The sequence below is a fragment of the Amycolatopsis sp. 2-15 genome (assembly GCF_030285625.1).
GTDB lineage: Bacteria > Actinomycetota > Actinomycetes > Mycobacteriales > Pseudonocardiaceae > Amycolatopsis > Amycolatopsis carbonis.
In genome coordinates this window covers 9,600,687-9,657,438 of sequence record NZ_CP127294.1, presented here as the reverse complement: position 1 = coordinate 9,657,438, position 56,752 = coordinate 9,600,687, and the positions used below count along the sequence as shown (strand labels likewise).

The following is a 56,752-nucleotide window of genomic DNA, read 5'->3' as shown; positions in this document are numbered from 1 at the left end:
GTGGCTCGCGAGCCAGCGCAGCGGGACGTCGGAGAGGCTGCGCTGGGTCTGCCCGCCGCCGCCGACGTCGGAGTGGCAGCCGGCGAACCAGACCTGCTCGATCCGCTCCGTGCCGGGCGCGGCGGGCGGCGCCCAGATCGAGGGCACGAACGGTTTGCGGTGCTCGTCGATCGACAGGGCCTGGAACGCGGCGTCCACGGTGGAGCTGAGCGCGGTGTCGTGGAACTGGAAGCGGCGGTTGAACACGTCGATGGGCCAGAAGCCGGTGAGCGGCACGCCGAGCGCGCCCACCGTGTCCCACACGCCGATGAACCGGATCCGCGGCTCGTGCGAATAGGTGCGGCGGAACAGCGTGGCTTCGGTGTTGCGCGGGTGGGACTTGTCGCTGCGGTCGCGATAGAGGCCGTAGGCGCGCTTGACGAGGCCGACGTGCTCGCGGCGCAGCAGGCCGCAGTTGCGGATGAAGCCGGCCACGCTGCGCACGGTGTACGCGCCGCGGCTGAAGCCCACGAAGAAGATCTCGTCGCCGGGCTCATAGGTGTGCACCAGATAGGTGTAGACCTCGCGGACGTTGCGCGAGAGCCCGACGCCGAACGCGCCGCCGAGCAGGCGCTGCCGCTGGGAGCCGATGCCCGACTGGTAGAAGACCCGTTGCTCCGTGCCGGCTTCGTCGACCGGCGCGGTGGCCAGCGCGAGGCGGGTGACGTTGCTCGGGGCGGGCACGCCGCCGTCGGCCAGGTCCGCCGAGTCCCACGTGCCGTCGCAGCAGATCAGGATCCGCTTGGGCATCCGCACCTCGTTCACAGCGTCGATGGGTCGGAAGCCATCAAGTCACGACCCGGCGGTGTTTTCAACGGGTTCGGCCGAATCGGTACCGAAGCCGAGGTGTGGCAAGAGAAACACAGGAAACACGTCGTATTCACGCTGTCCCCACGCCCGTGGGGAAAGATCCGACGAAAGCGCGCCGGCGCCGGCGTGCGCCCACGCCTGGACCGAGGGACGATCGGCAGCGGCGTCCCCAGGGCCCCCCACCAGGGAGATCCGATCTCTTTTGGCAACAAATCCTCCAGACCTCTGGATCCCTCGCGGCTCATGCGCTATACATCGGATGTCTGGATGTGGCTGTGGTGAGAGGGGAACGTCCGTGCAGCTTGTGCGTCTCGGAGCCGCGGGAGAAGAGCGACCGTTCGTGCGTGCCGGTGACGGCACCCTGTACGACCTCTCAGGCCTCACGGCCGACGTCGACGGCGCGTTCCTCGCGGCCGACGGCCTCGCCCGCGTCGCCGCCGCGCTCGAAGCCGGCGAGCTGCCCGCCGCCGGCCCGGAAACCGCGAGCCTGCGTGTCGGCCCGCCGCTGGCCTCGCCCGGCAAGGTCCTCTGTATCGGCATGAACTACCGCCGGCACGCCGAGGAAACCGGCGCCGCCGTGCCGTCGGAGCCCGTGCTGTTCATGAAGGCTCCCGACGTGATCGTCGGCCCGGACGACGACGTGCTCATCCCGCGCCGTTCGACCAGCACCGACTGGGAGGTCGAGCTCGGCGTCGTGATCGGCAAGCAGGCCCGTTACCTCGACAGCGTCGAGGAAGCCCTCCAGTACGTCGCCGGCTACGTCGTGTCCAACGACGTCTCCGAGCGCGAGTTCCAGCTGCACCGCGGCGGCCAGTGGGACAAGGGCAAGAACTGCGAGACGTTCAACCCGCTCGGCCCTGCGTTCGTGACCGCCGACGAGGTGCCCGACCCGCAGGACCTCGGCCTGCGCACGTGGGTGAACGGTAAAAAGGTGCAGGACTCCTCGACGAAGGACATGGTCTTCACCGTCGCCGAGATCATCCACTACCTGAGCCAGTTCATGGTGCTGCGCCCCGGCGACCTGATCAACACCGGCACCCCCGAGGGGGTCGCGCTCGGGCAGCCGGAACCGAAGCCGTACCTGCGCGAGGGCGACGTCGTCGAGCTGGAGATCGACGGCCTCGGCCGCCAGCGCCAGACGCTGAGGCAGGCCTGACATGGCGAAGATCATGGGCATGGAGGTGCTCGACGTCCGGTTCCCGACCTCGCGGGAGCTCGACGGCTCGGACGCCATGAACCCCGACCCCGACTACTCGGCCGCCTACGTCGAGCTCCACACCGACCTCGGCCCCGACGGCTACGGGCTCGCCTTCACCATCGGCCGCGGCAACGACGTGCAGGCCGCCGCGATCCGCGCACTCGCGCCGCACGTCGTCGGCCGCGACGTGCCGGAGGACGCCGAGGCACTCGGCCAGCTCTCGCGCGACCTGATCGGCGACTCGCAGTTCCGGTGGCTGGGCCCGGAAAAGGGCGTGGCGCACATGGCGATCGGCGCGGTCGTGAACGCCGCGTGGGACCTCGCCGCGCGCCGGGCCGACCTGCCGCTGTGGAAGTTCGCGGCGCGCATGACGCCGGAAGAGCTGGTGTCGCTCGTGGACTTCCGGTACCTGTCCGACGCGTTGACCGAGCAGGAGGCGCTCGACATCCTGCGCGCCGCCGAGCCCGGGCGCGAGGAGCGGATCGCGAAGCTCGAAGCCGAGGGTTATCGCGCCTACAGCACGTCGCCGGGCTGGCTCGGCTACTCCGACGCGAAGCTGGTGCGCTTGGCCGAGCAGGCCGTGGCCGACGGCTTCGAGATGATCAAGCTGAAGGTCGGCGGCAACCTCTCCGACGACGTGCGCCGCATGAAGCTGGCGCGCGAGACCGTGGGCGCGGACATCCGGGTCGCCGTGGACGCCAACCAGCGCTGGGACGTGTCCACGGCCGTGTCGTGGATGACGGAGCTCGCGCCGTTCGACCCGTACTGGATCGAAGAACCGACCTCGCCCGACGACATCCTGGGCCACGCGGCCATCGCGAAGGCACTGGCGCCGATCAAGGTCGCGACCGGCGAGCACGTGCAGAACCGCGTGGTGTTCAAGCAGCTGCTGCAGGCCGGCGCGATCGACGTGCTGCAGCTCGACGCCGCGCGCGTCGGCGGGGTGAACGAGAACCTCGCGATCCTGTTGCTGGCCGCCAAGTTCGGCGTTCCGGTGTGCCCGCACGCCGGCGGCGTCGGGCTGTGCGAGCTGGTGCGGCACCTGTCGATGTTCGACTTCGTGGCCGTCTCCGGGGAGGACACCGACCGCACCATCGAGTGGGTCGACCACCTGCACGAGCACTTCACCGACCCGGCCGTCGTGCGCGACGGCCGGTACCTGGCCCCGACCGCAGCCGGGTTCTCCGCGCGGATGCACGACGCGACCCTGCGCCGCTTCCGCTTCCCGGACGGTCCAGAGTGGACGGAGGACGCCCAGTGAGCGAGTTCGACGGCCTGGTCGCCGTGGTCACCGGCGGCGCTTCGGGGATCGGCCTGGCCACGGCCACGCTGCTCGCCGAACGCGGCGCGCGGGTGGCCGTGCTCGACCTCAAGACCGACGACGTGCCGGAGCCGCTGGCCGGCTTCCGGTGCGACGTCACGACAGACGCCGAGGTCACCGCGGCGATCGACGCCGTCGTCGAGCGCTGCGGGCGGATCGACGTGCTGGTCAACAACGCCGGCATCGGCGCGGCCGGCGACGTCTCGGACAACAGCGACGACGAGTGGCACCGCGTCTACGACGTGAACGTGGTCGGCATGGTCCGGGTGACGCGCGCCGCCCTGCCGCACCTGAAGGCCTCGCCTTCGGCGGCCGTGGTCAACACCTGCTCCATCGCCGCTTGGGCCGGCCTGCCGCAGCGCGCGCTCTACTCCGCGACGAAGGGTGCGGTGCTGTCGCTGACGCTCGCGATGGCCACCGACCACCTGCCCGACCGGATCCGCGTGAACTGCGTGTGCCCCGGCACCGCGGACACGCCGTGGGTCGGGCGCCTGCTCGACGCGGCGGCCGACCCGGCCGCCGAGCGCGCGGCACTGGCCGCGCGCCAGCCGATGGGCCGGCTCGTGACCGCCGACGAGGTCGCGAGCGCCATCACCTACCTCGCCAGCCCGCTGTCCGCGTCGACCACCGGCACCGCGCTCGCGGTCGACGGCGGCATGCACGGCCTGCGTCCGCGGGGACCTGTGCAGAACTAGTGCCCGTTTGCATGTCATCAAGGAGGATGCGGTGCGTACGAAGGTGATCCGGCTCGCCGCCGCGGCGGCCGCGTGTGGTCTGGTCCTGACCGCGTGTGGGTCCACGAAGGACAAACCCGCGGCGTCGGCGGGCGGCGGTGGCGACACCGGCGGGAAGGTCGGGGCCACGCTGCCGCTGCTGACCTCGCCGTTCTGGCAGGCCTACAACAACTACGTGCCGCAGATGGCCAAGGAGACCGGCCTCGACGCGTTGCCGACGGTGAACGCCGACAACGACGCGGCGAAGCTCATCACCGACATCGGCACCCTGCTCAACCAGGGCGTCAAGGGCCTCGTGGTGACGCCGATCGACTCCGCCGCGATCGTGGCCGGGCTGAAGCAGGCCGAGAACAAGGGCGTGCCCGTGGTCGCGGTCGACGTCGCGCCCGAGGGCGGCAAGGTCGCCATGGTCGTGCGCGCCGACAACAAGGCGTACGGCACCAAGGCGTGCGAAGAGATCGGCAAGCGCGTGAAGAGCGGCAAGGTCGTGCAGGTGATGGGTGACCTCGCCTCCGTGAACGGCCGTGACCGCTCGGCCGCGTTCCGCGACTGCATGAAGCAGAAGTACCCGGACATCAAGGTGCTGGAGATCGCGGCGGAGTGGAAGGCCGACAAGGCGTCCTCGGGCCTCGACAGCCTGCTCACCGCCAACCCCGACATCAAGGGCGTCTACATGCAGGCCGGCGGTACGTACCTCGCGCCGACCGAGCAGGCGCTCAAGCGCAAGAACCTGTTCTTCCCCACGAGCGACGCGCGCCACGTGGTGCTCGTGAGCAACGACGGCATCCCGCAGGAGCTCGCGGCGATCCGCGCGGGCGAGCTCGACGCCACCGTGTCGCAGCCGGCCGACGCCTACGCCAAGTACGGCATGTACTGGCTCAAGAAGGCCATGGCGGGGGAGAAGTTCCAGCCCGGCCCGACCGACCACGGTTCCACGATCGTCGAGATCAGCCCCGGCATCCTCGAAGACCAGCTGCCGGCCCCGGTCGTGACGAAGGACAACGTGGACGACAAGGCGTTGTGGGGTAACAACCTGTGAGCGCGCCCGCCCCCGAGACGGCCGCGCCGGTGGTGAGTGCCCACGGCGTCGGCAAGCGCTACGGGCCCACCGTGGCCCTGCACGACGTGAGCCTCACCGTGCACGCCGGCGAGTCGCACGCACTGGTCGGCCGCAACGGGGCGGGCAAGTCCACGCTCGTGTCGATCCTCACCGGACTGTCGCTTCCGGACACCGGCAGCGTCGAGTTCGGCGGGGTGCCCGCGCCGCCGCTGTCCAAACAGGACGACTGGAAGGCGCACGTGGCGTGCGTGTACCAGCACGCCATGGTGGTGCCCCAGCTGACGGTGGCCGAGAACCTGTTCCTCAACCGGCAGGCGCGCGGAGGCTTCGCCATCGGCTGGCGCAAGCTGCGCCGGCAGGCCCGCGAGCTGCTCGATTCGTGGGACGTGGCCGTGGACGTGGACACGCCCGCGGGTGAGCTTTCGGTGGAGGACCGCCAGTTCGTGGAGATCGCCCGCGCGCTGAGCTACGGCGCGCGGTTCATCGTGCTCGACGAGCCCACGGCGCAGCTCGACAGCCAGGCCATCGAGCGGCTGTTCGAGCGCATGCGCCAGATGCAGCGCAGCGGCGTGACGTTCCTGTTCATCTCCCACCACCTGCACGAGGTGTACGAGGTGTGCCAGGCCGTCACGGTGTTGCGCGACGCGAAGCACGTGCTCACCGCGCCGGTCGCCGACGTCAGCCGGCCGCAGCTGGTCGACGCCATGACCGGCGAGCAGGGCGGGCTGTCCGTGCGCGACGCGGCGAGCCGCGATCCGCTGGCGGTCGACGCCGCCGAGGTCCTCACCGTCGACGCGCTGTCCGGCGACGGCTTCCACGACGTGTCGCTGCGGGTGCACCGCGGTGAGGTCGTGGGGCTGGCCGGCAGCAACGCGAGCGGCAAGCACCAGGTGGCCGAGACCGTGTACGGGTTGCGCTCGCCCTCGGCGGGAACCGTGTCCGTGGACGGAAAACCGTTGCCCCCGGGCGACATCCCGGCCGCGGTGCACGCCGGGATCGGCTGTGTGCCACGCGACCGCCACCACGAGGGTCTCGTGCTGGAGCACTCGATCATGGACAACGCCACGCTGTCCGTGCTCGACCGCATGGGCCCGGCCGGGTTCGCGTCGCCCAGTGCGCGGCACGACCGCGGGGCCCGCGCGCTGGCCGCGTACGACATCGTCGCGGCCGGGCCGGAACAGCCGGTGGCCGACCTGTCGGGCGGCAACCAGCAGAAGGTCGTGCTGGCCCGGGCGCTGGAGAGCGACCCGCGGGTGGTCGTGCTGATCAACCCCACCGCGGGCGTGGACGTGAAGTCGAAGGAAGCCCTGCTCGCGGTCGTCGACCGGGTGCGGGCCGAAGGCAAGGCGGTGCTGATCGTGAGCGACGAGCTCGACGACCTGCGCCTGGCCGACCGGGTGCTGGTGCTGCGCGCCGGTGCCGTCGTCGCCGAACACCAGGCCGGCTGGTCCGACGGAGACCTCGTGGCCGACATCGAAGGAGTCGGGCTCCATGACTGAGCTGATGAGCGATCCGCAGACGGCGCTGCCCGCGGCGCCCCCGAAACGGCGGAAGTCGCTGTGGCTGCGGGAGCTGGCGCTGCTGCCGGCACTCGTGGTCGTGTTCGTGATCGGCGGGCTGATCAGCGACTCGTTCTTCACGTTCGACAACGTGATCAGCATCCTCTCGGCCGCCGCGGCGCTGTCGCTGGTGGTGCTGGGCGAGTCGCTGGTGCTGCTGACCGGCAAGTTCGACCTGTCGCTGGAATCGACCATGGGCATCGCGCCCGCGATCGGCGCCATGCTGGTGATCCCGGCGACGTCCTCGGGCTTCGGCACGGGGTGGCCGGCGGCGCTGGGCCTGCTCGCGATCCCTGTGGTGGGCGCGCTGATCGGGTTCGTGAACGGCTTCCTGATCGTGAAGCTCAAGCTCAACGCGTTCATCGTCACGCTGGCGATGCTCACGGTGCTGCGCGGCACGCAGATCGGCTCCACCAACGGCAAGACACTGTTCGACCAGCTCGACGCGTTCACGGCGCTGGCGACCACGACGTTCGCCGGGCTGCCGATGTCGGTGTGGCTGGCCGCGGTGCTGTTCCTGCTCTTCGGGCTCGGCCTGCGCTACCACCGCGTCGGCCGCTCGCTCTACGCGATCGGCGGCAACCGCGAGGCGGCGCGCGCGGCGGGCATCCGGGTGGACCGGATCTCGTGGGCGGTGTTCATCGTGGCCGGCGTGCTGGCCGCGATCGGCGGCCTGGCCTACACCGGTTACGTCGGCGCGCTCGGCGCCGACCAGGGTGACGGCCTGATCCTGCAGGTCTTCGCCGCGGCGGTGATCGGCGGTGTGTCGCTCGACGGCGGCAAGGGCACTCTGGTCGGCGCGCTGACCGGGGTGCTGCTCCTGCAGTCGGTGGACAGCCTGCTGCGCATCGCGCAGGTGCCGGCGGAATGGCTGAAGGCGATCTACGGCGGGATCATCCTGATCGCCCTGATCATCAGCCGCTACGCCGGCGGAAAGCCGCAGACCTGATCGGCGCCTGGGCCGTGATCATCCGACCTTCTCGCCGTTCCGTGACGGGCCCCTTCCGGGATTCGGAGTCCCGCGCGGGGCCCTTCACGGAGCTTCGGCGCCGCTCAGGAGGCGGCGGCTTCGGGGCTCTCGTCGGCCGGGCTGTCGGCGGCACCGGTGTCGGTCTGCGTGAGCGTGCTGCGCAGCCACTGCTCGACGCCCGCGACGTGCACGGTCGCCCACGACCGGGCCAGCTCCGGCTCGCGGGCGGCGATGGCGTCGTAGATGGCGCTGTGCTGCTCACGCGTGCGCGCGACCGCGCCTTCCTGCGTGAGGCCGCGCCAGATCCGCGCCCGCGCCGTGGGCCCGGACAGGCTGTCGAGCAGCGAGCACAGCACGGGGTTGCCCGAGCCGTCGGCGATCTTGCGGTGGAACTGCAGGTCGTTGGCCACGAGCGCCTCCACCGTCGGCGCGTCGGCCAGCTCGTCGAGCAGCGCGCCGAGCTCGGTGATGTCGTCCTCGCTCATGTGCAGCGCGGCCAGCGCCGTCGCGGCCGGCTCGAGGATCCGGCGCACGGCCAGGAAGTCGAGCACGGTGTCGTCGCGGTGGAAGTCGACTACGAACGTCATGGCGTCGAGCAGCAGGTTCGGCTCGAGGCTGGTCACGTACGTGCCGTCGCCCTGGCGCACGTCGAGCACCCTGATCAGGCACAACGCTTTCACGGCCTCGCGCAGGGAGCTGCGCGAAAGCCCCAGCCGCTGGGCGAGCTCGGCTTCCTTGGGCAGCCGGTCGCCCGGCGCGAGCTCCCCCGAGATGATCATGTCCTTGATCTTGTCGATCGCGACATCGGTGACGGGCATCGAGACCGCCCTCCCTCAAGAGACCTCGGATGTTTCGGTGTTCTGAGCACAGAGTGCCACGTAAACCGTCAGGAGGAGACATGACCCACGGCCAGGCACCTCAAAGTGTCGCTTTGCGCACGCGGCTCAAACCGGGTCAAGAGGCCACGTACGAGTCCGTGCACGCCGTGATCCCTCCCGAGCTCGACACCGCGCTGCGCCGCGCCGGCGTGCGCACGTGGCGGATCTGGCGCAGCGGGCTCGACCTGTTCCACTTCGTGGAGGTCGACGACTTCGACGCCATGAAGGCCGCGCTCGCCGACGATCCCGCCGACATCGAGTGGCAGCTCCGCATCAACCGGCTGCTCGACACGGACGACAGCCGGTCCGATACTTCGACGGCCCTCGGGCTCGTCTGGGAACTTCCGGTGAAGGAGTGAACGTGAAGCTCTCCCCGCTCGGGCTCGGTGGCGCGCAGCTCGGCAACCTCTACCAGGCGATCGACGACGACACGGCGACCGCGACCGTGCGGCGCGCGTGGGACGAGGGCATCCGCTACTTCGACACCGCCCCGCACTACGGGCTCGGGCTCTCCGAACGGCGGCTCGGCGCGGCACTCGCCGCGTACCCGCGCGAGGAGTACGTGCTGTCCACCAAGGTCGGGCGCGTGCTCGAACCCCACGCCGCGGCGCCGGGCGAGCGCGACGACCAGGGCTTCGACGTGCCGGCCACCTACCGGCGCCGCTGGGACTTCAGCCGCGACGGCGTGCTGCGGTCGCTCGAGGACAGCCTGACCCGGCTCGGCCTCGACCGCGTGGACATCGTGTACGTGCACGACCCGGACGACCACTTCGCCGAAGCCGTGAACGGTGCCTTCCCGGCGTTGCTGGAGCTGCGCGAGCAGGGCGTGGTCGGCGCGGTCGGCGCCGGGATGAACCAGACGCCGATGCTCACCGAGTTCGTCCGCCGCTTCGACCTCGAACACGTGCTCATGGCCGGGCGCTACACGCTGCTCAACCAGCCGGCGCTCGACGACCTGCTGCCGCTGTGCCTCGACCGCGGCGTCGGCGTGGTCGCGGGCGGCGTGTTCAACGCGGGCATCCTCGCCACCGTGGAACCGGGCGCGATCTACGACTACGCGGCCGCACCGGCGGAGCTCGTGGAGAAGGCACGGCGGATCGCGGAGATCTGCGCCCGCCACGGCGTCGAACTTCCGGAGGCCGCGCTCGCCCTGCCGGCTTCACACCCGGCCGTGGTGTCGGTGGTCATCGGGGCGCACGACGCCGGGCAGGTGGCGGTGAACGCGCGCCGCGCGGCCAAGGTCGTGCCCGCCGTACTGTGGACCGACCTCGTCGACGCCGGCCTGCTGCGCGCGGACGCCGTCGGCCGGCCCGTGACGTCTGGAGGACCGCAGTGATCGACGCCCACCACCACCTGTGGGACCCGACCCGCCGCGACTACCCGTGGCTCGCCGGCGCGGCGCTGGACCCGATCCGCCGTCCGTACACAGTGGACGATCTGCGCGCGGTGACGCACGCGGCCGGCGTGCACGCCACCGTGCTGGTGCAGACGCTCTCCGATCAGGGCGAGACGGAGGAGTTCCTGGCCACGGCGGCGGCCGAACCCGTGATCGCCGGTGTGGTGGGCTGGGTGGACCTGACGGCGCCCGATGTCGCCGACCGGCTGGCGCGGCTGAAGGAGCTCGGCCCGCTCGTCGGCATCCGCCACCAGGTGGAGAACGAGCCGGACCCCGAGTGGCTGCTGCGCCCGGACGTGCTGCGCGGCTTGGCGGCCGTCGGCGCGGCGGGGCTCGTGTACGACCTGCTGGTGGCGCCGACGCAGGTCGCGGCGGCGCGGAAGGTGGCCGAGCAGCTGCCGGAGCTGCGGCTCGTGCTCGATCACGCGGCGAAGCCGGCGATCGCGGCGGGAGAGTGGCAGCCGTGGGCCGACGGGATCGCGTCGCTCGGCGCGCGGGACAACGTGGCGTGCAAGCTCTCCGGGCTCGTCACGGAGGCCGACTGGCAGCAGTGGCAGATCGGGCACCTGCGCCGCTACGCCGACCACGTCTTCACGTCGTTCGGTGCCGACCGCGTGCTGTTCGGCAGCGACTGGCCGGTGTGCGAGCTGGCGGCGGCCTACGAGGTGGTGCTCGACGCGGCCGTGTCGCTCACGGGTCCGCTGACGGACCCGGAACGGCTCGACGTCTTCGAGTACACGGCCAAGCGCGTGTATGGGCTCGGCTAGATTTTGCTCAGAAGTCTTGGCCCTGGACCATGTCGCGCAGCTTGGTCAGGGCGCGGTGCTGGGTGACGCGGACGTTGCCGGCGGAGATGCCGAGTGTTTCGGCGGTCTCGTTGGCGCTGAGGCCGACGATGATGCGCAGGGTCAGGATCTCCTGCTGCAGCGGCGCGAGGCGGGTGAGCATCTCCTGCAGGCGGGAGCCGAGGTCGAGCCGCAGCGCATACGACTCGGGCTCGTTGCCGCCCCCAGACAGCGGCCGCTCCGGCAGCTCCGGCACCGGCTCGGACCGGTCCCGCGCGACGGCGCGGTAGGCGTCGGCGACCTTGTTGGCCGCGATGGCGTGCACGAGGTAGAGGAACGAGCCGCCGCGGTCCTGGTAGTCGGGCAGGGCCTTGAGGACGGCCATGCTCACGTCCTGGGCCACGTCGTCGGCCGAGAGGTAGGACAGGTCGCGCCCGCCCATGCGCGCCCGGCAGTAGCGGGCCACCACCGGTCGCAGCACGTGGAGCAGCTCGGTGATCGCGCGCTGGTCTCCCCGGCCCGCGGCGACCACGAGCGGGTCGAGGTCTTCCTTCGTCAGCCGTCCCGCAGGCCTCGGCAGTGTCTCGGGCGTGACGTAGCCTGGGACGTCGCCTTCGTCGGCGGCTGCTTCGGTATGGGACGTCTTCGACGGTGCTGTCATGGTCGTCTCCCCGGCGACCCTGCGACCGTCGCTGGTCTTGGGGTCAACACTCTGTGATGTTGCGGTCGCAGCTACTTCGGATGATCGGGTAGTTGCCGCTCCCGTTGCGACGCTCCGTAACCTTATGCGGCTCGCGGGCCGACAGTCCAGATTTCAACTACGAATACCCCGTTAGCAGCAGTGGTCTTGATAAAAACGAGACCAGTCAACGCACAGTACGATTCGCTGCTCGCAGGATGTGCGGACTGTCCACTCAGTACGTGACCAAGAGTGACACCGCCGTAGCGCAACAGAGGGTGGCCACCACCGCGGGTAGAACGGGTTTCAGTGCGGGCGGCTCGGGGTCGGTGCGCAGTGATCGCTCCCGGTGTCGGCCGATCCCCGCGAGCGCCAGCGCGGTGAGGGCCGCGAACACCGCCGGAATGATGTCCCACGTGCCTTCGTTGCGCACCGAGGCACCCAGCAGCAGCACCGCGCACGCGGCGGCCGACAGCGCGGTCCGGCGCCACGCGAGGCCGGTGCGTTCGGGCTGGGCGCCGTTCGCGAAGGGCCGGCTCACGACGTGATCACCAGCACCACGGCGGCCGCCATCAGCAGGAACACGCCCGCGGTGAGCACCAGGATCATCGAACTGCGGGCCAGCGGCTGCCCGGCGCGCATGGCGATCTGCACGTGCCGCCAGCGCGGGTAGGCGCCGGCCGCGAGGATCGCCGCGAGCACCACGCACAGCCCGGCGAGCACGGAGCTCATCGCGACGGGCCTGGGCACCAGCTGGTGGACCGCGACGCCGCCGGCGAGCAGGCCCAGCGCGGTGCGCAGCCAGGCGAGGAACGTCCGCTCGTTGGCGAGGGTGAACCGGTAGTCCGGTTCGGTGCCGCCGCTGTGAGGGCCGATGCTGGGAGGTTCGTCGTGGGGCGGGTCGAGCTTCTCTTCCGACACGAACCCGGACGTTAGTCCTGGTCCGCGGCGGGCGCTTCGGGCTCGGCGTGGGCGAAGACCCACCACCGCAGCACGGCGAACCGCACGACCCCGCCGACGAAGCTGGCCGCCAGCAGGCTCGCCGTTTCCTCCCACGCCGTCGGGTGGCTGACCACGGCGTCGAGGGTGGCCAAGACGATCGAGCCGTAGCCGGCGTAGAAGACGAAGGTGAGGAAGTCCTGCAGGTGGCGCTGGCCGGCCTTGCTCGCGCGCCCGGCGAAGGTGACGCGGCGGTGGAACTCGGTGTTGCCGACCGTCGTGAGCGCGATGGCCACCAGGTTCGCCCACTGCGAGCCGAACTCGGGGCGCAGAACCAGGAAGAGCACGGCCTGCAGGCCCGTGGTGACGCCGCCGGCGACGAGGTACCAGGCAGCGTGTCCGCCGAGCTCGTGGTCCTCGTGGTGACGCTGCGGGTCCCGGTGGAAAAGCGGCGGCCGGGGCGTCCACCTGGTGGTGGTCATGATCGTGACGCTACCTCTGCTTCACAAACTTGTGAACCTGATGAAGCCATTGAACACTTGTGATCCCGCTGACAGGCGCTCCGCTCACGTAGTTCAGCCCGCGCGGCTCCCCGGCTATTCCGTTTTTTTTGAGTGTCCGCGCGCACCCGCGCCCGCGACTGGGCAGAACGCCCGGTTTTCAAACGTCTTTGTGACCGGTCCCACGGCTGCTCGGCGAGTGCGCCGCTCACGCTGCGCTGCCGAACGGGCGCCCCTAGCGTGAAAACCCATCGCATCCGACCGCGACGAAGGGAAGGCCGAAGATGCTGACCGTGACCGAAGCCGCTGCCGAAGCGATCTCCGCGCTGACGGCTCAACAGGGCGCCGAGGAGAGCGGGCTGCGGTTCGCCCTCCAGAGCGTGCAGGAGGGCGAGGGCGCTCAGCTCGCGCTTTCCGTCGCCCCCTCTCCCCAGGACGGCGACCGCGTCGTGGGCACCGACGCCGGCGCGAAGGTCTTCCTCGAACCCCAGGCCGCCGCTCTCCTGGACGACAAGGTTCTCGACGTCCAGCAGGACGAAACCGGCGACGTGGCCTTTGCGGTGCTGCCGCAACAGAGTTGATTGAATCTCGCTGCTGTGTTTTTGGCCCCGGCTCCGCCGGGGCGTGCGAGATCGCCGCGAAGCCGGTTTCCGGATTGTGCGGTCGGATCGGCCGGGGGCCGATCGCACCGCACAATCCGGAAACCGGCGCGATCTCGCGTTGTGGTCGGGTCCGGATCCGGTCCGGTGAGCGTGGTCGTTTACGGACCCGATCCTGTCAGCGGGCGGCCCAGGTGCGTACGAGGTGGCCGGCGCGGGCGCGGAGTAGTTCGGCCGCGTGGGTGCGTGCGTGGTCGAGTGATGGCGCGTGGTCGATGAGGGCGCTGCTGCCGACCACGCCCAGGCTGGCGAGGTCGCCGGCGTCGAGCTGGATGCGCCCGGCCAGGATCATCAGCGGCACGCCCGCGCGGCCGGCCCGGGCGGCGATGCCGGCCGGGGCCTTGCCGGACAGGCTTTGAGAGTCCAGTGATCCCTCGCCGGTGATCACGAGGTCGGCGCCGACCAGAGCCGTGTCCACGCCGGTGAGGCCGGCGATGAGGTCGAAGCCCGACGCGACCGTCGCACCGAGACCCGCGATGGCGCCGCCCGCGACTCCGCCGCCGGCACCCGCGCCGGGGATCGCCGAAATGTCCGGGGCGCCCGCGTTGACCAGTGCCTGAGCCCAGTGGCCCAGCGCCGCGTCCAGTTCCGTCACCTCGTGCTGCCGCGCGCCCTTCTGGGGGCCGAAGACCGCCGCGGCGCCATTCGGCCCGACGAGCGGGTTGGTCACGTCCGTCGCGACGGTGACCGGAACCGAGCCCAGCCGTTCGCGTGCCGGGCCCAGCTCGACCTTCGCGACGCGCGAGAGCGTGCCGCCGCCGAGGCCGATGGGGGCGTCGAACGCGTCGAAGACCCCGGCGCCCAGCGCGGCGAGCATGCCGGCGCCGCCGTCGGTGCTCGCGGTGCCGCCGACCGTCAGCACGAGCCGGGAAGCACCGCGCGACAGCGCGTCGCCGAGCAGTTCGCCGACGCCCCACGTGTGCGCGGTCAGCGCGGTCTCCGGCGTCGGGTCCACGAACTCGATGCCGCACGCGCGCGCCGACTCGATGTAGGCCGTGCCGTCGAGCACCACGTATCGCGCGTCGACGTGGTCCTCCAGCGGCCCGCGCACCGAGAGCCGCACGAGCTCGCCGCCCGCGTTCTCCAGCACTTCGAGGGTGCCTTCGCCACCGTCGGCGACGGGGCAGGCGGCGATGTCGGCGTCGGGCAGCGCGTCGCGCACTCCGAGGGCGATCGCCTCGGCCGCGGCGACCGCGGTGAGGCTGCCCTTGAACTTGTCCGGGGCGATGACGACACGAGTCAAGGGGTTACCTCCGTCAGCGGTGCTTCTCCGGCGAGTACCGAGGTCACGTTTCGGGCGGCCAGCACGGCCATCGCGGTGCGCGTCTCCACGGTCGCCGAGCCCAGGTGCGGCATGACCACGACGTCGTCACGCTCCAGCAGCCGCGGCTCGACCTCGGGCTCGCGTTCGAACACGTCCAGCGCGGCGCCCGCGATCTCGCCGGCCGCCAGCGCGTCGGCCAGCGCCGCCTCGTCGACGACCGGGCCGCGGGTGGTGTTCACGAGGTAAGCGGTCCGTTTCATGGCTCGCAGCGCCGCCGCGTCGATCAGGTGGCGGGTTTCCGGCGTGAGCGGGCAGTGCAGCGAGACGAAGTCCGAACGGCGCAGCAGCTCGTCGAACGGCACGAACTCGCCGTCGAAGTCCGGTTTCTCGGACCGTCCCGAGTAGACGGTCCGCAGCCCGAACGCCGCGGCGCGCGTGGCCATCGCGCGACCGATCTGCCCCAGCCCGACGATACCGAGCGTCTTGCCCTGCAACCCCGAACCGAGCAGGAACCCCAGGTGGAACGACCACGGCTGCCGCGCGCGCAGCAGCCGCTCGCCCTCGCCGAGCCGGCGCGTCACGGCCAGCAGCAGCCCGAACGCCAAGTCGGCCGTCGCGTCGGTGAGCACGCCGGGGGTGTTGGTCACGGTCACCTCGCGCGCGGCCAGCGCCGGTACATCGACGTTGTCGTAGCCGACGGCCACGTTCGCCACGACCGCCAGCTGCGGCCCCGCGGCTTCCACCACCGAAGCGTCGATCCGATCGTGCAGCATCGAGACGATCGCCGACGCCCCGGCCACGAACGAGCGCAGCTCTTCCGGCGTCAGCGGACGGTCGAGGTCCGATAGCCGCACCTCGCCCGCTTCGGCGAGCACTTTCACCGCCTCGTCGGGGATCCAGCGGGTCACGGCGATGGTCGGGCGAGCGGGCATGACCGGCAGCCTAGTGGGCGAACCGCCCCGCTAGCGAGGTTCGCGACGCAGCCGGACGAGCCTGCTCGCGGGTCCCGTGCCCGCGAACTCCAGCGGCAGGCCGTGCGTCAGCAGCACCGCACCGTGGTGCACGCAGCCGGTTTCCGCATCGTGGTACCGCGCGGCCGGGTCGAGCCCCTGCAACACAGGGGTGACGATCGGCCGGCCGTGGTCGTGCGGGCGCCGCGCGAACAGCACCACGACGTCGTCGCCGAGCACGAACTGCACGGCGGTGAGCGGGGAGACGGCGGGATCGGCCAGCCGGTAGGCCGCGCCGTGCTGCACGACGGGCCTGATCTGCTTGTACAGAGCCACGAGCTCCGCCGTGCGCCGCAGTTCGTCGCCGGTCCACTTCGTGAGATCGCCGCCGAGGCCGAGCACTCCGGCCATCGCGACGTGGAAGCGGAACTCGAGCGGCGCCTCGCGGCCGGTCAGGGGGTTGGGGCTGTCGGTGACCCACGCGGCCATCGCGCCCGCGGGCAGGACCTGGGAGAAGCCGTGCTGGATCTTGACGCGATCGGCCGCGTCGGTGTTGTCCGAAGCCCAGATCTCGTCGGTGCGCGCGAGGATCCCCAGGTCCGTGCGCCCGCCGCCGCCCGCGCAGGCCTGGATCCGCAGCGCCGGGTGGTCGGCGCGCAGCCGGTCGAGCACGCCGTAGACCGCGCAAACGTGGTCGACCCAGACGCGACCGGGACCCGCTTCCGTGAACGCGCGGTTCATGTCCCACTTGAGGTAGTCGATGCCGTGCTCGGCGACGAGCCGGTGCAGCCACTGGTACGCCCAGTCGGCGACCTCCGGCCGGCCGAAGTCGAGCACGAGCTGGTTGCGCAGCGTGGTCCGTGCGCGGTGCGGCATGTGCAGCACCCAGTCCGGGTGCGCGCGGTAGAGGTCGCTGTCGGGGTTGACCATCTCCGGCTCGACCCACAGCCCGAAGCCCATGCCGAGGCGGTGCACCTCGGCCACGAGCGGGCCGAGGCCCTCGGGGAAGCGGTCGCGGTTCACGGTCCAGTCGCCGAGGCCCGCGGCGTCGCCGGTGCGCGCGCCGAACCAGCCGTCGTCGACCACGAACAGCTCCGCGCCCACCTCGGCGGCGATGGCGGCGAGCTTGAGCTGGCCGGGCTCGTCGACGTCCCAGCCCGTGGCCTCCCACGAGTTGTAGACGACCGGGCGCAGCTCTTCGGGGTGGGGCTGGACAAAAGTGCGCACGTACGCGTGCCACCGCCGGCTCGCCCCGCCGAAGCCGTCGGCCGCGTACAACCCGGCGAACACGGGCGTTTCCCAGGTCTCGCCCGGGTTCAGGGACCACTGCACGCCATCGTGGCCGAACCCGCCGGTCCACGTCACGCGCCCGGTGTGCGAGCGCTCGACGGTGATCCGCCAGCTGCCGCTCCACGCCAGCGCCGTGCTCCAGACCTCTCCGCGCGTTTCGGTGGCGGTGCCGTCGTCGAGCATCACCCAGGGCTGGGCCTGGTGGCTGGAAACCCCACGCCGGCTTGTCAGTGTCGTCTCGCCGACAGGCAGGTTTTCCCGTAGCAGCCCGGCTTCCGCGCTCCACGCTCCCGTCGTGTGGGAGACCCGGTACGCGTCGCGACGGGGGAGCGTCCAGGCCGCGGAATCCGTGCGCAGCAAGCAGATCGGCTCGGTTCCGGTGTTGCGCAGGACTGCGCGGCGCTCGACGACTTCGCCGCGCACGCGGTAGTTCAGCTCGGCTTCCAGCGGGTAGTGCCGGTCGCGCAGCCGGACCACCAGCGTGTCGGCCGAAGCGTCGTGGCCGCTGAATTCCCACTCGAGCGCCTGCGTCTCGTCCGCGAAGCGCGCCGACAGCCCGGCGACGCCGAAGAACGCGCCACCTTCGGTCGCCAGCTCCGCCCGGTCGTCGCCGGGTTCGTCGAAGCTCGAGTCCACGGGGTTGCGCCGGCGCGCGATCTGCGTCGCCTGCTCCAGCGTGAGCGGCGGGCCCCAGTGCACGTGCCGCGGCTGGCCGGCTTCGTCAAGCCGCAGCGCGTACGCCGACTCCCGGGTCCGGAGTAGCCACAGCCGGTGATCGACGTCGAATTCCACGGACATGGGTCAGAGCGTAGGGATGACCAGCGGAAAAATAAATTCTTGACGAAGTTAATTTATCCGTCGTACGGTTCCGCGCATGCCACGCAGTGCACCGGCAAGGGCGCCGATCACGAGTCCCGCCGCGGCCACCGTGTTCACCACGGTGCTGACCCAGGGGCCGGTCAGCCGCGTGGACGTCGCCCGCCGCACGGGCCTTTCTTCCGCCGCCGTGACGAAGGCCGCGCGCCCGTTCATCGAAGCCGGTTACCTCGAAGAGCTCGCCTCCGCCGAACGCACCGCGCCCGGCGCCGGCCGGCCCGCCAGCCCGCTGGCCATCCGGCCCGACCGCGAGTACTTCATCGGCGTCAAGATCACCGGCGACGACCTGATCGGCGTGGTCACCGACCTGCAGGCCCAGATCCGCGTGGCCAAGCACCACCCGCTGACCAGTCACGACGTGGACCACGTGGTGCGCGCGCTCGTCGACCTCGTCGCCGAACTGCTGGCCGGCTCGGCGCCCGACGGCGCCACCAGCTTCCGCGACCGGGCCTACTGCCTGGGCGTCGCGATCTCCGGCGACGTCGACCGCGACACCGGCGTCGTGCGCTACTCACCGTTCCTCGGCTGGCGTGACGTGCCGCTGGCCGAGCTGCTGGAGGTCAGCACGGGCCTGGCGACCACGCTCGAGAACGACGTCAAAGCGCTCACCGTGGCCGAGCAGTGGTTCGGCGAAGGTGTCGGCGCCTCGTCGTTCGCGCTGGTCACCGTGGGTACCGGCATAGGAAGCGCCCTCGTGCTCGACGGCCGGCTCGTCGGCGGCGCGCACGGGGTGGCCGGCGAGATCGGGCACGTCCCGGTCGCCGGCATGGGAGCCGACGGCCCGGCCTGCCACTGCGGTGGCACGGGCTGTGTGGAGGCGATCGCGTCGACCGAGGCGATCGTCGCGAGTGCGCGCCGGGTCGCGGGGGATCCGGCGCTGACGCTGGACAAGGCCGTCGCGCGGGCGCGGGCCGGGGACGAGCCGTTGCGGGCCGTCTTCGCGACCGCGGGCCACGCGATCGGGCTCGGTCTCGCTGCGCTGGTCAACCTCTTCGGCCCGGAACGGGTCGTCGTCTCGGGCGAGGGTGTGGCCACCTACGACCTGTTCGAGGACCAGATCCGCCGCACGTTCGCGGAGCAGGCCTTCGGCAGTGCCGCGCGGTGCGGCCTGGTGATCCGGCCGCTGCCGTTCGAGGAATGGGCACGGGGCGCCGCCGCTGTCGCCGTTCAGAGTCTTTTCGTGTCCGACCGTTTGTGAGGAGAAGTCATGGCCCCGTCCCCAAACCTGTCGCGCAGGAGCTTCCTCGTCGGCTCCGTGCTGTTCGCCGGGGGAGCCGCTCTGGCGGGCTGCACCTCCGACCCGCTGAACAAGAACTCCGGTGCCGCGGGCGGGGCGAAGGTCACGCTCAACCAGTGGTACCACGCGTACGGCGAATCGGGCACGCAGCAGGCGGTGCAGCGCTACGCACAGGAGTTCACCAAGGCCAACCCGGACATCGCGATCAAGGTCAGCTGGATCGCCGGTGACTACGAGACCAAGCTCAACTCCGCCATGCTCACCGCGGACGCGCCCGACCTGTTCGAGATCGGCGACTTCCGCTACCAGAACGTGAAGAACGGCTTGCTTGCCCCGCTCGACGACATCGTCGACCCAGTCAAGGGCGACTTCTCCAAGGCCGCGCTGGACACCGCGACCGTCGAAGGCAAGATCTACGGCGTCAAGACGATCGACGACGTCATGATGCTGTACTACCGCAAGAGCGTGCTGGCCGCGGCCGGGGTCAAGCCGCCGACGACGTTCGCCGAGCTGCTCGACGCGACGCGCAAGCTCACCACGAGCAAGCAGAAGGGCCTCTACATCGGCACCGACGGCGTCGGCGAGGCCGCCACCCTGCTGCTGTGGTCCTCGGGCGCCGACTTCTTCGACGCCAGTGGCAAGAAGGTCGCGTTCGCCACGCCCGAGGCCGTCGCCGCGATCGCGGGCCTCAAGCAGCTGCACGACACCGGCGGCCTGCTGCAGGGCTACCCCACCGACTGGTCCGACCCCGGCGCGTTCTCCGACAACGCCACCGCGATGCAGTGGGGCGGCCTGTGGTCGCTGCCGGACATCAAGAAGGCGCTCGGCGACGACTTCGGTGTGGTGCCGTGGCCGAAGTTCGGCGATGCGGGCCGGCAGGTCGCGCGCGTCGGCGGCTGGTACCAGCTGGCCAACGCGAAGAGCAAGAACCTCGACGCCGCCAAAAAGTTCGTCAACTGGCTGTGGATCCAGCAGGCCGACCTGCAGAAGGACTGGTGCGTCAAGTACGGCTTCCACATCCCGGCCCGCAAGGAGGTCGCGGCGCAGACCACCGAGTTCTCCTCCGGCGCGGCGAAGGACGCCGTCACGATCTCGCAGCAGAACGGGCTTTCGTACTCGGGTCTGTGGAACAAGGCTTCGGCGACGCTGTTCCTGCAGGCCGCCACGAAGATCGCCAACGGTCAGGCCGACCCCGCCGCCGAGCTCGGCGACGCGGCGAAGCGCGCCCAGGCCGAAGTCGACAAGCAGCTCGCCTGACATGGCCGTCTCGTCCCCGTCGTCGGCTTCAGTACTGTCGCCCTCCACCAGGACCCCGGCGGCGCCCGCCAAGCGGCGCCGCCGGAAGGTGGACTGGCGCGCGGTCGGCGCGTTCACTCTGCTCACCGCCCCGGTGGTGATCGGGCTCGGCGTGTTCAAGTACGTCGCGATCGCGTGGAGCTTCCTGCTCTCGTTCAACGACGCGCGCGGCACGATCTCACTGGGCAACTGGATCGGCTTCGACAACTACACGTTCCTGTTGTCCGATCCCGCGTTCCGTGACTCGCTGCTGATCATCGCGCTGTTCACGGTGTTCATCGTGCCGGTCACGTTCGTCGCGTCGCTGGGGCTGGCCGTGCTGGTCAACAGCATCCGCCGCGGCAAGGCGTTCTTCCGCACGGTGTTCCTCATTCCTGGTGCGGTGTCCTACGTGGTCGCGGCGCTCGTGTGGAAGATGGCGCTGTTCAACGGCCTGCCCTCGGGGGTCGCGAACGTGATCGGCGGCCTGTTCGGCGCCGATCCCGTGGCGTGGCTGTCGGAGACGAGCCCGCCGGTGTACTGGATCGCGGTGGTCACACTGCGGCTGTGGCTGCAGGTCGGGCTGTACATGATCCTTTTCCTCGCGGGCCTGCAGGCGATCTCGCCTTCGCTCTACGAAGCGGGTGAGCTGGACGGTACGTCGAAGTGGCAGGCCTTCCGCTACATCACGCTGCCGCAGCTGCGGAACACGTCGGTGGCGGTGCTGCTGCTCATCCTCATCGCGGCGTTCCAGGCGTTCGACGAGTTCTACAACCTGTTCGGCACCGGCCTTTCGGGCACGGCGACCGCGCCCGTGAAGCCGCCGCTGGTGTACCTCTACGACTCCGCGCTGGGCGACCAGAACTACGGCGTCGGTTCCGCGGGCGCGTTCCTGCTGACCGTGATCATCGTGGCGATCACGTTGCTGCAGGGGAAGTTCGTGGGCTTCGGGAAGAAGGACTGACATGGCCGTGCTGACCGGAAGTGTCTCAGCAGCACCGGCGAAGGTGCGGGAACGCCGCCCGGGCGGCTGGGGCCGCGTGCCGAAGTACGCGCTGGCCACCGTGCTCGTGCTGATCTTCCTGCTGCCGTTCTACATCATGGTGCGCAACGCGTTGATGACGCGCGCGCAGGTCGCCTCGCCCGAGTGGTCGTGGCTGCCCGACCCGCTGTCATGGGTGAACTTCGGCGACCTGTTCGCCGACGCCTCGGTGCCGATGGGCCACGCGCTGCTCAACTCGTTCGTCATCGCCATCATCACGGCGCCGGTCGGCACGATGTTCGGCTCGATGGCCGGCTACGCATTGGCCCGCATCAACGTGCCGGGCCGGCGCGCGGTGTTCACCTACGTGCTGGTGACGCTGATGATCCCGCAGTCGGTCACGTTCGTGCCGACGTTCGTGGTCGTCGGCGCCATGGGCGGGGTGAACACGGAGTGGGGCATCATCGCGCCGAACCTGTTCAGCGCGTTCACGGTGATCCTCTTCCGCAACTTCTACCTGCGGTTCCCGGCGGAGATCGAGGAGGCGGGCCGGCTCGACGGGCTCGGCTACCTCGGCGTGTACCGCCGGCTCGTGCTGCCCAACTCCGGCAGCATGATCGCCTCCCTCGGCGCGCTGATGTTCATCGAGAGCTGGAACTCCTTCCTGTGGCCCCTGGTCATCGGGCAGGATCCGTCGTCGTGGACGGCCCAGATCGCGCTCTCGACGTTCCTCACCGCGCAGACGATCAACCTGCCCGCCCTGTTCGCCGGCGCGCTCGTGACCATCGCCCCGCTCGTGGCGATGTTCCTGGTGGCGCAACGGTTCATCGTCCGCGGCATCGCGGCGAGCGGCATGAAGGAATAGGTCCCCTCCCATCCAGTGGAAGGGCCCCTTCCTCGGCTCCGGGAGGGGCCTTTCGTGGTTTCGGTCGTTCTTCGCGCTACTCGCCTCGGGCCGGTCCGGCGTGCTATGTTCATATCAAGAACTTGTGTGCGCGATACGAACACTCGAACACCGGAGTGAACGCTCTCGGGTGGTCGGGCACGATCGATAACAGGACGGAAAGGCTCGCGATGGCTACGGTGCTGTCGCTCGGCGAGGCGGTCGCCGAGCTGGTGCACGACGGGGACACCGTCGCGCTCGAGGGGTTCACTCACCTCATCCCGGTCGAGGCCGGGCACGAGATCATCCGGCAGGGGCGCAAGAACCTCACGCTGGTGCGGATGACCCCCGACATCGTCTACGACCAGCTGATCGGCGCGGGCTGCGCGAGCAAGCTGATCTTCTCATGGGGCGGCAACCCGGGTGTCGGCTCGCTGCACCGGTTCCGCGACGCCGTGCAGCACAGCTGGCCGGTGCCGCTGGAGATCGAGGAGCACAGCCACGCGGGCATGGCCAACCGCTACGTCGCCGGCGCGTCCGGGCTGCCGTTCGCGGTGCTGCGCGGTTACACGGGCACCGACCTGCCGGCGCAGACGGACACGATCAAGCCGATCACCTGCCCGTTCACGGGTGAGCAGCTCACCGCGGTCCCCGCTTTGAACCCCGACGTCACGATCGTGCACGCCCAGCGCGCCGACCGCGCGGGTAACGTGCAGATCTGGGGCATCGCCGGCGTGCAGAAGGAAGCGGTGCTGGCGGCGAAGCGGTCGCTGGTCACCGTGGAAGAGGTCGTCGACGAGCTGGAGCCCAAGCCGGGCGCGCTGGTGCTGCCGACGTGGGCCGTCACCGCTGTCGCCGAGGTGCCGGGTGGCGCGAAGCCGTCGTACGCGGCGGGCTATTACGAGCGCGACAACTCCGCCTACCAGGCGTGGGACCTGATCGGGCGCGACCGCGACGAGTTCACCAAGTGGCTGAACGAGCTGACCGGGGTGAAGGCATGAGCGAGTACACCGCCGACGAGATGATGAGCATCGCCGCGGCGCGCGCGCTCGGCGAGGGCATGTCCTGCTTCGTGGGCATTGGCCTGCCGAGCACCGCGGCCAACCTGGCGCGGCGCACGCACGCGCCGAACCTCACGCTGATCTACGAATCCGGCTGCCTTGGCGCGAAGCCGACCCGGCTGCCGCTCTCGATCGGCGACGGCGAGCTGGCCGACACCGCCGACGCCGTGGTGAGCGTGCCCGAGGTCTTCAACTACTGGCTGCAGCCCGGCCGTATCGACGTCGGGTTCCTCGGGGCCGCGCAGCTCGACAAGTTCGGCAACATCAACACGACCGTGATCGGCTCCGACTACCACGACCCGAAGGTCCGCCTCCCCGGTGCGGGAGGCGCGCCCGAGATCGCCGCCTCCTGCAAGGAGGTGTTCATCGTGCTGCGGCAGAGCCCCCGCGCGTTCGTGGACAAGGTCGACTTCATCACCTCGTTCGGCCACGGCACCGGCAAGGGCGACCGCGAGAAGCTCGGCCTGCGCGGCGCGGGCCCGACGCTGGTGGTCACCGACCTCGGCCTCATGCGGCCCGACCCGGAGACCGCCGAGCTCACGCTCACCGAAGTGCACCCCGGCATCGAGGTCGAGCAGGTGATCGCGGCCACCGGGTGGAAACTGAAGGTGGCGGCGGACCTCAAGATCACCCCGGCGCCCACCGACGAGGAACTGACCCTGCTCCGATCCCTGAAGAAGGCCGGCGAATGAGCGACGTATTCCTGTTCGACGCGGTCCGCACCCCCTTCGGTCGCCACGGCGGCGCGCTGGCGAAGGTGCGTCCGGACGACCTCGCGGCCACCGTGCTGAAGTCGCTGGCCGAGCGCAACGACCTCGATCCGTCCGCTGTGGACGAGGTGCTGCTCGGCGACGCCAACGGCGCCGGTGAGGACAACCGCAACGTCGCGCGCATGGCCACGCTGCTCGCGGGCTGGCCGGTGACCGTGCCGGGTGGCACGCTCAACCGCCTGTGCGGCTCGGGCCTCGATGCCGTGATGCAGGCCAGCCGCACGATCCAGGTCGGCGACGCGTCGCTGATCGCCGCCGGCGGGGTGGAGTCCATGAGCCGCGCGCCGCTGGTGATGGCCAAGCCGGAGAAGGCGTTCCCGGCCGCCAACCAGACGCTGTACAACTCCGCGCTGGGCTGGCGCATGGTCAATCCGGCCATGCCGCAGGAGTACGTGATCTCCAACGGCGACTCCACCGAGTACCTCGCCGAGCGCTACGGCATCACGCGCGAGGAGCAGGACGAGTTCGCGGTGCGCAGCCACGTCAACGCGGCGCGCGCGTGGGACGAGGGCTTCTACGACAACCACGTCGTGCCGGTCGAGGGCGTCGAGCTGACCCGGGACGAGGGCATCCGGCCCGATTCCACGATGGAAAAGCTGGCCAAGCTGAAGCCCGCGTTCAAGCGCGACGGCGGCACGGTCACGGCCGGCAACTCGTCGCCGATCAACGACGGCGCGTCGGCGCTGCTGCTGGGCGACGAGGCCGCCGGCAAGCGGCTCGGCAAGGCGCCGCTGGCCCGGATCGCCGGCCGCGGTGCGGCGGGTGTCGAGCCCAACATCTTCGGCGTCGGCCCGGTCCGGGCGGCCGAGATCGCGCTGGAGCGCGCCGGCATCGGCTGGGGCGACGTGGCGGCCGTGGAGCTCAACGAGGCGTTCGCCGCGCAGTCGCTGGCGTGCCTCAAGGAGTGGAAGGAGCTCGACCCCGAGCTCATGAACGTCCACGGTGGGGCCATCGCGATCGGGCACCCGCTCGGCGCGTCGGGCGGCCGGATCCTCGGCACGCTCGCCAACCGCCTGCAGCAGACGGGCGGGCGCTACGGCGTCGCCGCGATCTGCATCGGCGTGGGCCAGGGGCTCGCCGTCGTCCTCGAACGCCAGTGACACCCCTGCTCTGACACCACCGACCGGATTGGAGGAACCGTGGCCGCTCCCACCGATCTCCGCCTGCCCCGCTACCCGCGGGAGCCGGAGGACGCCAACGCCCCGCTGGACTTCGCGGGCTACCGCTCCACGAAGCTGCGCCACCCGTCGCAGCCGCTGGTGCTGCTCCCGCAGATGCTCACCGAGGTCACCGGGCCGCTGCTCGGCCCGGGCCGCCTCGGCGAGCTCGACAACGACCTCACCCGCCAGCACGACGGCGAGCCGCAGGGCCAGCGCATCATCGTCACCGGCCGGCTGCTCGACGGCGACGGCCGCCCGATCCGCAACTCGCTCGTCGAGATCTGGCAGGCCAACGCGGGCGGGCGCTACCGGCACACCGGCGACCGCTGGCCCTCGCCGATCGACCCGAACTTCTCCGGGCTCGGCCGCGCGCTGACCGACGACGACGGGCGCTACGAGTTCACCACCATCAAGCCCGGCGCGTACCCGTGGAAGAACCACGACAACGCCTGGCGCCCCGCGCACATCCACTTCTCCGTGTTCGGCTCGGCGTTCACGCAGCGGCTGGTCACGCAGATGTACTTCCCGGAAGACCCGCTGTTCTACCAGGACCCGATCTTCAACTCGATCCCCGACGAGAAGGTTCGGCAGCGGATGATCTCGCGCTTCAACCTGGAGCGCACCGTGCCGGAGTGGGCGCTGGCCTTCGACTTCGACATCGTCGTGCGCGGCCGTGAGCAGTCGGTGTTCGAGGACGAGGAGGACGAGGACTGATGGGCGAGCTGCTCACGACGCCGTCGCAGACCGTCGGCCCGTATCTGTCGATCGGGTTGCCGTGGGAAGACGGGCCGTTCGTGGTGCCCGAGGGCACCGAAGGCGCGTTCTGGATTCGCGGCACCGTCACCGACGGCGCGGGCGAGGTCGTGCCCGACGCCTTGATCGAGACCTGGCAGGCCGACCCGCAGGGCGGGTTCGACCACCCGGACGACCCGCGGGGCCGCGCCGAGTCGGGCTTCCGCGCGTTCGGCCGGTGCCCCACCGACGAGAACGGCGAGTACCGCATCCTCACGCTGCTGCCGGGTGTGCTGCCCGGTGAGCAGGGCCAGCAGGCGCGCCACATCGACGTGTCGGTGTTCGCGCGCGGGCTGCTCAACCGGGTCGTCACGCGGATCTACTTCGAAGACCAGGACAACTCGGGCGACGCGGTGCTGGCGAGCGTGCCGGCCGAGCGCCGGGACACGCTCGTGGCGAAGAAGACCGAAGACGGCTACCGCTTCGACGTGCGGCTGCAGGGCAAGGGCGAGACGGTCTTCTTCGCGCTCTGATCGATTATCTGTCCACTTTGGAGGTACAGGCGTGAGCGGCGTGGCGGTGCACCGGGTTGTCGAGGGCCGCGGCGACGGCCCGGTGGTGGTGTTCTCCAACTCGATCGGCAGCGACCACCGCATGTGGAACCCGCAGGTGGCGCCGCTCGTCGAGCGCGGCTACCGGGTCGTGCGGTACGACACGCGCGGCCACGGCGCTTCGCCCGTGCCGGACGGCCCGTACGACCTGGCCGACCTGGGCGGCGATGTGCTGGCGCTGCTGGACGACCTGGGTGTGGAGCGGGCACACCTCGTCGGGCTTTCGCTCGGCGGGATGACCGGGATGTGGCTGGGGGTGCACGCGGCCGAGCGGTTGCGGAGCCTCACGCTGTGCTGCACGTCGGCGAAGCTCGGCCCGCCGCAGATGTGGGCGGACCGCGCGAAACTGGTGCGGTCCGAGGGCACCGGCGCCGTCGCCGAGGCCGGGGTGGGCCGCTGGGTCACGCCGGCGTACGCGCAGTCGCACCCGGACGAGATGGCGTTCCTGCGCGGGATGATGACCGACTGCCCGGACGAGGGATACGCGGCCTGCTGCGGCGTGATCGAGCGGATGGACCAGCTGGCCGACCTGCCGAAGATCACCACGCCGACGCTGGTGATCTCCGGCGCCGACGACCCCGCGACCCCGCCCGACTCCCACGGCAGGCTCATCGCCGAAGGCATCCCGGGCGCGCGGTTCGAGGTCGTCGCCTCGGCCGCGCACCTGGGCAACTACGAGCAGCCGGCGGAGTTCACGCGGCTGATCCTCGAGCAGATCACGGAGGCAGTGTGATGGTCGACGTTCCGGGCGAACGTTTCGACGCGGGCATGAAGGTGCGCCGCGAGGTGCTGGGCGACGAGCACGTGGACCGGTCGGTGGCCCGGACCACGGAGTTCAGCAAGCCGTTCCAGGAGTACATCACCGAGGCCGCGTGGGGCTCGATCTGGACGCGCGACGGCCTGGACCGCAAGACGCGCAGCTGCATCACGCTGGCCACACTCACCGCGTTGCACTGCCACGACGAGCTGGCCATGCACGTCCGCGCGGCCATCCGCAACGGCCTCACCGCCGCGGAGATCCGCGAGGTCCTGATGCACACCGGCGTGTATGCGGGCGTGCCCGCGGCGAACACGGCGATGGCCATCGCCCAGCGCACGCTGGCCGAACTGGGCGAGCCCACCGCGCAGGTCCCCGACGCCGGATAGGGTTCGCGGCATGGACTCCGACGAACCGGCCGAACGCGGCGCGCACCACGTGCAGTCGCTGGAGCGCGGGCTGGCGGTGATCAAGGCCTTCAGCGCCCAGGCGCCACACCCGACGCTCAGCGACGTCGCGCGGATCACGGGCCTCACGCGCGCCGCCGCGCGCCGGTTCCTGCTCACGCTCGTGGATCTCGGGTACGTCCGCACCGACGGCAAGTACTTCTCGCTGACCGCTCGCGTGCTCGATCTGGGGTACGCGTATCTGTCGAGCCTGTCGCTGTCGGAGGTCGCGCAACCGCACCTGGAGCGGCTTTCCGCGCAGGTGCGGGAATCCAGCTCCGTGTCGGTGCTGGAGCCGCCGGACATCGTCTACGTCGCGCGCGTGGCGGTTTCGCGCATCATGACCGTGAGCATCAACGTCGGCACGCGCTTCCCGGCCTACGCCACGTCCATGGGCCACGTACTGCTCGCCGACATGTCGGCGGCGGAGCTCGAGGCCTACTTCCTGATCACCGAGCTCGACCGGCTCACGTCCCACACTCTCACCGACCGCGCCGCCCTCGAGGCCGAGCTAGCGCAGGTCGCCGAGCAGGGCTGGGCCATGGTCGACCAGGAGCTCGAGGAGGGCCTGCGCTCGGTCGCCGCGCCGATCCGCAACCGCCAGGGCCGCGCGGTCGCGGCCGTGAACATCTCCACGCACGCCAGCCGCACCCCCGCCCACTCCGTCCGCGAAGACCTGATCCCGCCCCTGCTCGACACGGCCCACGCCATCGCCGCCGACCTCGCCGGCTCCAGCCCCGCGCAGGCCGTCCGTGGCTGACCCGCTCACCACCGCCCCCGCCGCCGCGCCGACCGACTTCACTTTCGGCCGGCCGGGTGCCACCGCCGGCCACAAGCAGGCCGACTCCGCGCGAAGTGACCCTGCCGGCCCGATTGCTGCGAACCGCGAGCCGGACACCGCACCTGCCGGACCCGGAACCGGTGCGGCTCCGGCGCTCGTGGCCGCGCGGCCGGGAGTGGCCACCGCGAATGCCGAGGCGGCGGAGTTCGCCGCCGGCGTCGGCGCTGATGCGAGCGGTGAGCAAACGACCTCGGCGGCTCGTCAGCGGACAGCAGGCTCGGCTGCGGCGGCCGGTGGATCGACCGAATCGCCGGCAAGCCCGCAGACCGACCGGGCAACCGCTGCGAGCGGCGACCCGGAGGCCGCGCCGGCCGGACCCGGAACCGGTGCGGCGCCGCGCGTGGCGGGGCTGCTGCTCGCCGCCGGGGCGGGGCGGCGGTTCGGTGGGCCGAAGGCGCTGGTCGAGCTGGACGGGGAACCGTTGGTGCGGCGGGCGTTGCGCACGCTCGTCGAGGCCGGGTGCGGCCCGGTGCGCGTGGCGGTCGGGGCGGCGGCCGAGGACGTGACGAAGCTGCTGTCCGACCCAAGCCTGGCGATTTACGCCGAGGGCTGGGAAGGCGGCATGGGTGCGTCGCTGAAGGCGGGGCTGGCGGCGCTCGCCGACCAGTTCCCGGAGGGCGCCGAAAGCGGGCCCGTGGCGGTGCTCGTGCACCTGGTCGACCTGCCGTGGGTGCCGGCGGCGGCGTTGGCGCGCGTGGTCGCGAAAGCTTCTCCGACGGCCGTTGTCCGAGCGGCGTACGACGGCGTACCCGGGCATCCGGTGCTGTTCGGGCGACGGTGGTGGGGCGAGGTAGCCGCGTCGGCGCAGGGGGACCGCGGGGCGCGGGACTGGTTGCGGGGCCGGGGAGACGTCGTGCTCGTCGAGTGCGGGGATCTGGGCAGCGGCCATGACGTCGACCGGCCCGCTGACCTGGGGCGGACCCCGAAGACGGCGGGATGACCGGCGCAACTGTGCCCGGGAGCCCTACGATCGGGAGCGTGACTCAGTCCCTCGCCTCACCCGAAGAGCTCACCGCCGCGCTCGACGCCACCGGGTACCTCGCCGACGAGGGGCTGGCGACGGCCGGGTTCCTCGCCCTGCGCCTGCGCCGCCCGTTGTTCTGCGAAGGCGAACCGGGGACGGGCAAGACGTCGCTGGCGCTGGCGCTCTCGGCTGCGCTCGACCTGCCGCTCGTGCGCCTGCAGTGCCACGAGGGCATCGACGCCGCGCAGGCCCTCTACGAATGGGACTTCCCCCGCCAGCTCCTGCACCTGCGCGCCCTCGAAGCCGCCGACGGGGGTCGCCTCGACGCCGAGACCGCCGAGCGCTCGCTCTACACCGAGCGTTTCCTGCTCGCGCGCCCGCTGCTGCAGGCCCTGACCACGGCGCCGTGCGTGCTGCTCGTCGACGAGATCGACCGCGCCGACGACGAGTTCGAAGCGTTCCTGCTCCAGCTGCTCGACGAGTACACCGTCACGATCCCCGAATACGGCGAGGTCCGCGCCGAGCAGCCGCCGCTCGTCGTGCTCACCTCCAACCGCACGCGCGAGGTCCACGACGCCCTCAAGCGCCGTTGCCTCTACCACTGGCTCGAGCACCCCGACCTCGCCCGCGAGATCACCATCCTGCGCCGCCGCATCCCCGGCATCGGCGAAACCCTCGCCCGCCAGGTCGCCGACGCCGTCCACCGCCTCCGCGCCATGGACCTCCTCAAGCCCCCGGGCGTCGCCGAATCCCTCGACTGGGCCCGCGCCCTCCTCGCCCTCGACCGCGACGAGCTCGACGCCGCCACCGCCGCCCGCACCCTCGGCGCGGTCCTCAAGTACAGCGAAGACATGGACCGCGTGCGCGCCAAACTGGACACGCTGTTCTCCTGACACTGCTCGGCGGCGGCGATGCCGACTCGCGCACGGCCCATCCTGACGCGGAGGCGGCGCTGGCGACCTCGCACGGCGCCAGGCCCGGATTCTCCGTGCCGCGCCCCGGAGCGGCTGCTTCGGCGAGGCGTTCGAGCGCGGTGCCGGCGCCGCCCGCCGCGGTGCGTGGCGCTGGTGGCGATGCCCGCGCGAAGCGAAAAACAGCTCTCCGTGGCGCAACCGTCCGCGAGTGGGCGCTGTTCTCCTGCCGCGCCTCGGGTCGCCGCCCTGGGCGCGGCGTTCGCGCGGCGCCGAGGGCGGCTGTCGTGCTGAGCCGCGCTTCGTGGCGGTGATCGCGCGAGGCGAAAAACAGCTCTCCGCGGCGGCGCCGTTCCGCGAAAGTGTTGCGGCTCTCGTTCGTCTACTGTGGACTGCAGTTGATTGCGTTGACCGGACCACCGCCCGCGAGTCATGCTTTTCCCATCACCGCGACAGAAGCGGCCGAGAGGAGGAAGACCGTGTGGATGACCGAGATCGATCGCGCAGCCGCGGTCTTCCCCGTGCTCTGACCCGGCGCGGAAACCGGCACTGCAAACCGGCACTGCAAACCGGCACTGCAAACCGGCACTGCAAACCGGCACTTAACCCCGGCACTTAACCCCGGCACCGAACCCCGGCACCGAACCCCGGCACTGAACCGGCCCGGCCACGCACCGACCGCACCCAACCGCGCCACCGAAGCGCAAACCCGGCGCCCAGAGCCACCACCCCACCTTCTCGATCTTTCCCCAAAAGTCTCCGCGCGCCCGCCCTCCCGCTACCTTGGGTGGTCGCTGCGCGGAGCCGCTGAGCGCGCGCGTCTTCCCGGGGGAGGGGCGGCGTGCGCGCTCGCGCGTGGCCGGAGAAACCCGCGCGGGGCGAAACCGTTGCACAATGGAGGCATGGAGACCGACGTCGCCGATCCGCTGGCCGGCTTAGCCGGGTTCGCGGCGGCACTGCGCGAGGCGGGCGTCGCGTGTGATGCGCGGCGTGTGCAGGCGTATCTGGCGGCCGTCGCGGAGGTGGACATCGCGGAGCCCACGCAGCTCTACTGGGCCGGCCGGCTCACGTTGTGCTCCGATCCTGACGACCTGCCGCGCTACGAAGAGGCCTTCGCCCGCTGGTTCGACGGCGACGAGACCCGCCGCGGCACCCAGTCCGTCCCTGCTCAGAAGCGTGCCCGCATCGCACCGTTGACCTCCGACGCCGGTGGCAGCAGCGAAGGCGACGAAGAACCCGACAGCCTCAAAGTCGCCGCGAGTGACCACGAAGTGCTGCGCCACCGTGACCTCGCCGAGCTCACCAAAACCGAGCGCGAGCACCTGCGCGAGCTCCTGGCCACGCTCAAACCGGTTCCGCCGCGCCGCCGCGCGGCGCGCCGCCGCCCCGCCCACCGCGGCCGGCTGGACCCAGCCCGCACGTTGCGCGCCATGCTCGCCGACGGTGGGGAACCCGTGCGCCTCGTCCGCAGCCGCCGCGGCACCCGCCCGCGGAAAACGGTGCTTCTCATCGACGTCTCCGGTTCGATGAGCCCCTACGCCGACGCGTTGCTGCGCTTCGCCCACGTGCTCACCCGGTCCGCACCGTCGAGCGTCGAGGTCTTCACGCTCGGCACGCGCATGACGCGGGTGTCGCGCCAGCTTCGGCAGCGCGATCCGGAGCAGGCCATGCTCGCGGCCGGCAACGCGGTGCCCGATTTCGCCGGCGGCACGCGCCTCGGCGAGACGCTGCGGGTGTTCCTCGACCGCTGGGGTCAGCGCGGAATCGCGCGCCGCTCCGTGGTCACCGTGTTCTCCGACGGCTGGGAGCGTGGCGACGTCGCGCTGCTGTCCGAACAGCTCGGCAGGCTGCGCCGGCTCGCGCACGCCGTATTCTGGGTTAATCCGCACGCGGGTCGGGAGGGGTACGCTCCGGTTCAATCCGGCATCGTCGCTGCTCTGCCCCACATCGACCGCTTGCTGGCCGGGCACAGCCTGGCGACGTTGGAACGACTGCTCGGGGAGATTGCCGATGCGTGACGTACTGGACGACGTGTACCGCCGCTGGCTGGCGGGCGAGACGGTGGGCCTGGGCACGGTCGTGGCCACGTTCTCGTCGGCGCCGCGGTCACCGGGCGCGTCGATGGTGGTGGCGCCGGACGGCACCGTCGCCGGCAGCGTGTCCGGCGGGTGCGTCGAGGGCGCCGTGTACGAGCTGGCCCAGGAAGTGGTCGCCGACCGCAAGCCCGTGCTGCAGCGTTACGGCGTGACCGACGACGACGCCTTCGCCGTGGGCCTGACCTGCGGCGGGATCATCGACATCTACGTGGAACACGTGGACCGCGACTCGATGCCGGAACTGGACCGGGTCGTGGAGTCCGTGCGCGGCGGCGAGCCCGTCGCCGTGGTCACGATCGTCGAGCACGAGACGCCCGGCCTGGTCGGCGAGCGCATGATCGTGTGGCCCGACCGCGTCGAAGGCTCGCTCGGCTCTTCGCGCATGGACGACGCCGTGGCCGACGACGCGCGCGGCCTGCTGGCCAGCGGCCGCACCGGCACCCTGCGCTACGGGCCGGACGGCCAGCGCCGCGGCGAGGGCATGGCCGTGTTCGTGAACTCGTTCGAACCGCCGCCACGACTGCTCGTGTTCGGCGCCATCGACTTCGCCGCCGCCATGGCGCGCATGGGCGCCTACCTCGGCTACCAGGTCACGGTGTGCGACGCGCGGCCCGTGTTCGCCACCAGCAGCCGGTTCCCCGACGCGCACGAAGTCGTGGTCGACTGGCCCCACCGCTACCTCGCCGCCGAGGCCGAGGCCGGCCGCATCGACAGCCGCACCGCGATCGCCGTGCTCACCCACGACCCGAAGTTCGACGTGCCGCTGCTGGAGATCGCGCTGCGGCTCGACGTCGGCTACGTGGGCGCCATGGGCTCCCGCAAGACCCATGACGACCGGTTCTCCCGCCTGCGCGAAGCCGGCATCACAGAGCCGGAGCTGGAACGGCTTTCGTCGCCGATCGGCCTGGACCTGGGCGCGCGCACACCCGAGGAGACAGCGGTGTCGATCGCGGCGGAGATCATTTCGCTGCGCTGGAGCGGAACCGGACGACGATTGGCCGCTTTGTCCGGCCGGATCCACAGCTGAGTGTTTTTCAGAAAGTCCCGCACGCCCCGGTGTGCGGGACTTTCGCATGAATCCGCATATGCGGAGACAATTGCCCAGAAGAACCGTATCTGCGGATAAAAATCCACTTTGGACCCGACAATGCGGTGAACCAACGGTCAATCCTCGAGCGACCACGCGCGCGGTGGGCGAATGACCGGAAATCCCCATGCCCAGGCGGAAGTCGACCATGTCGCGACCGTCCATCTGAGACTCGGGTGAGTTTTGCCGCCGGGTGGAAAAATCACCCGGACGGAGGTCCGCATCTGCGGAATGGCACTGCGCATAAGCGTGCAGATGCGGGATCTCAGCCCGGATGTGCGACATCAGGACTTGTCCGCGCGCGTAAGGAGTAGCAGGCTCCCCTGTGAGGCCGATCACGATCGACCTTGGCCGTTCCCGAACCGGCCCGCCGGCCCCCACCCGGGTCAGGCGGGCATTTGCTCTTGGAGGCCTTTGATGCGCATCACCGTCACTGTCGACGGCACGAAGTACACCGATGAGGTGGAGCCCCGCACACTTCTCGTCCACTACCTGCGGGAGCGCGTCGGGAAAGTGGGCACGGTCGTCGGCTGCGACACGAGCAACTGCGGCGCGTGCACCGTCCACCTCGACGGCCACAGCGTGAAGTCCTGCTCCGTGCTCGCCGTCCAGGCCGACGGCAGCGAGGTCACCACCGTCGAAGGGCTCGCCCGCGACGGGCGGCTCCACCCCGTGCAGCAGGCGTTCCACGACAACCACGCCCTGCAGTGCGGCTTCTGCACGCCCGGCATGATCATGGCGTCGATCGACCTGCTGGCCGACAACCCCGATCCCGACGAGACGGCCGTGCGTGAAGGTCTCGAAGGGAACCTCTGCCGCTGCACCGGCTACCAGAACATCGTGCGCGCGGTGCGCGACGCCGCGCAGCACATGAGCCCGGGCGCCGGACCCGAGGCCGAGCAGATCAAGCACGTCGGTGTGGGTGGTGAGTGATGACCGCGACCATCGAGCCGGAAGTCGGAAAGGCCCGGCTCCGCAAGGAGGACGAGCGGCTGATCACCGGCCGCACGCGCTGGACCGACAACATCGTGCTGCCAGGCATGCTGCACCTCGCCGTGCTGCGCAGCCCCATGGCGCACGCCAAGATCGTGTCGCTGGACGTGTCGGCGGCCAAGGATTCACCCGGTGTCATCGCGGTTTACACCGCCAAGGACCTGGACCCGGACGGGTCGATCGGCATGCCGTGCGCGTGGCCGATCACGCCCGACATGAAGTCGCCGCGCCGCCCGGTGCTGGCGGACGGCCAGGTCAACTTCGCCGGTGAAGGCATCGCGGTGGTCGTCGCGCGCTCGTCGGCCGAGGCCCACGACGCGCTCGAGGCGATCGACGTCGAGTACGACGAGCTGCCCGTGGTCCTCGACATGGAGGCCGCGCTCGCCGAGGGCGCGCCGCTCGTGCACGAGGACCTGGGCACCAACGAGAGCGCGGTCTGGAAGTTCGACTCGGCCGAGGCGGGCACCGGCGGCAACGTCGAGGACGCGATCTCGTCGTCGAAGATCGTGCTCAAGCGCCGGTTCCGCCAGCAACGGCTGATCCCGGCGTTCATGGAGCCGCGCGCGTGCGTGGTCGACCCGACGGGCACGCAGATCTCGGTGTGGTCGGCCACGCAGGTGCCGCACATCCTGCGCGTGATGACCGCGCTGACGCTGGGCATCCCGGAGCACAAGCTGCGCGTGATCGCCCCCGACGTCGGCGGCGGTTTCGGCGGCAAGATCGGCGTGCTGCCCGAGGAGATGATGACCGTCCTCGTGGCACAGAAGCTCGGCAAACCGGTGAAGTGGAACGAATCGCGGTCGGAGTCGATCCTCACCGCGCACCACGGCCGCGACCAGATCCAGGACATCACGATCTCCGCGAACGCCGACGGCACCGTCACCGGCCTCAAGGTCGAGCTGCTCGCCAACATGGGCGCCTACATCGGGCTCGTCGGGCCGGGCGTGCCGATCCTCGGCGCGTTCATGTTCAACGCGATCTACAAGTTCCCCGCGTACCACTTCGCCTGCACCAACGTGTTCACCACGACCACGCTCACCGACGCCTACCGCGGCGCCGGACGGCCGGAGGCGACGTTCGCGGTCGAGCGGATCATGGACGAGCTCGCCGACGAGCTCGGCATGGACCCGATGGAGCTGCGCGAGAAGAACTGGATCAAGCACGAGGAGTTCCCGTTCACCACGGTGGCGGGCCTGACCTACGACACGGGCAACTACGAGGCCGCGACCGAGAAGGCCAAGGAGCTGTTCGACTACGACGGCCTGCGGCGCGAGCAGCAGCAGCGCCGCGACTCCGGTGACCCGGTGCAGCTCGGTATCGGCATCTCCACGTTCACGGAGATGTGCGGCCTGGCGCCGTCGCGCGTGCTCGGCTCGCTCGACTACGCGGCGGGCGGCTGGGAGTACGCGTCGGTGCGGATGCTGCCGACCGGCAAGGTCGAGGTGACCACCGGTGCCTCGGGCCACGGCCAGGGGCACGAGACGGCGTGGAGCCAGATCCTCGCCGACCAGCTGGGAGTGCCGTTCGACGACATCGAGGTGCTGCACGGCGACACGCAGTCTTCGCACAAGGGCATGGACACCTACGGTTCGCGATCACTGGTGGTCGGTGGTGTCGCTGTCGTGAAGGCCGCCGAGAAGGTGGTGGCCAAGGCCAAGCCGGTCGCGGCGCACCTGCTCGAGTGCTCCGAGGACGACCTGGAGTTCGCCGGCGGCAAGTTCACCGTCAAGGGCACGGACCAGTCGACGACGATGCAGGACATCGCGTTCACCGTGTTCGCCGCCCACAACCTGCCCGACGGCATGGAACCCTCGCTCGACTCCGACGCCACGTTCGACCCGGAGAACTTCTCCTACCCGCACGGCACGCACCTGTGCGCCGCCGAGGTGGACACGGAGACGGGCCGGGTCAAGCTGCGCTCGTACGTGTGCGTGGACGACGTCGGTGTGGTGGTCAACCCGCTGATCGTGGAGGGCCAGGTGCACGGCGGGCTCGCGCAGGGCATCGCGCAGGCGCTGTTCGAGGAGGCCGTGCACGACGAGAGCGGCACGCTCACCACGGGCACGTTCGCCGACTACCTGCTGCCCTCGGCGGCCGACCTGCCCTCGTTCACCACGGCGCGCACCGAGACGCCGTCGACCACGAACCCGTTGGGCGCCAAGGGTGTCGGCGAGGCGGGCACGATCGCCTCGACGCCGGCGGTGGTCAACGCCGTGATCGACGCGGTGCGCCACTTCGGCGTGAACGACATCGACATGCCGTTGACGCCGATGCGGGTGTGGCATGCCGTCCAGCACGGAACCACGGACGCCGGCGGAGCCGGCTCGGAGGCCGGCGGCGGCCTCGGTTCGATCGACGCCTCCGGAGGTGCCCAGTGATCCCGGCCCCGTTCGAGTACGTGGCTCCGTCCAGTGTGGACGAAGCCGTGCAGGCGCTCGCCGCCGCGGGCGAGGACGCGAAGGTGCTGGCGGGCGGGCAGAGCCTGCTGCCGGTGCTGCGGATGCGCCTGGCCGCGCCGACCACGCTCGTCGACCTGCGCAAGGTCGCGGAGATGCGCGGCGTGCGCGAGGACGGCGGCGACCTCGTGATCGGCGCGATGACCACGCACTACGACGTGCAGCGCGACCCGCTGGTCGCCGAGCACGCCGCGCTGATCAAGGCGGCCACCGACACCGTGGCCGACCCGCAGGTGCGCCACCGCGGCACCTTCGGCGGCGCCATCGCGCACGCCGACCCGGCGGGCGACCTGGCGGCGCCGGTGCTGGCGATGGAAGCTTCGCTCGTGATCGCCGGCCCCGGCGGCCGTCGCACGGTAGCGGCGGCGGACTTCTTCCAGGACTTCTTCACCACGGCCCTGGCGCCCGACGAGCTGCTCGTGGAGGTGCGCCTGCCCAAGCACACGGGCTGGCGCGCGCACTACGAGAAGTTCACCCGGGTGGCGCAGGCGTGGTCGATGGTCGCGGTCGCGGCCACCGTCCGCACGGAGGGCGGCGTGATCGAGGAGGCCCACGTGGCGCTGACGAACATGGGCTCGACGCCCGTGCGTGCCGTCGCCGTGGAACAGGCGCTGGTGGGCGCTTCGGCCAACGCCGACGTGATCCGCGCCGCCGCCGCGCACGCCGCCGACGGCACGAACCCGGCAGCGGACGGCAACTCCGACATCGAGTACCGGCAGCACCTCGCGCGGGTGCTCACGGGCCGTGCCCTGACGGCTGCGGTCGGAGCCTGATTGTCGACGAGGCCCACCTTTCGGCCGTCGCGGCCGTAAGGTGGGCCTCATCGGTTCTTGGCTTTTGGTTCTGCGGTTCGAAGGAGAGGAGGTCGGCCCGTGCGGCTCGACCACGAATTCACCGTCCCCGCGCCTCTGGAGGAGGTCTGGCAGGCCGTCATCGACCCCGAGCGCGTCGCCCCGTGCATGCCGGGGGCCGCGCTCACGAAGGTGGAGGGCGATTCCTTCACGGGCACGGTGAAGGTCAAGCTGGGCCCGATCTCCCTGCTGTACAAGGGATCCGGCGAGTTCCTAGAAAAGGACGAGGCGGCCCGCAAGGTCGTCATCAAGGCCTCCGGCAAGGACTCCCGCGGCGGCGGCACCGCCGCGGCGACCGTGACCGTGACGCTGCGCTCGACCGACGACGGCGGCACCCACGGCGACGTGGGCAGCGACATCGCCATCACGGGCCGCCCGGCGCAGTTCGGCCGCGGCCTGATCTCGGAGGTGGGCGGGAAACTGCTGGACACCTTCGCGGGCAACCTGGCCGATTCACTGCGCGCTGACGGCGCGGGTGCAGGCGCTGGCGCCGCCGGGGCTGGTTCAGCCGCGGCGTCTGCCGGCTCAGGCTCGGTTTCGACCGCTCCGGCGACTTCGGCCGCTCCGGCTGCCGAAGCGGCCGCGAAGGGCGACCTCGCCGAACAATCCGCCGCCGACAGCGCCGAAGCCGGCTCAGCGGCCCCGAAACCCCAGCTCCGCAGCGTCCCCTCCGGTGGCTCGACCGGCGAAACCGAAGCCATCGACCTCCTGGACTACGCGGGCCAGTCCGTGGCCAAACGCCTCATCCCGGTCGCCGCGGGCGCCGCGGTGCTGTTCGTGGTCTTCATGATCATCCGGGCACTGCGCCGCCGCTGACGACCGTACCTGCACCGCACCTGCTCTGCGCCCCGCCTGACCGGCGCGACGCGGCCTGGGAGGCAAAGCCCCGCCCTCCCTGGGGGGCGTGCCCTTGTCCATCCTATCGGCCCACCCCGACGAAACCCGGCGAAAGCGGCGCGGAACGCCCGGTTGTCCACAACTCGGCTCGGTTGTGGACAACCGGGGGTGGCGGGCTCGCGAACCCGGGCACAGCCTCACCCGACTCGGGAATGCCCACGTCCGCAGGGCTCAGGACCTCCGGTCCGGCTCGGTTGTGGACAACCAGGGGTGGCGGGCTTGCGAACCCGGGCACAGCCTCACCCGACTCGGGAGTTGCTCACCCGCTCTCCTCAACCATGTCCGCAGGGCTCCGGATCTCCGGTCCGGCTCGGTTGTGGACAGCCAGGGGTGGCGGGCTTGCGAGCCCGGGCACAGCCTCACCCGACTCGGGAGTTGCCCACCCGTCCACCTCAACCACATCCGCAGGGCTCAAGATCTCCGGCCGGCTTGGTCGTGGACAACCAAGGGCGGCGGGCTCGCGAACCCATCCGGGCACCGCGCCGCCGCTGACACCCGCGGAATTGCGCACCCGCTCTACCCCAACCATGTCCGCGGGGCAGAAGACCTCCGGGATTTCCCCCGGTCCGGCGACGGCGGAGGGTTGACCGGCTACCCTGGGCCACCTCGTCGGCCGAAGGGGCGTCACGATGCTGGGAGCGGGTCCCCGGGGCGTCCGGGGTGCGCTGGCGGCGTGGCGGGAGTGGGACGGCCTGCCGTCGCGGTGGGGGATGTGGGTGGTGGCGCGGCGGAGGTGGATCGCGTACGCCGTGGTCTGCGAGCTCGCGGCCGTGACGGCTGTGGCGGTCGGGTTCGTGACCAACTTCGGCGGCCCGGTCCAGTTCGGGTGGTTCGCGACGCTCGTCGTGCTCGGGATCGCGCAGGCGGAGATGTCGCGGCGGATCGAGCGGCTGCGGCGGTGGATGAGCGGCCAGACGCACATCAACGTCACCTCCGTCTGGTACCTCGCGGGTGCCTTCCTGTTGCCGCCGGCGTGGGTGGCGTTGCTGGCGCTCGTCCTCTACGTGCACCTGTGGCTGCGGGTCTGGCGAAGCGTCCGTACGCGGCCGGCACACCGGTTTCTCGCCAGCACAGCGTGGGCGATGCTCAGCTGCTTCGCGGCGTCCTCCGTGCTCACCATCGACCACCTCAACGACGCGACCCTCAACACGTGGCACGGCGTGCTCGCCCTCGTCGCGGCGGCGGCCGTGTTCGAGGTGGTCAACATGGCGCTGGTCGCCGCGGGCATCTACCTCTACACGGGCAGCCGTCAGGCCGCGGACCTCATCGGCACGTGGGAGGACAACGCCTTCGAGATCGCCACGCTGTGCCTGGGCGGCCTCGCCTCGCTCGCGCTCGTGGCGCAACCCGTGCTCGTCGTTTTCGTGGTGGCGCCGCTGCTTCTGCTGCACCGCTACCTGCTTCTGAAGCAGCAGCTGCAGGTCGCCGCGGTCACGGACGAGAAGACCGGGCTGCTCAACACCGCGGGCTGGCACGACCTCGCCACGCGCGAGTTCACCCGGGCCCGCCGACGGGGCCCCGGCAGCGAGTTCGCCGTCCTGATGATCGACCTCGACCACTTCAAGCGCATCAACGACACCTACGGCCACCTCACCGGCGACGAGGTCCTCGCCGCCGTCGCCGTGGCGATCGCGGAGGCTGTGCGCCAGAGCGACACGGTCGGGCGCTTCGGCGGCGAAGAGTTCGTGGTGCTGCTGCCGGCCACCGGCGGCACGCCCGTGCTCGCCATCGCCGAGCGCGTGCGCGTCGCGGTGGGGGAGCTGAGTGTGGTGGTCGGCGGGACGGCGCGGGTCAGCGGCCTGTCGGTGTCCGTCGGCGTCGCCGGCTACCCCGACGCGGGCGACACGCTCGACCAGGTGCTGCGCTCGGCCGACGCCGCCCTCTACCGAGCCAAGGACGCCGGGCGCAACCGCGTCGCCGTGTGAGTCACCGCTCGAAATACGCGCTCCGCCCCGTTGTTGAACGTTGCATGAGTGCGGATCACGAGTCCGACGTCGTGGTGATCGGGGCGGGACAGGCGGGGCTGTCGGCGGCGTACCACCTGCGCCGCGCGGGTCTCGCCAACGAGACCGGCTTCGTGGTCCTCGACCACGGCAAACGCCCCGGCGGCGCGTGGCAGTACCGCTGGCCCTCGCTCGTCGTCGGCAAGGTCAACGGCATCCACGACCTGCCCGGCATGGCGTTCGGCATGCCCGACCCGAGGCGGCCCGCCAGTGAGGTCGTGTCCGAGTACTTCGCCCGGTTCGAGAAGACGTTCGACCTGCCCGTGCACCGCCCGGTCGACGTCACGGCCATCCGCGAGGACGGCGACCGCCTGCTGGTCGAGACGCCCGCCGAGACGTGGGCCGCCCGCGCCGTGATCAGCGCGACCGGCACGTGGGACCGCCCCTTCTGGCCGCACTACCCGGGGCAGGAGCTCTTCACCGGCCGCCAGCTGCACACCGCCGACTACCCCGGCGCCGAGGCGTTCCGCGGCCACCGCGTGGTCGTGGTCGGCGGCGGTATCTCGGCGGTGCAGCTGCTGATGGAGATCGGGCCCGTCGCGAGGTCGACGACCTGGGTCACCCGCCGCCCGCCGGTGTGGCGCGACGAGGAGTTCAACGAGGACTGGGGTCGCCAGGCCGTCGCGAAGGTGGAGCAGCGCGTGCGCGAGGGGCTGCCGCCGCAGAGCGTCGTGAGCGTCACCGACCTCGCCGTGACGCCCGAGGTGCGCGCCGCGCAGGCCACCGGGTATCTCGACCGCAAGCCGATGTTCGACCACCTCGTGCCCGAAGGCGTCGTCTGGGCCGACGGCACCTTCGAACCCGCGGACCTGATCCTCTGGGCCACCGGCTTCCGCGCGGCGATCGACCACCTCGCGCCCCTGCACCTGCGCACCCCAGGCGGCGGCATTCGCATGGACGGCACGCGTGTGGTCGCCGAACCGCGCCTGCACCTCGTGGGCTACGGGCCCTCGGCCAGCACCGTCGGCGCCAACCGCGCCGGACGTGCCGCCGTGCGGGAGATCCGCCGCTACCTCGGCCTCTGAACTCGACAACTCCATACGACGTAAAGTATCGTCGCCGCCAATCGCTTACAGCGTAAAGAGATGGGGGCCGTCATGCTTACGTTGCCCAGTGGAACCACGATCGACGTCGAGGTGCACGGCGACGGACCGGCGTTGCTGCTGCCCGTGAACCCGCGTCCGTTGGAGGGCGAGCAGGCCGAGGCCGTGCGCCAGTGGGGCGGCGACCCCGCGCTGGGCCGCTCGCTCATCGACGGCCTCGCCGGCTTCCGCGTGATCGCCTTCGACTACGAGGGCCACACCCTCGCCCACCCGCGCCCGGAAACCCTTACGCCGGACGAAATATCCACCGACCTGCTGGCGATCGCATCGGCCGTGAACGCCGAACACTTCGCCTACTACGGCTACTCCTGGCTGGCCGTCGTCGGCCTGCAGCTGGCCCTGCGCACCGACCGCCTCACCGCCCTGGTGATGGGCGGCTACCCGCCGCTCGACGGCCCGTACGACGCGATGCTCGCCGTCACCCGGGCGACGCACGCGATGCCCCGCACGGACGGCGGCGACGCGACGCCGGGCGACTGGGACTCCGTCGACTTCACCCTGTCCACGGCTCAGACCCGCCAGTTCGTCACGCTTTACGAGGCCCTGCAAGGCTTCGACGACCACGCCGTCCACCTGACGTGCCCCCGCCTGTGCTTCGCGGGCGCCGAAGACCGCATCGAATACGGCGAACGCTGGGGCGGCGTCACGGTCGACCTCGCAGGCCCCCTCGGCGAGAACCGCGCGGCCCTCGAACAGGACGGGTGGAAGGTCGAGCTCCTCGAAGGTCTCGACCACATGACCGCCATGCAGGCCAAGGCCGTGCTGCCGATCCTGCGCCCCTGGCTTGACGAGCACGTGGCGTAGATCAAGAAAATAGGCAGCCAAAGCTGATCAGTGTAGGCTGTCTATCGTGAACGAACAGAGCTCTCCCGACGTCGTGGCCCAGCGGCTGCGGATCCTCGTCGGCCGGCTGCGGCGGAGGATGCAGGACGCGTCATCCGTGCGCGGCCTGAGCGCGCCGCAGGCGTCGGCGCTGGCTCGGCTGGCGATCTCCGAACCGTGGTCGGCCAGCCAGCTGGCCGGCGCGGAACGGGTCCGGCCGCAGTCGATGGCCAAGACGGTCGCGGCGTTGCACGAACAAGGCCTGATCCGGCGTGAGGTCGACGCCGAAGACGCGCGCCGCCAGCTGCTCTTCCTGACCGACGAGGGCCGCGCTGTCGCCCAGGGGGCTCGCGCCAGCCGGGAAGAGTGGCTGGCCAGCGCGTTCGAGCAGCGTTTCACCGACGCCGAGCGCCAGGTCCTGGACCAGGCGCTGACCTTGCTGGAGCGCGTGGTCGAAGAATGAGCACACCCGTGAAAACGCGTGAGCGGCTCGGCGCGGGCGACGGGTTCGACCGCAAGCTCATCGCGCCCCTCGTCTCCGGCGCGATCCTGAACCCGATCAACTCCACGATCGTCTCGGTCGCGCTGGTGCCGATCGGTGTCGCGCTCGGCGCGCCGCCCTCGCAGACGGCGTGGCTGATCTCCGCGCTCTACCTCGCGACGGCGGTCGGCCAGCCCGTGGTCGGGCGCCTGATCGACATTTACGGTCCGCGCCGGCTGTTCCTCCCCGCGACGGCCCTGGTCGGGGTAGCGGGTGTGATCGGCGCCCTGGCCCCGAACCTGGCGGTGCTGATCGTCGCTCGGGTGATCCTCGGCTTCGGCACCTGCGCCGGTTACCCCGCGGCGATGCGGCTGATCCGCGACGAAGGCCGCCGCACCGGCAAGGACAGTCCCGCCGGCGTGCTCACCATCCTCGCGATCGCCACGCAGACCATCGCCGTGATCGGCCCGCCGCTGGGCGGGCTGCTGATCGGCCTCGGCGGCTGGCAGGCCACGCTGGCGATCAACATTCCCATCGCGATCGTGGCGTTCGTACTCGGCCGGCTGCGCTTCCCGCGCGACGAACGCGCCCCGGGCAAGCTGAACCTCGACTTCCCCGGCATGGCCCTGTTCGCGACGACGCTGGTCGCGCTCCTGCTGTTCCTCATGAACCCGCACGCCGGCTCGTGGTACCTGGTCGTGATCACCGTGCTCGCCGCCGCAGCGTTCACCGTGCACGAGCTGCGCCACCCCCGCCCGTTCATCGACCTGCGGGTGCTCGGCGGCAATGTTCCGCTGCTGCTCACCTACGGCCGCGCCCTGCTCGCGTATGTCGTGTCCTACAGCTTCATCTACGGCTTCACCCAGTGGCTCGAGGACGGCCGCGGCCTGTCGGCGAGCACCACGGGCCTGGTCACGCTGCCGATGTTCGCCACCGGCATCGTGGTCTCGGCGATCACCGGACGCCGGCAAGGGCTGCGCGGCAAGCTGGTCGTCGCCGCGGTCGCGCAGCTCGTCGCGTGTGTGCTCTTGCTGACGCTGATGCCGGCCAGTCCGTTGTGGACGATCGTCGGGATCGTGCTGATCTTCGGCATCCCCCAAGGGCTCAACAGCCTCGCGCTGCAGAACGCCGTGTACCGGCAGGCGAACTCCGACGACGTGGGCACGTCCGCGGGTCTGCTGCGCACCTTCGGCTACCTCGGCGCCATCGTCTCCTCCGCCGCCCAAGGAGGTTTCTACGGCCAACGCGCCGACACCGGCGGCCTCCATCACCTGGCGTGGTTCCTGGTGATCGCGAGTGTCGTCTTCCTGCTCGTCAACGTCCTCGACCGGACGCTGGCGCGATCCACCCATCCCGAAAGGCACCCGGAAATGACCGAACAGCTCGACCCGGCCCGCACCGCCCTGCTCGTCATGGACTACCAGGCCGGCATCGTGAGCCGCGTCGCCGACGACCAGGCGCTGGTCGATCGCGTCGACACCGCCATCGCCGACGTCCGCGCCCACGGCGGGCACGTCGGCTGGGTCCGCGTCGGCTTCGACGACGCCGAGTTCGACGCCATCCCGTCCACCAGCGTGTTCGCGCGCATGGTTTCGCCCGAAAGCCGCGCGGTGATGCACGCCGCCGCCCCGGCCACCCAGATCGACGAGCGGCTCAGCCCGCAGCCGCAGGACGTCTCGGTGCGCAAGATCCGCGTCGGCGCGTTCACCACCACCGACCTCGACACTCAGCTGCGCGGCCGCGACGTCGACACGCTCGTGCTGGCCGGCATCAGCACCAGCGGCGTGGTGCTCAGCACCGTGCGCGAGGCGATGGACCGCGACTACCGCATCCTCGTGCTCGACGACGCCAGCGCCGACCCGGAGCCCGGCACCCACGAGTTCCTCACCGGCACGATCTTCCCGAAGTTCGCCACCGTCCTCGACGTCGACGCGCTGACGAAGCTCTGGGCCTAGCGGCTCAGGTAGCGGACCTGCCCGGGCTTCGCGGCGTCGAAGTCCGGGCGGCCCGCCAGGTGCTCGGGCACGCCGACCTCCCACCACGCGCCGGCTTCCGTCCAGGCCGCGGGCAGCGTGCGCACCACGACCACCGCGGGCCGGCTCTCGGCGACGGCGGCCGCGCGCGCCTTGGCGTACGCGTCCCGGAGATCGTCGACCGACGAAGCCGAGAACACCGCGCAGCCCAACGATTCCGCGTGGCGTGCGAAATCCACGCGTGGCGGCTCGGCGTGGGAGGTGCGGCAATCGGCGTAGAAGTTGTTGAACGGCTTGCCACCCTGGCCCTGCTGCAGGCGCGCGATCACGGCGTACCCGTCGTTGTCGCAGACCACCGCGACGAGTGGGTGGCCGGCGAACGCGGCGGAGAACAGGTCAGAGTTGAGCATCAGGTACGAGCCGTCGCCGAGCAGGGTCGTCACGAGGCCGGCGTCGTGCGCGATCGCGGCGCCCCACGCGCCGGAGAGCTCGTAACCCATGCACGAGAAGCCGTACTCCACGTCCATGCTCACCTCGCCGGAGCCGCGCCAGCCGCCGATCAGCTCACCGGGCAGCCCGCCCGACGCGGTCATCACGTAGTCGCGGGGCTCGGACAGGTCGTTGACCACACCGACGACCTGCGCGTAGCTGGGGATCTCCGAGGTGGCGGAACGCAAAGCGCCGATGTGCGTGTCCCACTTGGCGCGTTCCTCGGCGGCCTGGGAAGTCCACTGTGGATCGACGCGCCGGCTTTCCAGCTGGGTGGCCAGGTCATCCAGCCCGGCGTAGGCGTCGCCGATGACGGCCAGCGCGCCGTGCTTCACCGCGTCGAACGCGGCCGCGTTGAGCGTGACCAGCCGCATGTCCGGCGAGAACACCGTCCACGACGCCGTGGTGAAGTCCTGCAGCCGGGTGCCGACGGCGAACACCACGTCGGCCGACGCGGCCACGGCGTTCGCCGAAGCCGACCCGGTGATGCCCAGTGGTCCCGCGTACAGCGGGTGCGTGTGCGGCACCAGTGTTCGCCCGGCGGTGGTCTCCGTGACGGGAATCCCGTGCCGCTCGGCGAACTCCAGCGCGCGCTTGCCCGCGCCCGAGTAGCGCACGCCGCCACCGAGCACCAGCAGCGGGCGCCGGGCCGCGCGCAGCACGCCGGCCGCCTCGGTCACCGCGCGCCGGTCCGGGCGCGGGCGCGGCAGCCGGTGCGTCACGGGTTCGAACAGCGAAGACGGGAAGTCGAACGTCTCGGCCTGCACGTCCTGCGGCAGCGCCAACGTCACGGGCCCGCAGTCGGCCGGGTCGGTGAGCACGCGCGCGACCTGCGGCAACGTCGCGAGCAGCTGCTCCGGGCGCGTGATCCGGTCGAAGTAGCGGCTCACAGCGCGGAAGGCGTCGTTGACCGTCGCCGTGCCGTCGTGGAAGGGCTCGATCTGCTGCAGCACCGGGTCGGGCGCGCGGCTGACGAACGTGTCGCCCGGCAGCAGCAGCACCGGCAGCCGGTTCGCGTGCGCCACGCCGGCCGCCGTCACCATGTTCAAGGCGCCCGGCCCGATCGACGACGTCACCACGCCGACTTGGCGTCGTTGCGTCGCCTTCGCGTAGCCGACGGCCGCGAGCGCCATGCCCTGCTCGGTGTGCCCGCGCCAGACGGGGATCTCGTCGCGGTGCTCTTCCAGCGCCGTGCCGAGGCCGAGGACGTTGCCGTGGCCGAAAATCGCGAAGACACCGGGGAACAGCGGCACTTCCCGCCCGTCGAGCGTCTCGGACCGCTGCGCGAGCAGCCAGCGCACCAACGCCTGCGCCGTCGTCAGCTTCATCGCCGCCGCCCCTCGTGATCGGTGACAGGACAACGCGGGTCCAGCTCCTGCGACGCCCAGGTGTCGCGGACCCAGCCGTGGGCGGGGTCGTCGCAGAACGCCATCGAACGCTCTTGCGCGGGCCCGGCCAGCACGTTCAGGTAGTACATCGGGTAACCCGGCGCCGCGACGCACGGACCGTGGTAGCCGCGCGGGATCAGGAAGACGTCTCCGTCGCGCACCGCCACGTCTTCGTCGAGCTCGCCGTCGGCCGTGTAGGTGCGGTGCAGGCCGAAGCCCTCGCGCGAGGGCGTGACACCGTCGCGCCCGGCGATGCGGAAGTAGTAGATCTCCTCGTTCACGACCTCGCACTCGCTCGCCTCGTCGTGCTTGTGCGGCGGGTACGAGGACCAGTTGCCGTCGGGCGTGATGAGCTCGCACGCGTTGAGCTTGTCCGCGTGGTCCCACACGCCGGGCACGCCGAAGTTGGTGACCTGCCTGCTCGCCTGGCCCGAGCCGCGGACCTCCACCGGTACGTCCTCGGCCGCGCCGTACCTCGGCTCCAGCCGGCGCTCGCAGCGGGCCATCGGCATCGCCACCTCGGCGCCGGTCGGCGAGGTCAGCACCACCTCGGCGTCGCGGGGCACGTAGACGAAGTCCGTGACGCGCGAGAACACGGAGTCGCGGCCCTCGAGCTCGAACTCCTCGTCGTCGACGCGCACGGTGAGTGAGCCCGACAGCGGCAGCACGAACGCCTCGAACTCGCCGGTCTCGATCATCCGGGGCAGCCGGCGGCCGACCTTGAGCACCCGCAAGCCGGTGTGCGACCAGCCGGCCCCTTCGGGCGTCAGCAGAATCGGGTCGGAGTCGTCGGTCAGTGTCCCGTGTGGACGGTGCAGTGCGCTCACTTCGCGGCCTCCAGGATCTTCGCGGCAGCTGCCACGGCGGACCCGACGTCGCCGTCGGGCGGGTAGAGCAGGGTACGGCCCACGACGAGGCCGCGCACCACGTCGTGGCGCAGTGTGCGGCCCCACGACGCCAGGTCGGCGGCGGGGTCGCCGGAGGGCACCCCGCCGAGGATCACCACCGGCAGCGTCGTGGCGCCCAGCACGGCGGTGTCGTCGGTCGAGGGCAGCTTGAGCCAGGTGTGCGCCGACGTCACGCCGATGCCCGAGGCCACCGTGACGGCCCGGGCCAGCGCCGCCGCGTCCTTCTGCAGCACCAGCCGGCCTTCGGCGCGGGCGTAGGGCAGAGGCTCGACCATGGCGACGAGGCCGTAGGACGCGAGCTCCGTGACCGCGTCGGCGCAGGCCTGCAGCGTCGGGACGGTGCCGGGGTCGGCGTCGACTAGCCGCAGCAGCATCTTGCCGCCGTCGAGCCGGCAGTCGACGAGCGACGCGGCGTGGTAGCCGGTGAAGCGGTCGTCGATCTCCCAGTCGGCGCCGGCGAGGCCGCCGCGGTTCATCGAGCCGATCACGACCTTGTCGTGCAGCGCGTCGAGCAGCAGCAGCTCCTCGACGACGTCGGGGGTGGCGAGCAGCCCGTCGACGGCCGGGTTGGCCAGCGCCACCAGCAGCCGTTCGAGCAGCGACCGGCGGTCGGCCATCGCGAGCGGGTCGCCGCCCACGCCCAGCGCCCCGCGCGCCGGGTGGTCGGCGGCCACGAGGAACAGGGTGCCTCTGTCCGACAACAGGTTCTCGCGCCGCCGCCGGGACGCGTAGGCGCGCCGCACCGCGCCCGGGTCGGTGGCCCGCACGCGCAGCAGCTCGCTCCAGCGTTCGTCGGTCAGCAAGGGCGTCACAGCAGCTCCTCGATCTCCGCGGCGGTCGGCATCGCGTCGGCGCACGCGAGCCGCGCCGCGACCAGCGCACCCGCCGCATTCGCGTACTTCGCGAGGCGCACCGGCTCCCAGCCCGACAGCAGCCCGTGCACGAGGGCGCCGCCGAAGCCGTCGCCCGCGCCGAGGCCGCACACCACCTCCACGCGTTGCGGCTTCACCGTCGCCCGGCCCTCGGGGGTCGCAACGAGCACGCCTTCCGCGCCCTTCTTGATCACCGCGAGCCGCACGCCGCGCGCGAGCATCCGGTCCGCGGCCTCCTCCGGGTTCGCCGTGCCCACGGCCACCTCGACCTCCGCGCGGTTGCCGACGGCCACCGTCACGTGGTCGAGCATCCAGCCGATCTCCTCGCGCGCGGTCTCGGCGTCCGGCCAGAACATCGGCCGGTAGTCGAGGTCGACCACGGTGTGTTGCCGCCGGCCGCGTGCCTCGAGGATCTTGCGTTGCGTCGTGCGCGCGGGCTCTGTGGAGACGCCCGTGCCCGTGACCCACAGCAGCGGCACCTCGCGCACGACGTCCCACGGCACGTCGGCGTCGGTCAGCGTGAGGTCCGGCGCGATGGGGGCGCGGTAGAACAGCAGCGGCGGGTCGGCCGGCGGGTTCAGTTCGCAGAACACCACCGGCGTCTGCAGGTCCGGGGAGGTGCCGACGTGCTCGGGCGAGACGCCGAACCGCGTGAGCGCCTGGCGCACGTAGTCGCCGAACCCGTCGGGCCCCACCTTCGTGAGCACGGCGGTGCGGCGGCCGAGCCGCGCGGCGGCGACCGCGACGTTGGTCGCGGTGCCGCCGAGCGACTTGGCGAACGTGGCGACCTCGGCCAGCGGCACGCCGCTCTGCTCGGGGTAGAGATCCACCCCGACCCGGCCGATGGTCAGCGCCTCGAGACTCACGTCTCCACCGCGCGCAGTTCGTGTTCCAGGGCCTCCAGCTCGGCACCACCCGCCATCTGCCGCGTGAGCTCCTCGATGCCGATCTCGGACTTCTCGTACGACCCGAGCGCGGCACCTCGCTTGAGCAGCAGGAACCGGTCGGCCACCGGGTAGGCGTGGTGCGGGTTGTGCGTGATCAGCACGACGCCGAGCCCGCGGTCGCGCGCTTGTGCCACGTACTTGAGCACGACGCCGGCCTGCTTCACGCCCAGCGCCGCGGTGGGCTCGTCGAGGATCAGCACCTTCGCGCCGAAGTGCACGGCCCGCGTGATGGCCACGCACTGGCGTTCACCGCCGGACAGCGTGCCGACGGGCTGTTCGACGTCACGCAGGTCGATGCCCATGTCCGCCAGCGCTTTTTTGGTGGTCGCGCGGCCCTTCTTCCGGTCGAGCATCCGGAACGGCCCGAAGCCGGTCGTCGGCTCGGAGCCGAGGAAGAAGTTGCGCCACACGCTCATCAGCGGCACCACGGCGAGGTCCTGGTACACCGTGGCGATGCCGCGGTCGAGCGCCTCGCGGGGGGAGGTGAACCGCACTGGCTCGCCTTCGACCAGGAACTCGCCGCGATCGTGCTGGTGCACGCCGGCGAGGATCTTGATCAAGGTGGACTTGCCGGCACCGTTGTCGCCGAGCACGCAGGTGACCTCGCCCGCGTTGACCACTGTGGACACGTCGCGCAAGGCCACGACGCTGCCGTACATCTTGCCGACGTCCTTGACTTCGATCAGGGGAGCGCTCATCGCCGGACCCTTTCCGCGCATCGCCGGAAGGCGTTGTTGACCAGGACCGCGGCCAGCAGCATGATCCCGAGGAACAGCATGAACCAGTCGCTGTCCCAGCCGGCGAACACGATGCCCTGGCGCGCCATGCCGAAGATGAGGGCGCCGATCGCCGCGCCCACGGCTGAGCCGTAGCCACCGGTGAGCAGGCAGCCGCCGATCACCGCGGCGATGATGTACTGGAACTCCAGCCCGATGCCCTGGTTGGCCTGCACGCTCGCGAACCGCAGGATGTTGATCGAGCCGACGAGCCACGCGGCCAGCGCCGTGCCCATGAACAGCAGGATCTTCGTGCGCACCACCGGCACGCCGACCGCGCGTGAGCTGGCCGCCGAGCCGCCGACTGCGAAGATCCAGTTGCCGAACCGCGTGCGCGACAGCAGCCACGCGGCCACCGCCGTCACGCCGATCCACCACACGATGGAGATCTGGAACGGCGTGCCCCCGATGTTCACCGTGGAGGCGAACACGAAGCCGGCGGAGGCGTAGCCGTCGGTCGAGCGCATGCCCGAGACCTGCACGGTGCCGGTGACCAGCCGCGTCACGCCGAGGTTGAGGCCCTGCAGCGCCAGGAACGTGCCGAGCGTGACGATGAAGCTCGGTAGGCCCGTTTTCATCACGAGCCAGCCGTTGAATGTGCCCACCAGCAGCGCGAACACCAGCGAGGCCAGCAGGGCGAGCCACACGTTCCAGCCCACCGCGGTCGCGAGGATCGCGGTGACCAGCGAGGTCGAGGCCGTCATCACGCCCGCCGACAGGTCGAACTCGCCGCCGATCATCAGGAGCGACACGGCCACGGCCATGATGCCGAGCGTCGCCGCGTCGTCGAGCCAGGTCGCGGCGCCGCTGGCGCTGAAGAACTTGTCGGTGACGAGGGAGAAGAACAGGAAGACGACAGCCGCGCCGAGCAAGGCGCCGATCTCCGGCCGGACCACCAGCCGGTCCATGAGTGTGGGTTTCACGAGCCGTTCGTCGAGCGTGGTGGTGGTCATCGGGTGCCCCTTTGCACGTACTGGCCGACCTTGTCCACAGTGGATTTGTCGACCAGGTCGGGGCCGGTGAGCACCGGCTTGCCGCCGCCGACGATGTTCGCGTTGTCGCGGTAGAGCTTGAGGAACATGACCGGCAGGTAACCCTGCTCGTACTGCTGCTGGTCGACGGCGAAGAGCACATCGCCCGACTTGATGGCGGCCACCACATCGGAGTTCAGGTCGAACGTGCCGACCTGCGCTTTCGAGCCCACGCCCTTGATCGCGCTCACGGCGCGCGCGGCGACCTGCGAGTTCAGCGTCAGCACGGCATCGATCGACGGGTCGGTCTGCACGGCGCCGCGGATGCGCGACTCGGCGTCGGTGGGGTTGGAGATGTCCACCTGCAGCATCTGCACGTCGCCGCCGAAGCCGCTCTTCGCGCCGTCACAGCGCTGCGCCTGGCCGACGTTGCCGGCCTCGTGGATCACGCAGAGCAGCTTCTTCTTGCCGAGGTCCTTGAACTTCTTCCCGGCTTCCTGGCCCGCGATGGACTCGTTCTGGCCCACGTGGGTGAGCGCGCCGTAGGCCGCGCTCTTGTCCTCGCCGGAGTTGATGGTGATGACCGGGATGCCGCCGCGCACCGCCGCCTCGATCGAGGGCTGCAGGGCCTCGGGGTTGGCCATCGAGACGACCAGGCCCCCGATCTGCTGGGCGACGGCGTTGTCGATCAGCTTGGCCTGCGCTCCCGGGTCACCGTCGGAGGCGTACTCGACCTGCACCCCCAGGTCCTTGCCCGCCTGCTCGGCGCCGTTCTTGACCACGTTCCAGAACGCGTCGCCCGCGGTGCCGTGGGTGATCACGGCGACCTTGAGCGGCCCGGACTCGACCGGCGCCGCGGCGGGGGCCGTGGCCTTCGGCTCGGCCGCGGGCCCGGTGCACGCCGACAGCAGCAGGCCGGTGGCCAGCAGCCCCGCCACTATCCGGGCGGCCCTCGAGCGCGGTTTCGGCACCCCGCGCCTCAAGCGATGGGACATCGTCGTCTCTCCTCGCTGCGTTTCCTCGTTGTCTTCTCAGCCGGCCAGGCGGCCGACGATCGCCCCGAGGCAGGCCAGGCTCGCCGCCACGTCCCGCTTCGGCAGGTCCACGGGGCTGCGCTCGTCGAGCGCCGTGTCCTGCTCCAGCACGTACCAGCCGTCGTAGCCCGCTTCGTGCACGAAGCGAACCATGGCTTCGATGTCCACGTCACCCTCACCCAGCGGGACGTACAGACCTTTGCCCACCGCCTCGGTGTACCCGACGGTGCCGTTGCGGACGGCTTCGGCCAGCTCACCGCGCACGTCCTTGAGGTGCAGGTGCCCGATCCGGTCCGGGTACCGCCGCGCCAGCTCCACGGGATCGGTGCCGCCGATCAGCAGGTGACCGGTGTCGAGGCACAGCGGGAGGTCGGAGTCGGCGAGGAACCTTTCGACCTCGGCTCGCGTCTCGGCGTGGGTGCCGACGTGGGGGTGCAGCACCGTCTTGAGGCCGTGGCCGGCCGCGACGTCGCGGATCCGGCCGGCGGTGGTGATCAGGGTGGTCCACTCGCCGTCGGTGAGCGCGGGCCGTTCGTCGTAGCCGTCGAGGCCGGTCGCGGCGGCGAGTACGAGTACCTCGGCTCCGCACGCGGCGAAGAGCGCGGCGGAGTCCTCGGCTTCGGCGAGGGCGGCTTCGGGGTTCTCGTGCAGCACCACGGCGAGGAAACCGCCGATGAGGTTCAGGCCGTGGCCGCCGAGGAGCTTCTTCAGCTCGGCCGGGTCGCGCGGCAGGTACCCGGGCGGGCCGAGCTCGGTCGCGGTGATGCCGAGCTCCGCCATCTCCCCGAGCACGGTCGGCGCGTCGAGGACCCGGCCCCAGCCCGGCACTTCGCACACCCCCCAGGAGATCGGTGCGGCGGCGATGCGGATGGTGGCGTTCATGGGAACCCTCTCCGTGCGGTGACCCTTGGCGTTGGCCCGTTCGGTGCGCGTTGGAGCGCTCTATTGATTAGAGCGCTCTAAGCTTGTAGCGTCGGCCGCACCCGAGTCAAGGGCCGGTTCCGGCCGGTTCCGGCGGAGAGGCAAGCGAATCGTGAAGCCCACCATGGAGGACGTCGCCGCGCGGGCGGGGGTTTCCCGCGCGCTCGTGTCCTTGGTGATGCGGGGTGCGCCCAATGTTTCGGCGCTGCGCCGCGAAGCCGTGCTGAAGGCAGCCGACGAGCTGGGTTACTCGCCGCACGTGATGGCGCGCTCGCTCGCCAGCCGCACGTCGACGGTGCTCGGTGTGATGGTGAACGACTTGCGCAACGCGTTTTTCGCCGACGTGGTCGAGGGTCTCGACGCGGCGGCGCAGGCGGCCGGGTTCCATCTCATCCTCAACACCGGCGGGCGCGTGCCCTCGCGGGAGAGCACCGCGTTGCGCAGCCTGCTGTCGTTCCGGCCGGCGGGGTTGATCCTGCTGTCGCCGGTGGTGCCCGCGTCGGCGATCGAGGCCGCGGCCCGCCAATGCCCGGTGGTGCTGGTGTCGCGGACTTCGCGCGCGGCCGGGGTGGACACGGTGAACGACGACGGTGAGGCGGGCTCGGCGCTGGCCGTCGAGCACCTCGTGGGCCTGGGGCATCGCCGGATCGCGCACCTGGACGGTGGCGGGGCGGCCGGTGCCGCGGCGCGTCGCCGAGGGTTCCGCCGGGCGACGACGGCGCACGGACTCGAACCGATCGTGGTGCGCAGCGAGCACACGGACACCGCCGGCGAGAAGGCCGTGCTGGAGCTGCTGAGCACGTACGACCGGGCCGACCTGCCGACCGCATTGGTGGCGGGCAACGACTTCAACGCCGTGGGCGCGATCTCCGCGTTGGAGGACAACGGGTTGCGCGTGCCCGGCGACGTGTCGGTGGTCGGCTACGACAACACGTCGCTGGCTTCGCTGCGGCACGTCTCACTGACCACTGTGGACCAGCCGCGCACCGAGATGGGGCGGCTGGCGTTCGAGGCCCTGCTGGAACGCGTGCGCGGCGAGCGTACGACGCCGGTCCGGCACCTGTTGCACCCCTCCCTGGTGGTCCGCTCGACCACCGCTCGTCGCTAGGAGCTCTCGTGACCGAACTCGTCCAGCACTGGATCGACGGCGCCCGCACGGCCGGCGTCTCGAGCCGCCGTGGCGACGTCTTCCAGCCGGCCACCGGTGAGGTGGCGCGGCAGGTGGTGCTCGCCGACCCGTCCGATGTGGACGCCGCGGTCGCGTCGGCGGTGAAGGCCTCGCGCGAGTGGGCCGACAGTTCGCTGGCGCAGCGCACGAAGATCATGTTCGCGTTCCGCCAGCTGGTGGACTCCCACCGCGACGAGCTGGCCGCGCTGATCACCGCCGAGCACGGCAAGGTGCTCTCCGATGCCGCGGGCGAGGTGCAGCGCGGGCTGGAGGTGGTGGAGTTCGCGTGCGGCATCGCGCAGGTGCTCAAGGGTGAGCACTCGGAGCAGGTCTCGCGGGGGATCGACGCGTATTCGCTGCGCCAGCCGCTGGGCGTGGTCGCCGGGATCACGCCGTTCAACTTCCCGGTGATGGTGCCGATGTGGATGTTCCCGGTGGCAATCGCGTGCGGGAACACGTTTGTGCTCAAGCCTTCGGACCGGGATCCGTCGGCGTCGGTGCGGCTGGCGGAGCTGTTCTCCGAGGCCGGGTTGCCGCCGGGCGTGCTGAACGTGGTGCAGGGTGACGCCGCGGCGGTGAACGCCTTGCTGACGCATCCGGACGTCGCGGGAGTGTCGTTCGTGGGTTCGACGCCGATCGCGCGGCACGTGTACGAGACCGCGACGGCGGCGGGCAAGCGCGTGCAGGCGCTCGGCGGGGCGAAGAACCACATGGTGGTGCTGCCCGACGCCGATGTCGCCGGTGCGGCCGACGCCGCCGTGTCCGCCGGGTACGGCAGCGCGGGGGAGCGGTGCATGGCGATCTCGGTGGTCGTCGCGGTGGGTGACACGGCTGATGAGCTGGTCTCGGCGATCGCCTCGCGGACGCGTTCTCTGACGACGGGGCCCGGGGTGGACGCTTCGTCGCAGATGGGACCGGTCGTGACCGCTGCCGCGCGGGACCGGATTGTGTCCTATGTGGACGCCGGTGAACGGGCGGGTGCTTCGGTGGTCGTCGACGGCCGTGGTCTCGCGGCTCGTGAGGACGGCTTCTGGGTCGGCCCGACGCTGCTCGACCACGTGACGCCGGACATGACCGTGTACACCGACGAGATCTTCGGCCCGGTGCTGTCGGTCGTGCGCGCCGAGACGTTCGAGGCGGCACTGGAGCTGGTCAACGCCAACCCGTACGGCAACGGCACCGCCATCTTCACCACCGACGGCCTGGCCGCGCGCGAGTTCGAGCGGCGCGTCACCGTCGGGATGGTCGGCATCAACGTGCCCATCCCCGTGCCGATGGCCTACTACTCCTTCGGCGGCTGGAAGGACTCCCTCTTCGGCGACACGCACGTGCACGGCGCCGAGGGCGTGCGCTTCTACACCCGCGCGAAGGCCGTGACGTCGCGCTGGCCGCGGCAGCCCCACGGCGTCGACCTCGGTTTTCCCACGCACTGATTCTTCCGACGAGCAGGAGGCTTCCACGATGAGGTTGGGACTGGCGGGCACCGGCCGGATCGGCACCGCCCACGCCGAAACGCTCAAGGGCTTCGACGGGGTCTCCTCGGTGGTCGTCGCCGACGTCGACGCCGTGCGTGCCCAGGCCACGGCCGCGAAACTCGGCGTCGAGGCCGCGTCGGGGATCTCTGAGCTGTTCGGGGCGGGCCTGGACGCCCTCGTGGTCACCGCGGCCACCGACGCCCACCCGGACCTGATCATGAAGGCCGTCGACGCGGGCCTCCCGGTGTTCTGCGAAAAGCCGGTGGCCGCCGACATCACCGGCACCCTGGCGGTCATCGACCACATCGCGGGCTCGCCGGTGCCGGTCCAGATCGGCTTCCAACGCCGCTTCGACGCCGGCTACCAGGCCGCGCGCGCTGCTGTCACTTCGGGTGAGCTGGGCTGGCTCCACACCGTCCGCGCCACCACCTTGGACCCCGAACCCCCGCCCGCCGCCTACGTCCCCCACTCCGGTGGTTTGTTCCGCGACTGCGGCGTGCACGA

General features: G+C 71.1%; 55 protein-coding genes (2 of these 55 only partly in view). 38 read left to right on the top strand and 17 right to left on the bottom strand.

The window, feature by feature from the left end:
- On the bottom strand, positions 1-789 hold the 5' portion of the coding sequence (locus tag QRX50_RS47520) for a T6SS phospholipase effector Tle1-like catalytic domain-containing protein (protein ID WP_285969603.1). Its footprint begins 255 nt before the window's first position; the window shows 789 of its 1,044 coding nt (coding positions 1-789); its start codon is at positions 787-789; its stop codon lies beyond the left edge, outside the window.
- A gap of 355 nt (positions 790-1,144) precedes the next feature.
- On the opposite strand from QRX50_RS47520, the gene QRX50_RS47515 reads away from it, so the two are divergent.
- From QRX50_RS47515 to QRX50_RS47490, 6 genes are read left to right on the top strand one after another with little or no spacing between them, the layout of a single operon-like run.
- Positions 1,145-2,005 (top strand): fumarylacetoacetate hydrolase family protein, encoded by an 861-nt coding sequence (locus QRX50_RS47515; RefSeq protein ID WP_285969602.1) that lies wholly within the window; start codon positions 1,145-1,147, stop codon positions 2,003-2,005.
- A gap of 1 nt (position 2,006) precedes the next feature.
- The gene (locus QRX50_RS47510; RefSeq protein ID WP_285969601.1) at positions 2,007-3,308 is read left to right on the top strand and encodes an enolase C-terminal domain-like protein; all 1,302 of its coding nucleotides are present in this window, start codon (positions 2,007-2,009) and stop codon (positions 3,306-3,308) included.
- On the top strand, positions 3,305-4,063 hold the full coding sequence (locus QRX50_RS47505; RefSeq protein WP_285969600.1) for an SDR family NAD(P)-dependent oxidoreductase: 759 nt from the start codon (positions 3,305-3,307) through the stop codon (positions 4,061-4,063). Before QRX50_RS47510 ends, QRX50_RS47505 begins: the two co-directional genes overlap by 4 nt.
- Before the next feature lie 31 nt (positions 4,064-4,094).
- Positions 4,095-5,141, top strand: a complete 1,047-nt coding sequence (locus tag QRX50_RS47500) for a sugar ABC transporter substrate-binding protein (RefSeq protein WP_434533218.1) — start codon at positions 4,095-4,097, stop codon at positions 5,139-5,141.
- A complete protein-coding gene (locus QRX50_RS47495; protein WP_285969599.1) occupies positions 5,138-6,661 on the top strand; it encodes a sugar ABC transporter ATP-binding protein in 1,524 nt (507 codons plus the stop codon). Before QRX50_RS47500 ends, QRX50_RS47495 begins: the two co-directional genes overlap by 4 nt.
- Positions 6,654-7,670 (top strand): ABC transporter permease, encoded by a 1,017-nt coding sequence (locus QRX50_RS47490; RefSeq protein WP_285969598.1) that lies wholly within the window; start codon positions 6,654-6,656, stop codon positions 7,668-7,670. Before QRX50_RS47495 ends, QRX50_RS47490 begins: the two co-directional genes overlap by 8 nt.
- Positions 7,671-7,774: 104 nt before the next feature.
- Here the strand turns inward: QRX50_RS47490 and QRX50_RS47485 are convergent, their stop codons facing one another.
- Complete coding sequence (locus tag QRX50_RS47485) at positions 7,775-8,509, bottom strand: FadR/GntR family transcriptional regulator (protein WP_285969597.1); 735 nt, start codon at positions 8,507-8,509, stop codon at positions 7,775-7,777.
- Between the two features lie 80 nt (positions 8,510-8,589).
- On the opposite strand from QRX50_RS47485, the gene QRX50_RS47480 reads away from it, so the two are divergent.
- The 3 genes from QRX50_RS47480 to QRX50_RS47470 are packed head-to-tail and all read left to right on the top strand — an operon-like array spanning position 8,590 to position 10,732.
- Entirely contained in the window at positions 8,590-8,928 is a 339-nt protein-coding gene (locus QRX50_RS47480) for an L-rhamnose mutarotase (protein ID WP_285969596.1), read from the top strand.
- Positions 8,925-9,905: an aldo/keto reductase gene (locus QRX50_RS47475; protein WP_285969595.1), complete on the top strand. Its 981-nt coding sequence runs from the start codon at positions 8,925-8,927 to the stop codon at positions 9,903-9,905. Before QRX50_RS47480 ends, QRX50_RS47475 begins: the two co-directional genes overlap by 4 nt.
- The gene (locus QRX50_RS47470; RefSeq protein WP_285969594.1) at positions 9,902-10,732 is read left to right on the top strand and encodes an amidohydrolase family protein; all 831 of its coding nucleotides are present in this window, start codon (positions 9,902-9,904) and stop codon (positions 10,730-10,732) included. Before QRX50_RS47475 ends, QRX50_RS47470 begins: the two co-directional genes overlap by 4 nt.
- A gap of 7 nt (positions 10,733-10,739) precedes the next feature.
- Here the strand turns inward: QRX50_RS47470 and shbA are convergent, their stop codons facing one another.
- The 4 genes from shbA to QRX50_RS47450 form a co-directional block, all read right to left on the bottom strand.
- A complete protein-coding gene (shbA, locus tag QRX50_RS47465) occupies positions 10,740-11,411 on the bottom strand; it encodes an RNA polymerase sigma factor ShbA (protein WP_285969593.1) in 672 nt (223 codons plus the stop codon).
- A gap of 253 nt (positions 11,412-11,664) precedes the next feature.
- Positions 11,665-11,970, bottom strand: a complete 306-nt coding sequence (locus QRX50_RS47460) for a DUF202 domain-containing protein (RefSeq protein WP_285969592.1) — start codon at positions 11,968-11,970, stop codon at positions 11,665-11,667.
- Positions 11,967-12,350, bottom strand: coding sequence for a YidH family protein (locus QRX50_RS47455; RefSeq protein WP_434533217.1), 384 nt, complete (start codon positions 12,348-12,350; stop codon positions 11,967-11,969). The genes QRX50_RS47460 and QRX50_RS47455 overlap by 4 nt, the downstream gene beginning before the upstream one ends.
- 11 nt (positions 12,351-12,361) lie before the next feature.
- Positions 12,362-12,850, bottom strand: a complete 489-nt coding sequence (locus tag QRX50_RS47450) for a GtrA family protein (RefSeq protein WP_285969591.1) — start codon at positions 12,848-12,850, stop codon at positions 12,362-12,364.
- A 302-nt stretch (positions 12,851-13,152) separates the two neighbouring features.
- Here QRX50_RS47450 and QRX50_RS47445 point away from each other — a divergent pair, with 302 nt between their 5' ends.
- Positions 13,153-13,449 (top strand): HesB/IscA family protein, encoded by a 297-nt coding sequence (locus QRX50_RS47445; RefSeq protein ID WP_285969590.1) that lies wholly within the window; start codon positions 13,153-13,155, stop codon positions 13,447-13,449.
- Between the two features lie 196 nt (positions 13,450-13,645).
- Here the strand turns inward: QRX50_RS47445 and QRX50_RS47440 are convergent, their stop codons facing one another.
- From QRX50_RS47440 to QRX50_RS47430, 3 genes are read right to left on the bottom strand one after another with little or no spacing between them, the layout of a single operon-like run.
- On the bottom strand, positions 13,646-14,770 hold the full coding sequence (locus QRX50_RS47440; protein ID WP_285969589.1) for a glycerate kinase: 1,125 nt from the start codon (positions 14,768-14,770) through the stop codon (positions 13,646-13,648).
- Positions 14,767-15,723, bottom strand: coding sequence for a 2-hydroxyacid dehydrogenase (locus QRX50_RS47435; RefSeq protein ID WP_285969588.1), 957 nt, complete (start codon positions 15,721-15,723; stop codon positions 14,767-14,769). The genes QRX50_RS47440 and QRX50_RS47435 overlap by 4 nt, the downstream gene beginning before the upstream one ends.
- Before the next feature lie 30 nt (positions 15,724-15,753).
- Positions 15,754-17,829 (bottom strand): alpha-galactosidase, encoded by a 2,076-nt coding sequence (locus QRX50_RS47430; protein WP_285969587.1) that lies wholly within the window; start codon positions 17,827-17,829, stop codon positions 15,754-15,756.
- Positions 17,830-17,905: 76 nt separating this feature from the next.
- Between QRX50_RS47430 and QRX50_RS47425 the strand changes: the two genes are divergently transcribed.
- From QRX50_RS47425 to QRX50_RS47305, 25 genes are all read left to right on the top strand, one after another.
- Positions 17,906-19,105 carry an ROK family transcriptional regulator gene (locus QRX50_RS47425; RefSeq protein ID WP_285969586.1) on the top strand — a complete coding sequence of 400 codons (1,200 nt, stop codon included), beginning with the start codon at positions 17,906-17,908 and terminating at the stop codon, positions 19,103-19,105.
- A 9-nt stretch (positions 19,106-19,114) separates the two neighbouring features.
- Positions 19,115-20,401, top strand: a complete 1,287-nt coding sequence (locus tag QRX50_RS47420; RefSeq protein WP_285969585.1) for an ABC transporter substrate-binding protein — start codon at positions 19,115-19,117, stop codon at positions 20,399-20,401.
- Between the two features lies 1 nt (position 20,402).
- Positions 20,403-21,383, top strand: coding sequence for a carbohydrate ABC transporter permease (locus tag QRX50_RS47415; RefSeq protein WP_285969584.1), 981 nt, complete (start codon positions 20,403-20,405; stop codon positions 21,381-21,383).
- Position 21,384: 1 nt separating this feature from the next.
- On the top strand, positions 21,385-22,266 hold the full coding sequence (locus QRX50_RS47410) for a carbohydrate ABC transporter permease (RefSeq protein ID WP_285969583.1): 882 nt from the start codon (positions 21,385-21,387) through the stop codon (positions 22,264-22,266).
- Positions 22,267-22,475: 209 nt separating this feature from the next.
- Positions 22,476-23,285 carry a CoA transferase subunit A gene (locus QRX50_RS47405; protein WP_285969582.1) on the top strand — a complete coding sequence of 270 codons (810 nt, stop codon included), beginning with the start codon at positions 22,476-22,478 and terminating at the stop codon, positions 23,283-23,285.
- Positions 23,282-24,037 (top strand): CoA-transferase subunit beta, encoded by a 756-nt coding sequence (locus QRX50_RS47400; protein WP_285969581.1) that lies wholly within the window; start codon positions 23,282-23,284, stop codon positions 24,035-24,037. Before QRX50_RS47405 ends, QRX50_RS47400 begins: the two co-directional genes overlap by 4 nt.
- The gene (locus QRX50_RS47395) at positions 24,034-25,215 is read left to right on the top strand and encodes a thiolase family protein (protein WP_285969580.1); all 1,182 of its coding nucleotides are present in this window, start codon (positions 24,034-24,036) and stop codon (positions 25,213-25,215) included. Before QRX50_RS47400 ends, QRX50_RS47395 begins: the two co-directional genes overlap by 4 nt.
- A 39-nt stretch (positions 25,216-25,254) precedes the next feature.
- On the top strand, positions 25,255-25,989 hold the full coding sequence (gene pcaH, locus QRX50_RS47390; RefSeq protein ID WP_285969579.1) for a protocatechuate 3,4-dioxygenase subunit beta: 735 nt from the start codon (positions 25,255-25,257) through the stop codon (positions 25,987-25,989).
- Positions 25,989-26,540, top strand: a complete 552-nt coding sequence (pcaG, locus tag QRX50_RS47385) for a protocatechuate 3,4-dioxygenase subunit alpha (protein WP_285969578.1) — start codon at positions 25,989-25,991, stop codon at positions 26,538-26,540. Before pcaH ends, pcaG begins: the two co-directional genes overlap by 1 nt.
- Before the next feature lie 31 nt (positions 26,541-26,571).
- Positions 26,572-27,351, top strand: coding sequence for a 3-oxoadipate enol-lactonase (gene pcaD / locus QRX50_RS47380; protein ID WP_285969577.1), 780 nt, complete (start codon positions 26,572-26,574; stop codon positions 27,349-27,351).
- Entirely contained in the window at positions 27,351-27,764 is a 414-nt protein-coding gene (gene pcaC, locus QRX50_RS47375; protein ID WP_285969576.1) for a 4-carboxymuconolactone decarboxylase, read from the top strand. The genes pcaD and pcaC overlap by 1 nt, the downstream gene beginning before the upstream one ends.
- Before the next feature lie 10 nt (positions 27,765-27,774).
- Complete coding sequence (locus tag QRX50_RS47370; RefSeq protein WP_285969575.1) at positions 27,775-28,581, top strand: IclR family transcriptional regulator domain-containing protein; 807 nt, start codon at positions 27,775-27,777, stop codon at positions 28,579-28,581.
- A gap of 421 nt (positions 28,582-29,002) precedes the next feature.
- On the top strand, positions 29,003-29,602 hold the full coding sequence (locus QRX50_RS47365; protein WP_285974747.1) for a nucleotidyltransferase family protein: 600 nt from the start codon (positions 29,003-29,005) through the stop codon (positions 29,600-29,602).
- Positions 29,599-30,519, top strand: coding sequence for an AAA family ATPase (locus tag QRX50_RS47360; RefSeq protein ID WP_285969574.1), 921 nt, complete (start codon positions 29,599-29,601; stop codon positions 30,517-30,519). Before QRX50_RS47365 ends, QRX50_RS47360 begins: the two co-directional genes overlap by 4 nt.
- 920 nt (positions 30,520-31,439) lie before the next feature.
- Positions 31,440-32,555, top strand: coding sequence for a vWA domain-containing protein (locus QRX50_RS47355; RefSeq protein ID WP_285969573.1), 1,116 nt, complete (start codon positions 31,440-31,442; stop codon positions 32,553-32,555).
- Entirely contained in the window at positions 32,548-33,660 is a 1,113-nt protein-coding gene (locus QRX50_RS47350) for an XdhC family protein (RefSeq protein ID WP_285969572.1), read from the top strand. The genes QRX50_RS47355 and QRX50_RS47350 overlap by 8 nt, the downstream gene beginning before the upstream one ends.
- Positions 33,661-34,137: 477 nt before the next feature.
- On the top strand, positions 34,138-34,653 hold the full coding sequence (locus QRX50_RS47345; protein ID WP_285969571.1) for a (2Fe-2S)-binding protein: 516 nt from the start codon (positions 34,138-34,140) through the stop codon (positions 34,651-34,653).
- Complete coding sequence (locus QRX50_RS47340) at positions 34,653-37,091, top strand: xanthine dehydrogenase family protein molybdopterin-binding subunit (protein WP_285969570.1); 2,439 nt, start codon at positions 34,653-34,655, stop codon at positions 37,089-37,091. The genes QRX50_RS47345 and QRX50_RS47340 overlap by 1 nt, the downstream gene beginning before the upstream one ends.
- Positions 37,088-37,942, top strand: coding sequence for an FAD binding domain-containing protein (locus QRX50_RS47335; protein ID WP_285969569.1), 855 nt, complete (start codon positions 37,088-37,090; stop codon positions 37,940-37,942). Before QRX50_RS47340 ends, QRX50_RS47335 begins: the two co-directional genes overlap by 4 nt.
- 99 nt (positions 37,943-38,041) lie before the next feature.
- Complete coding sequence (locus QRX50_RS47330; RefSeq protein ID WP_285969568.1) at positions 38,042-38,836, top strand: SRPBCC family protein; 795 nt, start codon at positions 38,042-38,044, stop codon at positions 38,834-38,836.
- Positions 38,837-39,627: 791 nt separating this feature from the next.
- Entirely contained in the window at positions 39,628-40,842 is a 1,215-nt protein-coding gene (locus QRX50_RS47325; protein ID WP_434533390.1) for a GGDEF domain-containing protein, read from the top strand.
- A 44-nt stretch (positions 40,843-40,886) separates the two neighbouring features.
- A complete protein-coding gene (locus QRX50_RS47320; protein WP_285969566.1) occupies positions 40,887-41,945 on the top strand; it encodes an NAD(P)-binding domain-containing protein in 1,059 nt (352 codons plus the stop codon).
- 72 nt (positions 41,946-42,017) lie between these two features.
- Entirely contained in the window at positions 42,018-42,827 is an 810-nt protein-coding gene (locus QRX50_RS47315) for an alpha/beta fold hydrolase (protein ID WP_285969565.1), read from the top strand.
- Between the two features lie 46 nt (positions 42,828-42,873).
- On the top strand, positions 42,874-43,308 hold the full coding sequence (locus QRX50_RS47310; protein WP_285969564.1) for a MarR family winged helix-turn-helix transcriptional regulator: 435 nt from the start codon (positions 42,874-42,876) through the stop codon (positions 43,306-43,308).
- On the top strand, positions 43,305-45,281 hold the full coding sequence (locus QRX50_RS47305) for an MFS transporter (protein WP_285969563.1): 1,977 nt from the start codon (positions 43,305-43,307) through the stop codon (positions 45,279-45,281). Before QRX50_RS47310 ends, QRX50_RS47305 begins: the two co-directional genes overlap by 4 nt.
- Here QRX50_RS47305 and iolD read toward each other — a convergent pair.
- The 8 genes from iolD to QRX50_RS47265 are packed head-to-tail and all read right to left on the bottom strand — an operon-like array spanning position 45,278 to position 53,566.
- Positions 45,278-47,116 (bottom strand): 3D-(3,5/4)-trihydroxycyclohexane-1,2-dione acylhydrolase (decyclizing), encoded by a 1,839-nt coding sequence (gene iolD / locus QRX50_RS47300; RefSeq protein WP_285969562.1) that lies wholly within the window; start codon positions 47,114-47,116, stop codon positions 45,278-45,280. The two genes, QRX50_RS47305 and iolD, sit on opposite strands and share 4 nt — an antisense overlap.
- Positions 47,113-48,003, bottom strand: a complete 891-nt coding sequence (gene iolB / locus QRX50_RS47295; protein WP_285969561.1) for a 5-deoxy-glucuronate isomerase — start codon at positions 48,001-48,003, stop codon at positions 47,113-47,115. The genes iolD and iolB overlap by 4 nt, the downstream gene beginning before the upstream one ends.
- A complete protein-coding gene (locus QRX50_RS47290) occupies positions 48,000-48,896 on the bottom strand; it encodes a Cgl0159 family (beta/alpha)8-fold protein (RefSeq protein WP_285969560.1) in 897 nt (298 codons plus the stop codon). The genes iolB and QRX50_RS47290 overlap by 4 nt, the downstream gene beginning before the upstream one ends.
- Positions 48,893-49,822, bottom strand: a complete 930-nt coding sequence (gene iolC, locus QRX50_RS47285; protein ID WP_285969559.1) for a 5-dehydro-2-deoxygluconokinase — start codon at positions 49,820-49,822, stop codon at positions 48,893-48,895. Before iolC ends, QRX50_RS47290 begins: the two co-directional genes overlap by 4 nt.
- On the bottom strand, positions 49,819-50,601 hold the full coding sequence (locus QRX50_RS47280; protein WP_285969558.1) for an ATP-binding cassette domain-containing protein: 783 nt from the start codon (positions 50,599-50,601) through the stop codon (positions 49,819-49,821). The genes iolC and QRX50_RS47280 overlap by 4 nt, the downstream gene beginning before the upstream one ends.
- The gene (locus QRX50_RS47275; protein WP_285969557.1) at positions 50,598-51,632 is read right to left on the bottom strand and encodes an ABC transporter permease; all 1,035 of its coding nucleotides are present in this window, start codon (positions 51,630-51,632) and stop codon (positions 50,598-50,600) included. The genes QRX50_RS47280 and QRX50_RS47275 overlap by 4 nt, the downstream gene beginning before the upstream one ends.
- A complete protein-coding gene (locus QRX50_RS47270; protein WP_285969556.1) occupies positions 51,629-52,645 on the bottom strand; it encodes a substrate-binding domain-containing protein in 1,017 nt (338 codons plus the stop codon). Before QRX50_RS47270 ends, QRX50_RS47275 begins: the two co-directional genes overlap by 4 nt.
- A 36-nt stretch (positions 52,646-52,681) precedes the next feature.
- Positions 52,682-53,566, bottom strand: coding sequence for a sugar phosphate isomerase/epimerase family protein (locus QRX50_RS47265; RefSeq protein WP_285969555.1), 885 nt, complete (start codon positions 53,564-53,566; stop codon positions 52,682-52,684).
- A 148-nt stretch (positions 53,567-53,714) separates the two neighbouring features.
- On the opposite strand from QRX50_RS47265, the gene QRX50_RS47260 reads away from it, so the two are divergent.
- The 3 genes in view from QRX50_RS47260 to QRX50_RS47250 are tightly spaced (at most 28 nt apart) and all read left to right on the top strand, a layout consistent with a single transcriptional unit that may run on beyond the window.
- Positions 53,715-54,713: a LacI family DNA-binding transcriptional regulator gene (locus QRX50_RS47260; RefSeq protein ID WP_285974746.1), complete on the top strand. Its 999-nt coding sequence runs from the start codon at positions 53,715-53,717 to the stop codon at positions 54,711-54,713.
- A gap of 8 nt (positions 54,714-54,721) precedes the next feature.
- A complete protein-coding gene (locus tag QRX50_RS47255; RefSeq protein WP_285969554.1) occupies positions 54,722-56,206 on the top strand; it encodes a CoA-acylating methylmalonate-semialdehyde dehydrogenase in 1,485 nt (494 codons plus the stop codon).
- A gap of 28 nt (positions 56,207-56,234) precedes the next feature.
- Positions 56,235-56,752, top strand: partial view of a Gfo/Idh/MocA family protein gene (locus QRX50_RS47250; protein ID WP_285969553.1) — the 5' portion only. Its footprint extends 484 nt past the window's final position; 518 of the gene's 1,002 nt are visible here — the first part of the coding sequence; its start codon is at positions 56,235-56,237; its stop codon lies off the right edge, out of view.

What these genes read in the sequence shown, in the direction of transcription:
- QRX50_RS47360 (WP_285969574.1), top strand. Translation starts at nt 29,599, where the DNA reads ATGACCGGCGCAACTGTGCCCGGGAGCCCTACGATCGGGAGCGTGACT.
- QRX50_RS47435 (WP_285969588.1), bottom strand. Translation starts at nt 15,723, where the DNA reads ATGCCCGCTCGCCCGACCATCGCCGTGACCCGCTGGATCCCCGACGAG.
- QRX50_RS47340 (WP_285969570.1), top strand. Translation starts at nt 34,653, where the DNA reads ATGACCGCGACCATCGAGCCGGAAGTCGGAAAGGCCCGGCTCCGCAAG.
- QRX50_RS47320 (WP_285969566.1), top strand. Translation starts at nt 40,887, where the DNA reads ATGAGTGCGGATCACGAGTCCGACGTCGTGGTGATCGGGGCGGGACAG.
- QRX50_RS47415 (WP_285969584.1), top strand. Translation starts at nt 20,403, where the DNA reads ATGGCCGTCTCGTCCCCGTCGTCGGCTTCAGTACTGTCGCCCTCCACC.
- QRX50_RS47350 (WP_285969572.1), top strand. Translation starts at nt 32,548, where the DNA reads ATGCGTGACGTACTGGACGACGTGTACCGCCGCTGGCTGGCGGGCGAG.
- QRX50_RS47430 (WP_285969587.1), bottom strand. Translation starts at nt 17,829, where the DNA reads ATGTCCGTGGAATTCGACGTCGATCACCGGCTGTGGCTACTCCGGACC.
- QRX50_RS47370 (WP_285969575.1), top strand. Translation starts at nt 27,775, where the DNA reads ATGGACTCCGACGAACCGGCCGAACGCGGCGCGCACCACGTGCAGTCG.
- QRX50_RS47410 (WP_285969583.1), top strand. Translation starts at nt 21,385, where the DNA reads ATGGCCGTGCTGACCGGAAGTGTCTCAGCAGCACCGGCGAAGGTGCGG.
- QRX50_RS47490 (WP_285969598.1), top strand. Translation starts at nt 6,654, where the DNA reads ATGACTGAGCTGATGAGCGATCCGCAGACGGCGCTGCCCGCGGCGCCC.
- pcaC (WP_285969576.1), top strand. Translation starts at nt 27,351, where the DNA reads ATGGTCGACGTTCCGGGCGAACGTTTCGACGCGGGCATGAAGGTGCGC.
- QRX50_RS47420 (WP_285969585.1), top strand. Translation starts at nt 19,115, where the DNA reads ATGGCCCCGTCCCCAAACCTGTCGCGCAGGAGCTTCCTCGTCGGCTCC.
- QRX50_RS47325 (WP_434533390.1), top strand. Translation starts at nt 39,628, where the DNA reads ATGTGGGTGGTGGCGCGGCGGAGGTGGATCGCGTACGCCGTGGTCTGC.
- QRX50_RS47395 (WP_285969580.1), top strand. Translation starts at nt 24,034, where the DNA reads ATGAGCGACGTATTCCTGTTCGACGCGGTCCGCACCCCCTTCGGTCGC.
- QRX50_RS47425 (WP_285969586.1), top strand. Translation starts at nt 17,906, where the DNA reads ATGCCACGCAGTGCACCGGCAAGGGCGCCGATCACGAGTCCCGCCGCG.
- QRX50_RS47450 (WP_285969591.1), bottom strand. Translation starts at nt 12,850, where the DNA reads ATGACCACCACCAGGTGGACGCCCCGGCCGCCGCTTTTCCACCGGGAC.
- QRX50_RS47315 (WP_285969565.1), top strand. Translation starts at nt 42,018, where the DNA reads ATGCTTACGTTGCCCAGTGGAACCACGATCGACGTCGAGGTGCACGGC.
- QRX50_RS47270 (WP_285969556.1), bottom strand. Translation starts at nt 52,645, where the DNA reads ATGTCCCATCGCTTGAGGCGCGGGGTGCCGAAACCGCGCTCGAGGGCC.
- shbA (WP_285969593.1), bottom strand. Translation starts at nt 11,411, where the DNA reads ATGACAGCACCGTCGAAGACGTCCCATACCGAAGCAGCCGCCGACGAA.
- QRX50_RS47280 (WP_285969558.1), bottom strand. Translation starts at nt 50,601, where the DNA reads ATGAGCGCTCCCCTGATCGAAGTCAAGGACGTCGGCAAGATGTACGGC.
- QRX50_RS47510 (WP_285969601.1), top strand. Translation starts at nt 2,007, where the DNA reads ATGGCGAAGATCATGGGCATGGAGGTGCTCGACGTCCGGTTCCCGACC.
- iolD (WP_285969562.1), bottom strand. Translation starts at nt 47,116, where the DNA reads ATGAAGCTGACGACGGCGCAGGCGTTGGTGCGCTGGCTGCTCGCGCAG.
- QRX50_RS47445 (WP_285969590.1), top strand. Translation starts at nt 13,153, where the DNA reads ATGCTGACCGTGACCGAAGCCGCTGCCGAAGCGATCTCCGCGCTGACG.
- QRX50_RS47480 (WP_285969596.1), top strand. Translation starts at nt 8,590, where the DNA reads ATGACCCACGGCCAGGCACCTCAAAGTGTCGCTTTGCGCACGCGGCTC.
- QRX50_RS47345 (WP_285969571.1), top strand. Translation starts at nt 34,138, where the DNA reads ATGCGCATCACCGTCACTGTCGACGGCACGAAGTACACCGATGAGGTG.
- QRX50_RS47355 (WP_285969573.1), top strand. Translation starts at nt 31,440, where the DNA reads ATGGAGACCGACGTCGCCGATCCGCTGGCCGGCTTAGCCGGGTTCGCG.
- QRX50_RS47400 (WP_285969581.1), top strand. Translation starts at nt 23,282, where the DNA reads ATGAGCGAGTACACCGCCGACGAGATGATGAGCATCGCCGCGGCGCGC.
- QRX50_RS47405 (WP_285969582.1), top strand. Translation starts at nt 22,476, where the DNA reads ATGGCTACGGTGCTGTCGCTCGGCGAGGCGGTCGCCGAGCTGGTGCAC.
- QRX50_RS47265 (WP_285969555.1), bottom strand. Translation starts at nt 53,566, where the DNA reads ATGAACGCCACCATCCGCATCGCCGCCGCACCGATCTCCTGGGGGGTG.
- pcaG (WP_285969578.1), top strand. Translation starts at nt 25,989, where the DNA reads ATGGGCGAGCTGCTCACGACGCCGTCGCAGACCGTCGGCCCGTATCTG.
- QRX50_RS47275 (WP_285969557.1), bottom strand. Translation starts at nt 51,632, where the DNA reads ATGACCACCACCACGCTCGACGAACGGCTCGTGAAACCCACACTCATG.
- QRX50_RS47485 (WP_285969597.1), bottom strand. Translation starts at nt 8,509, where the DNA reads ATGCCCGTCACCGATGTCGCGATCGACAAGATCAAGGACATGATCATC.
- QRX50_RS47305 (WP_285969563.1), top strand. Translation starts at nt 43,305, where the DNA reads ATGAGCACACCCGTGAAAACGCGTGAGCGGCTCGGCGCGGGCGACGGG.